Source organism: Knoellia altitudinis (genome assembly GCF_042666355.1).
In the GTDB taxonomy this organism is placed as follows: Bacteria; Actinomycetota; Actinomycetes; order Actinomycetales; family Dermatophilaceae; genus Knoellia; species Knoellia altitudinis.
In genome coordinates this window covers 2,278,948-2,332,435 of sequence record NZ_JBHTDK010000001.1, presented here as the reverse complement: position 1 = coordinate 2,332,435, position 53,488 = coordinate 2,278,948, and the positions used below count along the sequence as shown (strand labels likewise).

Below are 53,488 nucleotides of genomic sequence, written 5' to 3'. Positions count from 1 at the left end.
GCGAGAACGAACGGCAGGACGTCACCTGGTGCGATGCCGGCGAACGTATCGCTGAACATCCTCGCGATGGTGACGGCCGGGTTGGCGAAGGACGTCGAGGAGGTGAACCAATAGGCCGCGAGGATCCAGGCTGCGACGAGCCACGGGGCGCGGTCGCCCCGTCCACCACGACTGACGTGGCCGACGACGACAACGAGTCCGGCCGTCGCGACGATCTCACCGATCCACTGCCCCACACCGGTTCTCGGCTTGTCCGAGAAGTGCAGGGGCGCGAGGTCGTACATGAGGTTCGCGACCACCACGCCGAACACGCCTCCGAGAACTTGCGCTACGGCATACCCGGGAAGTCGGGACCACGGGAGGTCGCGACGGACCGCTTGGGCGAGCGAGACCGCGGGGTTGAAGTGGGCTCCGCTCACCGGCGCGATGACCGCGATGAGGACGGCCAGGGCGGCCACGGAGGCGATGGCGTTGGCGAGGAGCTGGAGGCCCACGTCATCGGTGAGGCGCTGCGCCATGACGCCGGAGCCGACGACAGCCGCGAGGAGTCCCGCGGTGCCGACGGCTTCGGCGGCGAGCGCCCGAGGGAGTGGGGTCACGCGCAGCATCCAGCGGCGGCCTTCTGACCGGAGACGTCGAGGACCTCGATGGACGCCGTGGCCGGGCGGGCGTCGGCGGGGTTCTCGTCCTTGACGGTGTAGACCTCCCACGGTGCACCGGCCGGGTCGTGGACCCACACCTTGTCCTGGAGGGCGTAGCAGCAGGTCGTGTCGTTCTCGTCGAAGGCGGCGAGGCCGGCGTCAGCGAAGCGCTCCCGAGCAGCGGTGACGCCCTCGACGGAGGGGACCTCGACGCCGAGGTGGTTGAGGGCACCTGCGGCGCCGGTGCCGCGCTGCTCCTCGGTGGTCTCGATGAGGACCAGCTTGAGCGGCGGCTCGGACACGGCGAAGTTGGCGTAGCCGGGGCGGCGCTTGGCCGGCTCGACCCCGAACATGGCCGAGTAGAAGGCGATGGACGCCTCGAGGTCGGTGACGTTGAGAGCGAGCTGCACTCGTGAGGTGGTGGTGACGGTGGCTGCAGTGGTCATCTGAGGTGCCTTCCCGTAGATTGATGGCTGTCGATGGATGTAGTGAAGCGCATATATCGATCAACGTCAATACTTGGAGTGGCATGATGAAACGCGATGCAACCGGGAGGAACGAGATGACGACGAGCGGGACGACCGCGACGCGGGCAGACGCGAATCCGTGCTGTGGGATCACCACGCCCGGGGGCCTCACCCGTGAGCAGGCAGAGAGCAATGCCGTCCTGCTCAAGGCCGTCGCCGATCCCGTCCGGCTTCGCCTGCTGAGCATGATCCGCGACAGCGAGAGCGGCGAGGCGTGCGTCTGCGACCTCACCCCGGCCGTCGGACTCGCGCAGCCGACGGTGAGCCACCACCTCAAGGTGCTCACCGAGGCCGGTCTCATCGAGCGCGAGAAGCGCGGGACGTGGGCCTGGTTCCGCCTCGTCCCCTCGCGCCTCGACGACGTCCGGTCGATCTTCGACTGACCGCCAACTCGGCCGCATGCCCACCACCCCGACGAACCCACCTACCGCACCGGAGATGGGGCAGTCACCTCGCCTACGGTGCAGCAGGTGCGTCGGCAGTGATCGGCACGTCGGAGGTCAGGCGGCTTCCTTCGCGAGGATGTCGTCGATCTGGCCGATCGCGCCGGTGAGACCTTCCTCCATGCCCATCCCGACGACCTTCTCGAGGTCCTCGGCGCTGCCGTAGGTCGTCGTCGTGACCATGCGCGTCCCGCCGTCACGCTCGGTGAGCTCGACGACACAGACGCCGACCGGCATACCCTCTGCCGGGTTCCCGTTGGCGTCGGCGAAGGCGTCCTTGAAGGTGAGCCGGTTCGGCGCCTCGATCGAGTCGAGCGTCCACAGGCCGCCGAACTTCTCGCCCTCGGGACTGGTCATGTAGTAGCCCACCCGCCCCCCGGGCACGAAGTCGAAGTCGGTGACGGTCGCGGGGTAGGTGGGCGGACCCCACCACTGCTCGAGCTGCCGCGCGTCGGACCAGAGCTGCCAGATCCGCTGGACGGTGGCGGGGAAGTCGGAGGTGACGACGATCGAGTGGTCGTCGACGTTCGTGTCGATGTTCGTGACGGGCATGGTGCTCTCCTTTGGTGGTGGGTGACTCATTCGGGACTGGCGAGGAGCTCGTCGATCTGGCTGATCCGACCGCGCCACACGGCCTCGAAGTCGCCGAGCAGCAAGGCGACGGACCGGACGGCCTCGACCTCTCCGCTGGCGAGCGACTCGCGACCGCTGCGGCGCTTGCTGACCAGACCGGCCCGTTCGAGGACCGCGACGTGCTTCTGCACCGCCGCGAAGCTCATGTCGTAGCTGCGGGCCAGGGCCGACACCGAGTGCTCGCCCGCCAGGACGCGGCGCAGGATGTCACGGCGCGTGCTGTCGGCGAGGGCGTGGAAGAGGGCATCGGCCCGCTTCTCCTCCGCATCGGTCATGAGGACAACCTACAACCATATGGTTGTAGGTTGTCAACCCCAATCCCACCCCCGGGGCCCGGCGCACGCCCGCGGTTCTCGTGGAACACGGAAGGCCTAGGTTTGGAGGCGTGACCTCCCGCCCCCTCGCCGAGCTCGTCCATCCTTCGTGGGCGCAGGCCTTGGCACCCGTCGAGTCGACGCTGACCGGGCTCGGCGAGTTCCTCCGGGCCGAGGTCGCCGCCGGGCACGGGTACCTGCCTGGCGGCTCTCACATCCTGCGGGCGTTCGAGCAACCGCTCACCGAGGTGCGGGTCCTCATCGTGGGCCAGGACCCGTACCCGACCCCGGGACACCCGATCGGCCTGAGCTTCGCCGTCGCCCCGGACGTACGGCCGATCCCCCGCAGCCTCGTCAACATCTACACCGAGCTCCAGAGCGACCTCGGCCTGCCGGCACCCACGAGCGGTGACCTCACCCCTTGGGCCGAGCGTGGCGTGCTCCTGCTGAACCGCGTCCTCACCGTGCGCCCCGGTGCGTCGGCGAGTCACCGCGGCAGGGGCTGGGAGCAGGTCACCGACTGCGCCATCGACGCCCTCGTCCGGCGTGGCAGTCCGCTCGTCGCGATCCTCTGGGGTCGCGACGCCCGAGCACTGCGGCCGCGCCTGGGCGACCTTCCGTGCGTGGAGAGCGCCCACCCGTCACCCCTGTCCGCGCGCTCCGGGTTCTTCGGGTCGCGACCGTTCAGCCAAGCCAACGACCTGCTCGTCCGCCAGGGCGCCGCACCCCTCGACTGGAGACTGCCGTGACCCCTGCACCCCCCAGCGCGTCCCGCGTGTGGACCACGTATGTCGCGATCGGTGACTCGTTCACCGAGGGGATGTCCGACCCGGATCCCGAGAACGACGACGCCTGGATCGGTTGGGCCGACCGTCTCGCGGAGTCGCTGAGTGACCTGGCGCAGATGGAGCGCCTGCCGTTCCGCTATGCCAACCTTGCCGTCCGCGGGCGACTCCTCGGTGACGTCGTCGGACCCCAGCTCGACCGGGCCCTGGCCATGTCGCCCGACCTCGTGTCCCTCGTCGGGGGTGGCAACGACCTGCTCCGACCCGGAGCCGACACCAACAGGATCATGGTGACCCTCGAGGATGCGGTGATCCGGTTGCGGCAGAGCGGCGCTGACGTCCTGCTGGCCACCCCGGTCGACCCCCAGGAGGCCGGGCTGCTCAAACCCCTGCGCGGTCGGCACGCCGTCCATGCGGCCAACCTCTTCACCATCGCGCAGCGTCACGGTTGCTACGTCCTCAACCTGTGGGGCATGCCCGCGCTGCGCGACTGGCGGCTCTGGGCCGACGACCGCATCCACCTCACGACCGAGGGGCATCGACGCGTCGCCCTCGCGGCACTTGCCGCCCTGGGTCACGCCACCGACGAGGACGACTGGCGCACCCCCCTCGCGCCCGGCGACGCGACGACCAGGCGCCAGGAGCTCCGCGCGCACGCTGCCTGGGCCCGCGAGCACCTCGCTCCGTGGGTCCAGCGCCGGATGAAGGGCCAGTCGAGCGGTGACGCCGTCGCGCCGAAACGACCGGACCTCGCGCCCATGCGCCCGTTCGACGACGGCCCCGGAGGCTGATCGAGCACCCGGGCCGTCGCGTTACAGTCGCCCGTATGCCGGTCAATCGCCTCCTGCCCACCGATGAGGGTCACGAGCTCATCGAGCTCACCCGCGAGATCTGCGACAAGGAGCTGCGCCCAAGGGTCGACGAGGCCGAGCGAGCCGCAGCGACCGACGAGGCCTTCCCGACCGAGGTCTTCAAGACCCTCGGGCGGGCCGGGTTGCTGTCCCTCCCCCACCCCGAGGAGCACGGCGGCGGCGCCCAGCCCTACGAGGTCTACCTCCAGGTCGTCGAGGAGATCGCGTCGGCCTGGATGAGCGTGGCGGTCGGGGTCTCGGTGCACTCCCTCACGGCGTATCCCGTGACGACCTTCGGCACGCCTGAGCAGCAGGCGGCGCTCCTGCCGGGGATGCTGTCCGGTGACCAGCTCGGGGCCTACGCCCTCTCGGAGCCCCTTGCCGGCTCGGACGTCGGGTCGATGACGACCAGGGCGACGCGATCGGACTCAGGTGACGGGGCGGCATACGCGATCAAGGGCCGCAAGGCCTGGATCTCGCACGCCGGGCACGCCGACTACTACACGACCTTCGCCCGGACCTCCGACGAGGGCGGACGCGGCCTCTCGTGCTTCATCGTCCCGGCCGGGTCGGACGCCATGACCTTCGGTGCGCCGGAGAAGAAGATGGGCCTGCACTGCGACACGGTCCGCGAGGTCATCTATGACGGTGTGCCGGTCGACGAGGCCAACCGGATCGGCGACGAAGGTCAGGGCATGGCGATCGCCCTGTCCGCCCTGGACGCCGGTCGGCTCGGGATCGCCGCCGGCGCAACGGGACTGGCGCAGTCAGCGCTCGACGCGGCCACGGCATACGCCAAGGAACGGCAGCAGTTCGGACGCGCGATCGCAGCCAACCAGGGACTCGCGTTCATGATCGCCGACATGGAGGCTGCGGTCTCGGGCGCCCGGGCGGCCTACCTGTATGCCGCGCGCCTCAAGGACGCCGGTCGCGCCTTCTCCAAGGAGGCCGCGGTCGCCAAGCTGCTGGCCACGGACGCGTCGATGAAGGTGACCACGGACGCGATCCAGGTGCTGGGCGGTGCCGGCTACACGCAGGACTTCCCGGTGGAGCGGATGTTCCGTGAGGCGAAGGTGACGCAGATCTTCGAGGGGACCAACCAGATCCAGCGGCTCGTCATCAGCCGGCACGTCCTGCGCTGACCGGGCCCGTCCGGGTCACGGTATGCCCGGACATGACGAACCGGGCCGTCTCATACACGGCCCGGTCACCTCTTTATAGGTGGCCGACCCGGCCCAGCCCGTGACCGACACGCGTCGCCCTCGCATCCACCACGTGACGATCCGGTGCTGGTCACCACTCCCAGGCGATGCCGACGACAGGGCTGCGTGGGTGCGTGGCCACGAGGGTCACGGTGTCGCGGTCGTGGCCGTGCTCGATCGAGCTGACGCGCTCCACGTCCTGCATCGAATGACCTTCGACCCGCCAGGCCGAGCTCGGCGACTCGCCGAGGAACCGCACGGTGCAGGTGAAGATCGTCGGGGGGTAGAGGAAGCCCGCTGAGTACCTCGTCATCGGCGCGGCGCCGTCCTGCCGCTCGACGACATAGTTCAGCTCGAGGGGGGCCAGGTCACCGGTCGCGAGCACGCGGTCCAGCTCGACGTGCAGCGACAACAGGTGCGAACCCCGGTCCACGTCGAGGGTGTGGCCGCCGACGACGTCCTGGAGGTCCGTGCGGGCCTCACCGGGTTGAGTCGGACGGAAGAAGCGGAAGTCGCTCACGTCATCAGCCAACGCCTCGACGATGCGGAAGTCGCGCACCCTCACCCGCCGACCGTCAGCGCTGAACTCGACGTGCTGGTGCGCGACAGCGGACTTGAGCGCACTGAACCGCGCTCCATCGGGCCACCACGGGTAGGGGACCGGAGGCGCGAACCCATCGAGGTCCTCCGGCCGGGGGACCAGCCAGCCGACCTCCCACGACTGGATGAATCCGCGCAGACGGTATGACTCATGGCCCAACGCCGCACCCAGCGCCTCGAGGGTCGCGCGGTGCGGACGGGTGAGCCGACCGGCCTCGAGCTCCCGGATGCTTCTCTCGCTCACTCCTGACGCCTCTGCGAGCTCCTGCTGGGTCAGCGCGAGCTCGCGCCGTCGCCGGCGCAGTCGGCCGGCAGCAGAACCCGCTCCGACACCAGTCACGCCAGTCACTGTAGGTCGATGATCTGTCACTCCGCGGTGATGGCTGCCGAATTCCTGCCGAATCGGCCCGGATCGGTGGTTGCGGCAAGAAGCACTGCGACGGCTCACGCGAAAGGCGCTGCTGCAGAAGGCAATTCACGCTCCTCCACTGAAGGACGGGAATCCGTCCTCGCAATTCTGCCGCCTTCCTGCCGATTGCGTTCCTCGTGGCACAGGTGGTTTTCTGCCAGAGCACACGCAGCCCTGGCCCAGCTCGGACCAGGTCGAGGTGTGCAGGGGGGCGCGGTCAGGGGCCGCGGTCGGGTGTCTGAGCGAGCACGCCGGGGGGGCTCGCTCAGCCACCCTGACCTCCGAGCCCAGGACGGGCCGACGCCGTCGCCTCAGCCACCGTCCTGATCGCGCGAGATGCCCGGCAGCAGCGTGTCGCCAGCGCGCAGGGCGTCCAGCGCGCCCGGGTGCTCGTCGATGTAGTCGAGACCCTTGTAGCGGTAGCGCCAGATCTGGACGGCGCCGAGCCCCCACAGCAGGAACTGCACCGACATCGCGACCTTGAAGTCGTCGAGGGTGTAGGTCCCCGGTCCGCCCGGTGCCCGCTGGTCGAGGATCAGGCCGATGAGCGCCATCGTCACCAGCGAGGCGAAGAAGCCGCCGATGTTGATGACGCCCGTGGCGCGCCCCAGCCGGTCAGAGGGGTGGAAGCTGCGGGCGAGGTCGAAGCCGACCATGGAACCCGGGCCGCCGAACGCCATGACGCAGACGAGGAGCACCAGGAGCGGCAACGGTGCGCGCCCGGGCCAGAGGAGCACCACCGCCCAGACGGTCGCGATGGCCACGACGATGCAGAGCACGATCTGCGAGCGGCGATAGGGCAGTCGTCCGGTGAGGCTGCCGATGACCGGCCCGGCCACGACCGCCGACAACGTGAGGGTGATGAGCAGGCCACCGGCTACCGCCGGGCTGAGCCCCTGCCCCTCGACGAGGAACGGGTAACCCCACAGCATCGTGAACACGGTCGCCCCGAACTGGCCGGTGAAGTGGATCCACATGCCCAGCCGGGTGCCCGGGTTGCCCCAGACCTCGCCGAGGGTGCGGGCGAGGGCGCGCACCTTGATCTTCTCGACGGCCTCACCCGTGTAGGGCGAGTCCTTGACGACGAGGACGAGGCCGACCAGGAGGACCGAGCCGGCACCGGCGGTGATCGAGAAGGACCGCTCCCACCCCCAGCGATCCAGCGCGTGGGCGAGCGGGGTCGCAGCGGCCACCGCGCCGAGCTGCCCGATCATCCCGCTCAGCTGCGTGATGATCGGCGCCTGCCTGACGCGGAACCACAGCGCGACGAGGCGCAGCATGCTCGTGAAGATCATGGCGTCGCCGATGCCCAGCAGGACGCGCGCGGCGAGTCCCATCGCGAAGCTGTCGGCGAACGCGAACCACAGCTGCCCGGCCGTCATGAGCGTGAGCCCGACGAGCAGCAGGAGACGCGACCCGAAGCGGTCCAGGAGGACGCCCACGGGAATCTGCATCCCGGCATACACGAGGAGCTGCAGGACCGTGAACGTCGCGAGCTGGGACGCGGTGATGTCGAAGCGTTCTGCCGCAACGAGGCCCGCGACGCCGAGTGAGGTGCGGTGGAAGATCGCGACGGTGTAGACCGCCAGCGCGACAACCCAGATCGTCCATGCCCGACGTCGCCCGATGTCGTGGATCTGGCGTCGAAGGGGTCGCGTCACCGCTCGATTCTAGGGACGGACGGGGTATGCCGTCCGGCTGGTCCGCGTCGTCGGCTCCGCCGCTCACCCCTGCTCGAGGAGTGACCGCTTCAGCACGTGGACGCGCGCCTCGGACTCGCCGACCCGCGACGGGTCGTGCCGGATGAGGGCGTACTCCAGCGCGTATGCCAGGACGAGGGCGGGCACGAGCACTCCGTGCTGGACGGTGGCCCGGGGCAGGGTGAAGACGTGGTCGGGAAGGCCCCCGAGAGCCAGTGCCGACTCGTCCGTCACCAGCATGGAGCGGGACTGCGCACCGAGCCTGATGAGCACCGCCGCGATCCGTGCGGCCTCCTCACCGAAGGCGAACACGAGGATCGCGTCGTCGTCGCGGACCGCCGACAGGCGCTCGGCCAGGTCCGGCCCCGACACCCGAACACCCGTGGTGGCCAGGCCCAGCAGGGAGAACTTGCGCTCGCTGAAGGCTGCCAGCGGCTCCATGAGCCCGGACCCGACCACGTAGACGTGGCGGGCACGGCCGAGCATTGCGGCCGCTGCGTCGAGCGACTCCTGGCTGATCGTCTCGGTCAGCTCGTCCAGGATCCGTGCCTGCGTCCGGGCCACCTCGCTCAGGGATGACCGCTCTCCCTTGCCGGCCAGGCTCGGCCGGTCGAGTGCCACTTGGTCCCGGGTCAGCTGGGCACGCAGCTCCTTGTAACCGCGGTACCCGACCTTCTGGGAGAAGCGGACGACGGCCGACTCGTGGAGGCCGAGGACGTCGCCCAGCCGCCGCGCCGTCAGGCCCTGGACGTCATCGGGTCGGGACAGCAGCGCATCGGCGATGGCCCGGTCTGCCGGGGTGAGCGTCGCGGTGCAGTTCTGGATCGCCGTTCGCACTGTCACGGGGCCTCCCGGTTCGGGCCTCGGTCGTCTGGTGCAGATCGTGCCATGTTCTGCAAGTATGACCGGTTCAGAGGAAGGCCTCCACATGGCGGGTCGGCAGGACGGGGCATGGCGCACCGAGCGCCTCGTGCTGGCCGCGCTCGCCTGCTCGGTCGCCGCCCAGTCCATGGTCCGGCCCACGGCGACCTACCGGGCCCTCGAGCTGGGCGCCGGCGTCCTCGGGGTCTCCCTCGTCGTGGCCGCGTCGTCCGCGCTGGCCGTGGTCGGCGCGGTCCCCATCGGACGCTGGATCGACCGGACCGGGCCGAAGAGGTGCATCACCGTCGGGGGCGCCTGCCTCACCGTTGCCACGGTCGGCGGCGCGCTCAGCCCCAACCTGGCCATGGTCGCCCTGTCGATGGCACTGGTGGGCATCAGCCACGTGGCCGTCCTGCTCGCGGCCCAGGCCATGGCGGCGCACGCCTCGTCACCGATCCACCGGCAGCAGCGGTTCGCCCGCAACGCCATCGCCGCCTCGCTGGGTCAGATCGTGGGTCCCGCGATCGCGGGCTGGGTCATCGCCATGGCGTGGCCGAGCGACCGGTTCCCGACGACCGGGGCGTTCCTCGCGGCAGCGGTGATCGCGGCGGTCGCGACCGCCCTCGCCCTTGCCATGGCTCCCGCCGCACCCGCCGACCCGGGAGACGGCAAGGCCCGGGCCAAGCTGTCCTCACGTCTCATGCTCGACCTCGCGGGACGGCCGGGGATGCCGGCGGCGCTCTCGTCCGGCGTGGCCGTGCTCATCGCGCTGGACGTGCTCATGGCCTACCTGCCCCTCATCGGCGAGGCGGCAGGGCTCCCCCCGGCGGTCGTCGGGGGACTCCTCTCCTTCCGAGGAGTGTGCGCGCTGGCCTCCCGCCTCCTGATGACCCCGATGATCCGACGCGTCGGGACCCGGGCGGTCCTGGCCGGGACGATGTTCGCCTCTGCCCTGTCGCTGTCGGCCATGGTGTGGGCCACCGAGGTCTGGCAGCTAGCCCTGCTCATCGGGATCTTCGGCTTCGGGGTGGGGGTCGGCGCCCCGATGACCGCGGCCTGGGTCGCCCAGGTCTCGCCGGTCGAGCTGCGCGCGACGGCGCTGGGCCTGCGGCTCAGCGGCAACCGGCTGGGGCAGGCGCTGGTCCCGCTGGGCCTGGGCTCCGTGGCTGCGAGCTGGGGCATCAGCATCGTGCTCGTCACGCCGGCGCTGACGCTGCTGGCCTGCACATGGTGGGTGTCGCGGGCGGACCTCGGCGAGTCCCAGGGATGACTCTGCCTGTGGGCAGCTCAGGCTGATCCGGGGGACTTCAGGACGATCTCGTCCTGACCACCCGTGAGCCGGATGAGGTCCTCGATGCGGTGGCGCACGGCCAGGTTCTGGTCGGCGTCGAGGTGGTAGATCGCCAGCTGCAGGGCGTAGCAGATCAGGGTAGGCACGACCGTGGTGTGGTAGCCGGGGTCCCCGTCACGCGGTGCGGCGAGGAGGTGGTTCGGCTGGGGCCGGAACGCGAAGCCGGGGAGGTCGGCGATCATCACGGTCTTGCCACCGAGCCGCTGCGCCTCGGCCATCAGCCGGCCGAGGTACGCGGGCGCCTGTTGCAGCACGAAGGCGACCAGCACGGAGTTCTCGTCGAACCCGACGAAGTGCTCGGCGACGTCCTTGGGCGTCCCGATCATCGGCACGACGGTGAGGCCGACCCGCCGCAGCCGCCGGTCGAGGAGGGCGAGCAGTGGGCGTGAGTCGTTGTTGCCGGTGATGTAGACCCGGTTTGCACCCTGCAGGGTCCGTGCGGCGGCATCGAGGTCGGCCTGGGAGATGAAGTCGGCGACGCGGCGCAGCGCCCGGACCTCGTCGTCGATGAAGCTGCGCAGGTCAGGCCCGGACGAGCTGCGCATCACCTGTTCGCCTGCCTCCGGCTGGTCCCCGCCCCGCTGCCGCAGGCTCTCCCGCAGCTCGGGGTACCCGCGATAGCCGAGCTTGCGCGCCAGGCGGATCACCGTCGTCTCGTGCGTGCCGGCGCGCTTGGCGACCGACGCGGCCGTGGCAGCACCGGACTCGACGTCGAGCAGGAGAACGTTGACGACCTTGCGCTCACTGTCGGTGAGCTCGCGATCCAGGGATGCCAGCGCAGTTTTGAGGGTCATCGTGACTCTTTCGTTGGAGCTCGGATGGGCAGAAACGTACAGGTGTTGACAACGTAGCATGCAGTCCTGCAAACTTGCGCAGGATCGCAGGACACCTGCAGCGGTCGCCCTTCAGCGCAAAGGAGCGTGGGACGTCATGGCTTCACCCACAGCACGAACGGCACTCGTCCTCGAGGGCAGCGTCAGCATCGCCGCCGTCGTCGGCGGACTGCTTCTCGTCGTCGCCGGCGCGCGATACGGGCTCTCCAGCCCGACAGGCATCGGCCCGGGGACGTTCCCGGCTGCCGCTGGGGTCCTGATGACCCTGTCGGGCGTCCTGCAGCTTCCGGGCCTGGCCCGGCAGCGTGCCGAGCTGGGTGCAGTGGCGGTCGGACCGGCCACGGTCCACGCGAAGCTGCGTGGGAGCGGCACTGACGACGACGCCGCCGCCGTCGTGGGCGCCGAGGACGTGCTGCCCGACCGGCAGGGACTCATCCGGGTGGTGGTGGTCGTCGTGTCCACCCTCGCAGCCGCCGTCCTGCTCAACTCCCTCGGCTTCATCATCGTGGTCGGCCTCTACCTTGCCGTCGTGCTGAAGGTCGTGGGTCACCGGACCTGGCTGCGATCGGCCCTGGTCGGTTTCCTCGTGGCGTTCGTCATCGGCGAAGGGTTCTCCCGCCTGCTCGACGTCGCGCTCCCGCAGTCGCCGTTCCCCTTCCTGCAGCAGTTCGGGATCTGAGCCATGGCCTTCCCCGACCTCTTCGCTGGATTCTTGGCCGTCCTCACCCCGCACCACCTGCTCTTCGCCCTCCTCGGTTGCATCATGGGGATGCTCGTGGGTGTCCTGCCCGGGTTCGGTCCCGCGGCCGCCGTCTCGCTCCTCATCCCCGTCACCTTCGGCCTCGACGCCACCACCGCCCTGATCACCCTCTCGGCAATCCTTTACGGCGCCGCCTACGGAGGCACCACCACGGCGGTGCTGCTCAACATCCCCGGGGAAGCGTCGTCGGTGGCGACCGCCATCGACGGCTACCAGATGGCCAAACAAGGTCGAGGTGGACCAGCACTCGTCATGGCGGCGATCGCCTCGTTCGTCGGCGGCACCATCGCCGTCGTGGGCTTCGTGCTCGTCGCTCCCTTCAGCCGCCTGGCCCTGGAGTTCGGGCCGCCGGAGCTCTTCGCCGTCGCCCTTCTCGGCATGACCCTCATGACGAGCTTCGTGGGTTCCTCCATCCCCAAGGCCCTGCTCAGCGCAGCGGCCGGTCTGGCCATCGCGACCGTCGGCCTCGACCCTGGCACGGGCACCGAGCGCTTCACCGGCGGCCTTCCCCAGCTCTTCGACGGCATCGGTCTCGTGGCCGTCGTGATGGGCTGCTTTGGTCTGGCCGAGCTGCTCTCGCACGCCCAGGTCGGGCCGCACGGCATACCCCGCCTGTTGTCGGTCAACCGGCTCCTGCCCACACGAGACGACGTGCGTCGGTCCGGGGCACCCATCATGCGCGGGTCCGTCATCGGCTTCTTCATGGGTCTCCTGCCGGGCTCGCCCGGAGCGGCGACCTCGCTGGCGTCCTACGCCGCCGAGAAGGGCGTCTCCAAGTCACCCGAGCGGTTCGGCAAGGGCGCCATCGAGGGCGTTGCAGGACCGGAGGCGGCGAACAACGCCCTGGCCGTGTCGTCCCTCATCCCCCTGTTCACGCTGGGCATCCCAACCTCCGCCACCGTGGCCATCATGGCCAGCGCCTTCACGGTCAACGGCCTCATACCCGGACCCCTGCTCTTCCGGGACAACCCGGACGTGGCGTGGACGATCATCGCCAGCCTGCTCGTGGGCAACTTCATCCTGCTGGTCCTCAACGTCCCGTTCGCCCGGGTGTGGATCCAGCTCCTCAAGACGCCGTTCGCGTACCTGACTATCGCGATCCTCGCGTTCATGTTCATTGGGTCCTACAGCATCAACGGCGACGTCTTCGACATCTACGTGCTCGTCGCGGCGGGCGTGCTGGGCTACATCTTCCGGCTCGTCGACATACCCCTGACGCCACTGGTGCTGGCGCTCATCCTGGGCCCGATGCTCGAGGACAACTTCCAACGGGCGCTGTCCCTCTCGCAGGGCGACTTCAGCATCCTCTGGTCCGGCCCGATCAATATCACCCTGCTGATCGCCAGCGTGGTGGCCGTCCTGGCCAGCGTCGTACGCCCCGCGGTCAGTCGCCGCCTCGCCCGCCGCTGGGACCCGTCGCCCGATGCCACGCCCGACCAGGTGTCCTCCGCGGATGCCCCGAACGCCGACCCGAGCGACGAGCCGAGCGACAAGCCGAGAGTCACCACCCCCACCACTTCCCCGTCATCCGCTGACAGCAACACCGCTGGCCCAGGGACACACCCCACCAAGGAGCAAGGACCGTCATGAACATCACCCGCCTCACGGCCGGCGCACTGGCTGCGGCCGTCGCCGTCACCCTGTCCGCCTGCGGCAGCAGCCAGACCCCTGCCGGTTCGAGCTCGGCAGCCTTCCCGCCCAAGGGCAAGACGGTCGAGATCATCGTCCCGTCCGCCGCCGGCGCCGGCAACGACATCCTCGCGCGCATCCTCGCGCCTCGACTCGAGAAGGAGCTGGGCACGAACGTCCAGGTCGTCAACAAGGAGGGCGGCGGCCAGGTCATCGGTCTCACGGCCCTGGCCAAGGCCAAGCCCGACGGGCTGACCATCGGCTTCACCAACCTGCCCTCGGTGCTCGGCCGGTACATGGACCCGAGCAAGAAGGCGACGTTCAACCGCGAGAGCTTCGCACCGGTCGCCAGCTTCGCGACGAACGCCGTCGTCATCGCGGTGAACGCCAAGAGCCCCCACAAGGACCTCCAGAGCCTGCTCGACGCGGCCAAGGCGAACCCCGGCAAGCTCAACGCCGCCACCGACTCGCGCGCCGGCGACGACCACATCAACCTCGTGCGACTGCAGGAGTCGCTGGGCGTGACCTACAACATCGTCCACTTCGACAGCGGCGCCGACAAGGTCGCCGCCCTCGTGGGCCAGCAGGTCGACTTCATCGTCGGCGGCGTGTCCAGTGTGTTCGGTCCCTACAAGTCGGGCGACCTGCGCATCCTCGCCGTCGTCGACGACGAGGCCAGCCCATTCATGCCCGACGTCCCGACCCTCAAGGGCCTGGGGTTCACGCAGGACACGATGACCAGCCTGTTCACCCTGTCCGCCCCGGCCGGCACGCCGGCAGCCACGGTGGCCGTGCTCGAAAAGGCCATCCAGACCGCTGTGGCCGACGCCGCCGTCCAGCAGAAGATGAAGGACACGGCCGTCAACGCCTCGTTCACCCCCGCCAAGGAGGTCTCCTCGGCCTGGAAGGAGCGTGAGGACGCCACCCGCCCAGTCATCGAGGCAGTCCTCGCCAAGTGAGCCGGCACCAGCCCACCCTCCTCACCCTGCCCGTCCACCACGCCTATCCACATCGCCGAAGGAGACGCCATGAGCGCCATGGGCCACACCGCTGAGGCAGCAACCGACAGCTCGACCGACGACCCCCTGCTCGACCGGTTCCGCGTCCTCCCGGCAGCCAACATCGGCGACGCCATGGATCGGATGGGTCTGCTCCACTCCAGCATCCAGAGCATCTGGCCGGGCGGGACCCTCGTGGGAACCGCCTTCACCGTCTGGACGCGAGCGGGCGACAACAAGGTGATCCACGAGGCGCTGGCGCTCGCCCGACCGGGCGACGTCCTGGTCATCAACGGCCAAGGCGACGAGTCGAGGGCCCTCATCGGCGAGCTGATCGGAGCCCGGGCCAAGGTCAACGGGATCGTCGGCTTCGTCCTCGACGGTGTCGCCCGCGACGCCGACATGCTCATGGGCATGGAGATGCCCGTCTTCGCCCGTGGCGTGACCCCCGCCGGTCCGTTCAAGCACGGGCCCGGCTTTCTGGGCCAGACCATCGCGGTCGGCGGCGTGGCCGTCGCCGCGGGCGACTACATCATCGGCGACGCCGACGGTGTGGCCGTCGTGCCGAGGGCGGTGGCGGACCAGGTTGCCACCGCCGCCGAGGCGGTCTTCGCCCGGGAGACCGAGCGGCGGGCCGCCATCCTCGCCGAGCTGGCCTGATGTCGTCGTGCGGGGCCCGCCAACGTCGCGTGGCCCCGCACGCGAACCGCCACCCTCTGCAGTCCGACAAGGAAGAGATCATGACCATCATCGTGGGCTTCGTGCCGACACCAGAAGGACGAGCAGCCCTCGCCCACGCAGTCCAGGAAGCATCCCTGCGGCGGGCCCGCCTGGTCGTCCTCAACTCCAGCCGCGGCGACGCCGTGGTCGACGAGCACTACGCCCAGGAGCCGGACCTCGCCAAAGCGAGGGCGGCCGTGGAGAAGGCTGATCTCGTCTGGGAGCTGCGCCAACCCGTCCGCGGTCTCGACGCCGCCGACGAGGTGGTCTCTGCGGCGGCCGAGTACGACGCCGATCTGATCGTCATCGGCATGCGACGCCGGTCGCCCGTGGGCAAGCTGTTCCTCGGAAGCGAGTCGCAACGAATCCTGCTGAACGCGGACTGCCCGGTCGTTGCCGTGAAGGCGTAGGGCCGCGTCACCGCTCGATTCTAGGGACGGACGGGGTATGCCGTCCGGATCGTCCGTGCCGTCGACCGCCTGTCCCCCGGTCCCGGCAGGCGACGATGGGGCGCCGGCCAGCGGTGACGGGTAAAGTGCGGGTCGCCGTCGGGGGCGAACGCTCGCCGACGTGCGCTGGCGTGGCGCAATTGGTAGCGCACCTGTCTTGTAAACAGGTGGTTGAGAGTTCGAGTCTCTTCGCCAGCTCTGGAGGTCCGCGAGCTCTCAGTCCGGGGTCTGGGTGGACTCTCGCCGAGTGCGCTCCGGATGCTCGGTGCGATCCTCCGACTCGGCCAGGATGGCCCGCGCCTGCGCTTCCGGGTCGTCACTCCCGACCGCCTGTTCCTCGGGGAGCAGCTCGGCCCGAGTGCTGATGCCGTCCTCGGCAGATTCCTGGCTCATCGTCCGACCGTACTCCTGAGACCTCGCCCGGTCACGCGGTCGTCGGACCGCCCCTGGAGGGGCGGCCCGACGACCTGACGACCGGAGGGCTGCGGACACGAGGACGAGATCGGTGCACCGGGGCGCGCTGCCGTGGGACCGAACGGCGAGCGACGGGGTGCCAGGAGGCGCGCCTGCGGGGAACACGTCTCACCGGCGGTCCTGCGCTCGTCTGGCTCCCGCCCCAGGCGTTCTCCACGATCGCCTGGAACTCGACGGCGAGCAGGTCGGGATCCTCCAGGATGACATCGAGGAAGTCGTCGACCTCCTGATCGCCCACCGACGGCGCCAGCGGTGCGTCCGTACGCATGCCAGCCACGGAAACCACCACCCGCGTCAGGCCGAGATGGCCTGACGCTCGTGGCCGTTGCTGTTGATCTCGATCTTGCGGGGCTTGGCCTTCTCGGCGACGGGGACCCTCAACCGCAGCACACCCTGGTTGTAGTCCGCCTGGATGTGGTCGGTGTCCAACGTGTCGCCGAGGATCAGCTGCCGGCTGAAGACTCCCCGGGGCCGTTCGGCCGCGATCAGCTCCGTCCTGTCGTCGGTGCCGGGACGCTCAGCCCTGACCGTGAGGACGTTGCGCTCGACGTCCAGGTCGATGCTCTCCGGCGTCACGCCGGGAAGGTCGAGCTCCACGACGAAGGTGTCCTCCTCGCGCCACGCGTCGATCGGCATGACGGAGGGACGGGCCAATGTCCCCACGGTGCCCAAGGCCTGCTGAGCCATGCGGTCCAGGTCACGGAACGGGTCGGTGCGCATCAACATCGTCATCACCTCCACACAATCGTGATGCCCTTGAACGGGCCACAGATCCCCGGTGGATCTATGGTGTGCGCTATAGGTTTTATATAGCACCAGCCATCATTGAGGCGCAACCCCAGGAGGACAGGAATGGCGAAGAGCGCGCGACCGCCCGCCGACCCGAGCTCGGGTGTCGCCGGCGACAAGGGTGTCTACAGCATCTCGGTGGCTGCCGAGCTGGTCGGCACGGGTGCGCAGAACCTGCGGCTCTACGAGGCCAGGGGCCTGCTCGAGCCTGACCGCACCGATGGGGGCACCCGCCGCTACAGCGAGGAGGACATCGTCCGTCTCCAACGCATCGGCCAGCTGTTGGAGGACGGTCTCAACCTGGCAGGGATCGGCCAGATGCTCGAGCTCGAGGCCGAGAACGCCGACCTCCGTCGGCAGAACGCCGCCCTGCGGAGCTCTCGAGATCAGGACCGGCGACCTCCCCGGGCCTAGCGCGACCGCGGTGGTCCTGCCAGCACTACGCTGACCACCATGGCTGGCACCGAGTTCGAGCAGGCTGCGGCGTCGGTGGAGAACCTCACCGACGACCCCGGCAACGACACCAAGCTGCGCCTCTACGCGCTCTACAAGCAGGCGACGGTCGGCGACGCCGACGGCAGACGCCCCGGCTTCACCAACCCGGTCGGCCGGACGAAGTACGACGCGTGGGCCAAGCTGTCCGGGACCCCGCGCGAACAGGCCGAGGCCGACTACGTGGCCGAGGCGGCGAAGCTCACCGGAGGCTGACGCCCCGGCAGGACGCCGCCACGCCCCGCAGCTCAGTCGAAGATGCGGTTGAGGTAGCGCTGGAGCGCAGCGGTGGTCTTGGGTCCCCACGACCCGTCCTGCTCGGCGCCGACCTTGGCCTGGAGCGCCTTGGTCGTCTTGGGGCCGAGGGACCCGTCAGGCGAGGACCCCACCTTGTACTGCAGCTTCCTGACGTCCTCGCGCGACCAGGAGGCGTCGACCGATCCGCCGACCCACGTCTCGAGGCCCCTGCGGGTGTTCGGACCCTTCTGTCCGTCGACCGTCAGGGGGAAGACGGTGCGCGTGGTGTCACGCGACACGGGGACGGCGAGCCCGTTGGCTCGGGTCAGCCCGGCGCGGACGCTGCACGTCGGCCAGGCACCGGGGCCCTGGACCTTGAGGACCTCCTGGGCGATGAGGATCTGCTGCGCCTTCGTGGCCCGGTTCGCGGTCGTCGCGTAGCGCTGCCCCCCGAACCCCTTCCACGTGCTGTAGGAGAACTGCAGTCCGCCGTAGTAGCCGTTCCCGGTGTTGATCGACCAGTTGCCGCCACTCTCGCAGGCGGCCACGCGGTCCCAGACGTTCTCGGCCGCCCCGGCACTGGTCGCCAGTCCGAAGACGGCGGCGGAGGCCGTGGTGGCGAGGAGCGCGGTTCCGACGACTGCGCGGCGTAGGGGCCGGCGTCGAGTCGGATCAGTGGGGAATTCAGGAGCGAAGAGCATGACCGAAGTCCTTTGCGTCAGGGGACGACAAAGGACGCTACGTCACATCAGTCACAAATTTCAATGCTGTCACAGAACTACACAACTGTAACTCGTGCACCATCAGTCACGCAAGCAGCCCCGTCGGCGTGTCCACCGACAACGAGGAGGGCGGATCCGAGCACCCCGGACCCGCCCCCTTCGTCACCTTGTGGGTCAGCGCGAGTTGAGGTGTCGCTGCAGGGCAGCCGTCGTCTTCGGTCCCCATGACCCGTCCTGCCGGGAGCCGACGATGGCCTGGAGCTTCTTCACGTCAGTGCGGCTGAAGGAGCCGTTGACGCTCCCTCCGACCTTCTTCTCGAGGAGGCGCGTGTCGGCCCTGCCGAGACTGGCATTGACCGAGCCGCCCACCCAGCGCTCGATCGCCCTGCGGGTGGCCGGACCCTTCTTGCCGTCGACGACGAGCTTGCCCGGACGAGCGGCGGCGCGCGAGGCCGCGGTCGGCGCCGGCGTCGATGCTGCTGCGGCCCCGTTGGCGCGGGTCAGGCCGGCGCGCTTGCTGCAGACCGGCCAGGCGCCCGGGCCCTGGACCTTGAGCGTCTTCTGGGCGATCTCGATCTGCTGGGCCTTCGTCGCGCGATTCGCAGTGGTGGCGTAGCGCAGACCGCCGAAGCCCTTCCACGTGCTGTAGGAGAACTGCAGCCCGCCGTAGTAGCCGTTGCCCGTGTTGATCGACCAGTTGCCGCCACTCTCGCAGGCGGCGACGCGATCCCACACCGTCCCGGCCGCGGTCGCGGGCTGGGCCATCATCGTGGCCCCACCGACGGCGGCGGCGGAGGTGATGGCGACACCGACCAGGCGGCTTCGAACGGGTGAGGACTTCGGGGCAGCGTGCTTCGGGCTGTAGAACATCGGCAGGGGTCCTTGCGGTGAGGGGTGACCGGACAGGGGATCAGGCCAAGCCCCGACCGTACCGGCGGCCGACGAAGGTCACAAGAAGATCACGGATATTCACAAGTCTGTGAAACATCCAGCTCAGCGCGATGTCACACGCGTGCGCGCCGACGCGCTCGTGTCAGCCGCCTGTCCCACGGCGAGGCGATGATCTCGCCGAGCGTGGTCCCGGTGGCGATCGCGAGCAGCACACCGGCCGCCCCGAGCAGAGTGACGAAGCCGGCCTGGGAGGACAGCGGTCCGATGGTCGCCGCCTCCTGGCCCACGAGCTCATAGAGGCCTCGGAAGATGGTCAGACCAGGCAGCAGCCCAAAGCTCGCCGGCACGACGACCGCCATCGCCGGCGCCCCGAGCCGGAGGGCGACGAGCCTGCCCACGAGTCCCAGGGCCAACGCGGCGAGCCCCGTCGACGTCACCGCACCGACGTCCACGACCCGGGTCAGGACGGCATACACACTTCCGGCTGCCACCGCGAGGGTGGCCGTGGGCAGCACGAGCCGATGCAGGGTCTGCATCGTCACCGACCCACACGCACCCACCACGAAGGCCCCGATGATCGAGGCCCACCACTCCGCCTGGGTCGTGCGGAGGTCGAGGACGGTGGGCGAGACGAAGGTGAAGGACAACGCCTCGGTGAGCCGGATCGTCAGCCCCAGGGCGACGGCGACGCCGATGATGATCCCGGTGAGCGACACCAGGACGGCCAGCAGCCGGCCCGCACCCGTCACGGCATACCCCGAGATGACGTCCTCGACCGCCGAGGCCATAGTCCGTCCTGGAAGCAAAGCGACGATCCCGCCGGCCACGATGAAGGCAAAGTCGTTGCCACCCAACGGAATCCAGCCCTGCGCACCCATGGCATAGACCGCCCACGCGAGGGCCGTGGCGACGAAGGCGCTGATCGCGTTGGAGTAGAAGTCAGGCAGATGCAGCGGCTTCATCACCCTCGACACGGCCGAGACGGCGAGCACGACGAGAACCGTGACACCAGCAGTGAAGAGGCTCGCGCCGATCATCACGGCGACCGCCGCAGCGAGTCCGGCGGTCGCACTCGTCACCGCCCAGTCGGGCCAGGTGCGTCGGGCCCGCTTGATGTCGCGGAGCTGTTCGACGGCCTCGGGGAGCTCGATGTGCCCGCTGACGAACGCGTCGACCAGCTCGTGCACCGCCACGAGCCGCGCATAGTCGTGGCGGGTCGACCGCACCACCCGCAGCTCGGTGACCGCGTGCACCGCATCGACGTGAGCGTGCACGAGCAGGGACTGCAGGGTGATGTCGATCTCGACGCTGTTGAGACCGGCGGCAGCGCACACGGCCGCGACCGATCCCTCGACCTGCGGGGCGCCGGCGCCCGAACGCAGCATGAGCTCGCCGAGCCGCACGGCGAGGTCGAGCGCCTCACGGACCCGGGCCTCCTCGGCCCCCTCGATGGCGACCCTGGCGTTGCGATAGGGAGTGCGACGCAGCAGGTCGACGAGCGGCATGGGTTCGGTCGGCGGGCCACCCTGCAGGCGCCATGGCCGACGGGGGCGGTCCGCGTCGCTCACGGCAGGTTCAGCCGGTCGGCCCACGGGGTCCCGGTCGGCCACCACGTCGGCTCCCCGGTGACGACACCCGCGGCTGCGACCGCGACCGCGGCGACGAGCAGGAGCAGGACGAGGACTCGGGCGGCACTCGGTCCCGGGCTCGCGCCGCGGACGAGGCTGCGGGTGCCACGGCGCAGGCCGGCGCCTCCCGGACCCCACCAGGCCATGAGTCCCGCGAGCAGCCCACCGAAGGCGAGCGGCCCCGGCGCGTCGGGTTGGGGTGAGCCACTCCCCTGCACCGCGACGAGGGCCAGCGCCGCGCAGAACACTCCCGAGGCGGCGATGAGGGCGGGCATGACCGCACCGAAGACCGAACCCACCACCCCGAGCAGCAGGTGCCACGGACCGGCCACGACCGCCACCGGGATGTCGCTGCGCCGCCGACCCTTGTCGTGCCGTCGCAGGATGAGCGAGGTGACCGAGCGGTCGGCGGTGCGGGCCAGCACGATCCACAGGAGCAGCCCGAGCGCCGCGACCATCGGCGCGGTGGCCGCCGTGGCGACGAGCACCGCGAGCAGCGCCGCGACCGTGCCGCTGCGGCTCGGCCGACCGATGCGCGGATCGATCTGTGGCTGGCCCTCGCGCGCGGCGTCCCAGTCGTTCTGTCCGGGCTCCGGAGGTGGGTATGCCGGGTGCTCCAGCTGTCGTTCCGGCGCCACGGAGGGTGCGATCAGGGCTGCCGCGGGGGGCGCCACCGACGGCGCGATCGCGCGCGCCATGGGCGGGAGCGTGGGCTGGATCTGCGTGCGGGACAACGGAAGTGCTGCGGTCCTGGCCACCCCCAACGACTGCGTGGGAGGAGTCGGGCGGCGCGCCCTGATGACGTCGGTGACGAGGCCACCATGGGCATATCGCTCGAGCGCCTCGACGACCTCACGCTGGTGCGGCCGGTCGGCCGGCACGGGAGCGAGAGCGGCATACAGGAGCGGGGCGATGCGCTTGTCGACACCCTCGAGGTCGGGCTCACCGGTGGTGACCCGGGTGAGGACGGAATCCATCGGTCCCCGCCCGAAGGGCGGTCGGCCGGACGCGGCATACGCAAGGGTGGCGGCCCAACCCCACCAGTCGGTGGCGGTCGAGACGGGCGCGCCCTCGACGACCTCGGGCGCGAGGTAGCCGGGCGTGCCCATGACGAGGCCGGTCAGGGTGAGGCGGATGTCGTCGGCGACGTGGGCGATGCCGAAGTCGATGACGACCGGGTCGCCGTCGACGATGAGGACGTTGCCCGGCTTGAGGTCGCGGTGGATCACGTCACTGGCGTGGATGACCTCGAGCGCCTCGGCGAGGCCACGCCCGAGCCGGTGCAGGTCGTCGGGGCCCATCGGTCCCTGCACGCCGACGACGTCATCGAGCGGCGGGCCCGGGACGTAGCGGGTGACGATGAAGGGCCGCTCCCCGTCGACGTCGGCGTCGATGACCGGAGCGACGCGAGGGCTGCGGATGCGCCTCAGGGTCTCGACCTCGCGGCTCAGCCGAGCCCGCGCGGCGGGGTCGTGCGCGACGTGCGGTCGCAGGACCTTGATGGCGACTGCCTTGCCCTGCCGGTCGAGCCCGAGGTGGACCACCCCCATGCCGCCCTCGCCGAGCCGCTGGACGAGACGGTAGGAGCCGAGCAGCGCGTGCTCGGGCAGTGCGTCCCTCCCACCCGAGTCGTCAAGGATTTCGGCAGTCATGACAGACACGGTATGCCGTGTGGCTGGGTGAAACCTGTCCGAACCACCGAAGGGGGCGCGATCGAGATGTGACTGGTGGGACTGATGTGACTCAGTTGCTGCTCGGTGGAAGTCGCCCTCGGCTCTCGGCTGCCACGTCCAGCGACGTGCGCGTCAGGCGAAGGCGGTGGGATGCAGGACCGGCTCGAAGCCGTGCGTCATGGCGGCCACCGACGTCGGCGGACTGAGCACCTCCACGGGGCCATCGGCGACGGGCACCGGCTCGCCCCACCCGTCGAAACCGAACGGGCGCAGCGCAGTGCCTACCCACAGGCACGGCCGTCGTCGGGCATCGAGCACGACCGTCCCGACGGGCAGCCGGCTGAGCGTCGAGCCCCACAGCCTGCGGTCGCCAGCGCGGTCGAGCCCGCGGCCCGGGCGCAGCCTCTCGTCGGCCAGCCTTCGGTGAAGCTCAGTTGCGGTCAACGCCTTGTGGGCACCCACGGCCGCCGAGACAGCGTCGCGATACGCGGCATACGCCTCGCGTCGGCACTCACCACACGGCCGGTGACCCGCAGCCAGGGCGACCGCCTCGTCGAGGAAGAAGAGCGGCGTCCAACGACGGGGTCGCGCCGGCCCCACCCGCCGGCCCTTGAACTCCAGTGAGCAGGTGATCCACGCCAGGTTGGTCCCGTGGTGACGGACGACGTTCTCGTGGTCGTCGACGATGCACCCACGGTTGCCGGTGAACATCCCGCGAGCCGGGTGGGCCACCAGGTCTCCCCACGGGTCGACCCGGTTGCGACGTGGCACGGCGGCCGGGCTCGCGGACTACTGCTGGATGTAGGCGCTCAGCTGGTCGCGCTCGGCCTGGAGGTCGGTGATCCGGTGCTTGACGACGTCACCGATGCTCACGATGGCAGCCAGGCGGCCATCGATGACGACCGGGACGTGGCGGATGCGGTGCTCGGTCATCGTGTGTTCCAGGTCGACGAGCTCGTCCTCGGGGGTGCAGGTCTGCACCTCGCTCGTCATGATCGACGACACCTGCTGCGTCAGCACGTCCGCACCGACCTGCTGGAGATGCCGCACGACGTCACGCTCGCTGACGATCCCGTCGACGGCCCGGCCGTCGTCACTCACGACGACCGCGCCGATGCGATGTTCGGCGAGAAGGTCGAGGAGGTCGGCGACACTGGCGTCGGAGCGCACCGTGATGACGGTGTCTCCCTTGCGCTTCACGACATCGGAGATCCTCATGTGCCGACGGTAGTGGTCCACGCGTGCCCGCGCCAGAGCAACGCGATCCCCCGGTGGCGAGACGACGCGTGACAGGAGTGACGGCATACGGCATGCTTGCCCCACCGCTGACACCGACGTGAGCGGGTACGCCCTTTACAACGGATCGTCCGGCACGTTCCTGCCGGTGAAGGAAGGCAATGACGCCATGGCAACTGTCAAGTTCGACGAGTCCACCCGCATCTACCCCGGGAACGACACACCCTCGGTCGACCGACTGAACATCGACGTCCAGGACGGCGAGTTCCTCGTCCTCGTCGGCCCCTCGGGCAGCGGCAAGTCGACCGCACTCCGCATGCTGGCCGGCCTCGAAGAGGTCAACGGCGGCAAGATCTGGATCGGTGACCGCGACGTCACCAACCTGTCCCCCAAGGACCGCGACGTCGCCATGGTCTTCCAGAACTACGCGCTCTACCCGCACATGTCGGTCGCCGACAACATGGGCTTCGCGCTCAAGATCGCCGGTGTCGACAAGGGCGAGATCCGCAAGCGCGTCGAAGAGGCCGCCAAGATCCTCGACCTCGAGGCCTACCTCGAGCGCAAGCCGAAGGCCCTCTCCGGTGGCCAGCGTCAGCGCGTCGCCATGGGACGAGCCATCGTCCGCTCCCCTCAGGTCTTCCTCATGGACGAGCCGCTCTCCAACCTCGACGCCAAGCTCCGCGTCCAGACGCGCACCCAGATCGCCTCTCTCCAGCGGCGACTGGGCGTCACCACCGTCTACGTGACGCACGACCAGGTGGAGGCCATGACCATGGGTGACCGCATCGCGGTGCTCAAGGACGGCATCCTCCAGCAGGTCGCGACGCCGCGCGAGATGTATGACACCCCGGCCAACGTCTTCGTCGCCGGCTTCATCGGCTCCCCTGCGATGAACCTCATCAGCGTCCCCGTCACCGACGGTGGCGTGAAGTTCGGCTCGCACACCCTGCAGGTCCCCCGCGAGTCCCTCCAGGGCGTCGGCTCCAACGCGATCGTCGGGGTGCGCCCCGAGGACGTCGAGGTCACCACCGAGGGTCAGGGCCTCGAGATCACGATCGACGTCGTCGAGGAGCTCGGCGCCGACGCCTACGTCTACGGCACGCCGTCCGACGAGGGCATCCGCCTCGAGGGCGGCGAGGACGCGCTCCCCAAGCCGTTCATCGCCCGCGTCGACGGTCGCCGTGTGCCCCTCAAGGGCGACAAGATCTGGGTCCAGCCCAACGCGAGCCACATGCACATCTTCAACGCCGAGTCCGGAGCTCGTCTGAGCCACTGACGACGCATCACACCTGCCTTCGGGGGTGCCGAGAGCGCTGCGTATGCCGCGTGCTCGGCACCCCCGAAGCGTTTGCCTTTCCGTGTCCTCACGTCGGAGGTGGCCCATGGCCCTGCAGATCACGACCGCCCGACCTGACCCCGCCCTGCTCGACCTCCCCTGGTCGACGCCGCTGGAGGACTGGCCGGAGCACCACCTCGCCGCGCTCCCCCGCGGCATCTCCCGCCACGTGGTGCGCTTCGTCCGGCTCTCGGGCCGCGTGCTCGCCGTCAAGGAGATCAAGGAGGACATCGCCCGCCGCGAGTACGCCATGCTGCGCAACCTCCGGCGCCTCGACCAGCCGTCGGTGGAGCCCTTCGGGATCGTGAGCGGACGCGTCGACGCCGAGGGCAACCCGCTCGATGCCTGCCTGCTCACCCGCCACCTCAAGTTCTCGCTCCCCTATCGCGCGCTCTTCAGCCAGGGCCTGCGACCGGGCACCGAGACCCGCCTCATCGACGCCCTCGCCGTGCTGCTCGTGCGGCTGCACCTGATGGGCTTCTGGTGGGGTGACGTGTCGCTGTCCAACACCCTGTTCCGGCGGGATGCCGGCAGCTTCGCGGCCTACCTCGTCGACGCCGAGACGGGCGAGCTCTTCCCCAGGCTCAGCGACGGCCAACGGGCCCACGACCTCGACATCGCCCGGGTCAACATCGCCGGTGAGCTGATGGACCTCCAGGCCGGTGAGCTCCTCGACGAGGGCGTCGACCCGGTCGCGATCTCCAACCGCATCGTCACGCGCTACGAGGAGCTGTGGGTCGAGCTCACCGAGACCGAGGAGTTCGACACCGGTGAGCGCTGGCGCGTCGAGGAGCGCATCCGTCGGCTCAACGCCCTCGGGTTCGACGTCGACGAGCTTGCGATCACGACCGACATCGACGGCACATCCATCAGCATCCAGCCCAAGGTCGTGGACGCGGGCCACCATTCGCGCCGCCTGCTGCGGCTTACCGGTCTGGACGTCGGGGAGGGCCAGGCCCGGCGCCTGCTCAACGACCTCGACAGCTATCGAGCGGGCACCGAGCGCCAGAACGACGACGAGGAGATCGTCGCCCACGACTGGCTCACCCGGATCTACGAGCCCATCACCCGGCGGGTGCCGCGCGAGCTCTCCGGCAAGCTCGAGCCGGCCGAGCTCTTCCACGAGGTCCTCGAGCACCGCTGGTACATGGCCGAGCGCGAGCAGCACGACGTCGCGATCGAGCGCGCCATCGAGGACTACGTCGGGTCGATCCTGCCGACCAAGCCTGACGAGGTCTCCGTCGTCGGTGTCGACACGGTCGAGATGCCGGTCATCGTCGACGGGCGGCGCCCCTAGGATCGGGGCGTCCGCGCACGCACTTCAGGGGAGCCCCATGTCCGAACCTTTCGACCCGAACCAGCCGCCACCTCCGCCGCCACAGGCCGCGCAGCCGCAGACGCAGCCGCACCAGGGCGCGTCGGCACAGCAGGCGAACCCGTATGGCGGCGCAGCGGCGTCCCCCTACCAGTCGGCTCCCCAGGTGAACCCGTACGGCGGCGGGGGACAGGCGTTCCCGGGCTCCAAGGCCTACGTCGAGCAGCACTTCGGGCCTGTGGCCGGCTTCGGCACACGTGCCCTGGCCCTCATCATCGACAGTCTGCTCTCGCTGATCGGCCTCATCCCGATCATCATCGGTGCCGTTCTCCTCGTCATGGCAGCACCGGACACGGATGAGCTGGGCTACACGATCGACGGCACCGGCGACGGTGGCCTCGCGGCAACCGGAGGCATCCTGCTCTTCCTCGGCGTCGTGCTGATGATCGGGATCCAGATCTGGAACCGCATCTTCAAGATGGGTCGCACCGGGCAGAGCGTGGGCAAGAAGGTCATGGGGCTCAAGCTCATCCACGAGTCGACGGGCCAGCCGATCGGTGCCCTGCAGTCGTTCCTGCGCGAGCTGCTCGGCGGCCTCGTCAACCAGATCTTCTACCTCAGCTACCTCTGGATGCTGTGGGACGACAACAAGCAGACGCTCGCCGACAAGGTCGTCCACTCGACCGTCATCGAGGTCCCGAAGTCCTGACCTCGCGCGTCGACAGCGAACGCCGCCCGCAGATCATCGCGGGCGGCGTTCGTCGTTCGTTCGAGAGGGACTCAGCTGACGATGCCTCGCTGCAGGTTCCAGCGTTGCGCGCTCTGGTAGGCGTCGACCATCCCCCAGATCCAGATGGCTGGCGCCGTGAGGAAGCCGATCAGCACGAACATGAGAAGGAAGCTGAAGGCGTACCCGAGAAACATGGCGATGCCCTTGCCGGTGTGGCCGTTCATCAGCTGTCCGAGCCCCGGGATGAAGAACGACCCGAGGAGCGACAGTCCCGGGTTCTTCGGAGCCACCCGCGTCACCCCACCCGGATACTGACCAGCCGGAACCACTGCGGCCGACCCCGGCGCGTGGTGCTCGGTCCATTCCGTCCCTGACCAGTACCGCTGGCTACCGTCCCCCTGGGGGTACCACCCCGGCGCTGCACCCAGCCCTGTCTCCCCTCGTTGACGTCAGGGCTCACCCTAGGGTGGCGCTGACATGCTCGCGGGCGATCCACGAAGTTCGATGCGCATGACGACTCACGCGGGCGAGAGCCACGTCCAGCCCGGAAGGTTGCGGGCGAACCAGAAGGCCATGATCACCCAGAAAAGGCCGTAGAGGATCCACGCCGGCGCGGCGATCATGCGCTGCTCACCCCGCCACTGGCGTCGAGCCCAGCGTGCAAACCCGAGGATCATCACGACGAAGGCCGCAACGGTGAGGGGGTTGCGCTGCAGCGCTTCGACGAGGTTGCCCTCGCTGAGGGCATGGGTGGCGCGCAGGGTGCCGCATCCGGGGCAGAACGTGCCAGTGAGGGCGAGCCACGGGCAGGTCGGATAGTTGCCGGGCTGGTTGGGGTCGACGAGGTGCGCGACGAGGACGAATCCGGTGGCGCCGGCGGCAGTCACTGCCGGCCAGAGCAGGCGACGTCCCCGCCCGACCGAGCTGTCGGTGGGCGGGGACGTCGGGATCTGCGTCAGGGGCGTCGGGATCACATACCCGTCGTGGAGTCGCTGTTCATGACGCCGGCCGCGATGGCGATGCCGTAGAGGACCGCGACGACAAGGCCGACGACGACGCTGATGATCGTGAACTTCTTGGCCTTCGCCGCGGACTCCTGCGCACCACGCTGGTCGCCCGAGTTCCACTTGCCGTTGACCTGGGCCGCGAAGACGATGGCCGCGATGCCGACCGGAAGACAGCAGAAGATGGTGGACAGGATCGCGGGGATCAGGTAGTTCGACGGCGGGGGGCCGGCAGGCGCGCCACCGTATCCACCGGAGGGGGGCGGCGGGGCGCCGTACGAGCCACCGTCATAGCCACCACCGCTGGGCGGGGGCGGGGGCGTCGAGCCACCGCCGCTGCCACCACCGGGCGGCGGGGGCGGCGGGGTGTTTCCGTAGTCAGACATGTATGCGTCCCTCTCACTGTGCGTCATCAGGGTTGAGCCCCCTGGTCGGGAAACCGACTGCTGGCAATCGTGGCACAACTCGCGCGACGGGGCCGGTGGACGCACGGAGGAAAAATGAGTCGGAGCCCGGGCGTTCTGGCCCCTGATCAGCGACGACGGCGGCGCCGGGAGACTTCGTACAGGGCCACGCCCGTGGCGATCCCGGCGTTGAGCGACTCGACGGCCGACGACATGGGGACGGACACGATCTGGTCGCACGTCTCGCGCACGAGACGGGACAGGCCCTTGCCCTCCGACCCCACCACGATGACGATCGGCTCGTTGGCCAGCTCGAGGTCGGGCAGCTCGACGTCGCCGTCCATGTCGAGGCCGATGATGAAGAACCCCGCCTTGCGGTAGTCCTCCAGGGCCCGGGTCAGGTTGGTGCACTGAGCCACCGGGATGCGAGCCGCCGCGCCCGCCGAGGTCTTCCACGCCGACGCCGTCATCCCGACCGACCGGCGCGCAGGAACCACGACACCGTGACCGCCGAAGGCCGCGACGGAGCGGACGATCGCTCCGAGGTTGCGGGGGTCGGTGATCCCGTCGAGCGCGACGACGAGGGGGATGCCGGGCATCTCGGGGTCGACGAGGTCGCTCGGGTGGGCGTACTCGTACGGCGGCACCTGCAGCGCCAGTCCCTGGTGGACGGCGCCGTCGGTGATCCGGTCGAGCTCGCCGCGCGGCGTCTCGAGGATCGGCAGGCTCCGCTCGGTGGCGATCTTGAGCGCCTCACGCACCCGGTCGTCGCTGTCGATGCGCCCCGCGACATACATCGTGGTGACCGGCACGTCGTTGCGCAGGGCCTCGAGCACGGAGTTGCGCCCGGCCACGACCTCGCTCGAGGCCTTGGCCTTGCGGCCACCGGTCGGGCGCCCGCCAGAGCGGCGCTCGCCGGCCTTGGCCACCTTGTGGGCCTTGTGATAGGTCCGGTCCTCCGCGCGAGGGGTCGCTCCCTTGGGCTCGAGCCCCCTGCGTCGCTGACCGCCTGACCCCACTGTGGGCGTCTTCTTGCCACCCTTGCGGATGGCCCCTCGTCGCTGGCTGTTGCCTGCCACGGCTACTCTCCTCGTCCACGGGTCAACGACCAGCGGGCGCCGGTCGGTGTGTCCTCGATCGTGATGCCGGCGGCGACGAGCTGGTCGCGGATGGCATCGGATGTCGCATAGTCACGGGCCGAGCGGGCCGCGGTGCGGGCCGCCAGGCGCTCGCTCACGAGCGCCTCGAGGGCGGACTGCGCGTCGCTCGACGAGCTGTCCGCACCGGACCACGCCGGGTCCAGCGGGTTCACCCCGAGGATGTCGGTCATCGCGATGACGAGCCCGGCGAGGTCGCGTGCCGTGTCGTTCTCGCCGTCGTCGAGGGCGGTGTTGCCCCGGGTCACGGTGTCGTGCACCGCGGCCAGGGCGCCGGACACGGCCAGATCGTCATCCATGGCCTCGACGAACTCCGGGGGCAGCACCTCGTCCCCGGTCGGCGCGACGGCGCCGTCCGGACCGAGGGCGCGACGGAGGAACCCCTCGATGCGCTCGACCGCGGCCTCTGCCTCGGCGAGGGAGCCCTCGTGGAACTCGATCATCGACCGGTAGTGGGCGGCAGTGAGGTAGTAGCGGACCGCGAGCGGGCGAGCCTTCTTGGTCACCTCGTGGATGAGCAGGCTGTTGCCGAGCGACTTGCTCATCTTCTCGCCACTGATCGTCACCCAGGCGTTGTGCATCCACATCGACGTGAACGGCAGCCCGGCGGCGCGCGACTGGGCCTGCTCGTTCTCGTGGTGCGGGAAGCGCAGGTCGACACCGCCACCGTGGATGTCGAAGGCGTCCCCGAGGTACTTGCGGGCCATCGCGGAGCACTCGAGGTGCCAACCGGGACGACCGCGCCCCCACGGCGTGGGCCAGCTCGCGGACGTGGGCTCGTCCTCCTTGCGACCCTTCCAGAGGGCGAAGTCCCGAGGGTCACGCTTGCCCCGCGGGTCGGCGTCCTCCGCGGCCGCCATGTCGTCGATCTTCTGGTTCGTCACCTCTCCGTATGCCGGCCACGACCGGACGTCGAAGTAGACGTCACCCGAGCCGTCTTCCGCGGCATACGCATGGCCCCGGTCGATGAGCAGCTCGATGAGCTCGACCATCTCCGTGATGTGACCCATGGCGCGCGGCTCGTAGCTCGGGGGAAGGACCCCGAGCAGGCTCAGTGCCTCGGAGGTCGCGATCTCGTTGCGGTAGGACAGCGTGAACCAGTCCTCGCCGGACTCGGCCGACTTGCGCAGGATCTTGTCGTCGAGGTCCGTGACGTTGCGGACCAGAGCCACGTCGAGGCCGTGGCCGCGGACGAGCCAGCGCCTGAGCACGTCGAAGGCGACGGCGAAGCGGACGTGGCCGATGTGCGGAGGAGCCTGCGTGGTGAGCCCACAGATGTAGATCCCGACCCGACCAGGTTGCAGCGGGACGAAGTCACGCAGTGCGCGCGACTGGGAGTCGAAAAGTCTGAGAGTCACCCGCACAAGGGTACCGGCGCAGAGCACCCGCCCCTGACGCTCAGCCAGGGGCGGTCAGTGGCCGCGGGCGATCCACTCCTCGAGCTGGGGCGCCTCGGCCCCGATGGTCGTCGACTCCCCGTGACCGGTGAGCACGACAGTGCCTGCCGGGAGGGTGAGGAGCCGGGTCCTGATCGAGTGGATGATCTGGTCGAAGTTGCTGAACGACCTTCCCGTGGCGCCCGGTCCGCCCTGGAAGAGGGTGTCGCCGGTGAAGACCACGTGCATCGCTGAGGCGTGGAACGAGCAGCTCCCGGGTGAGTGGCCCGGGGTGTGCAGGACGCGGAGCGTGACGTCCCCGACGTGGAACTCCTGCCCGTCGGTGAGGATCGCGTCCGGTGCACCGTCCTGGGTCAACGCCCAGACCACCCGGCCCAGCGGGTGCAGGTGCACCGGAGCCCGCGTCGCCTCCTTGAGGTCCAGGGCCACGTTGACGTGGTCGCTGTGACCATGGGTGAGGAGGATGGCGCGCACCGTGCGACCGCCCACGACCTCCAGGATGGCGTCGGCGTCATGCGCCGCGTCGATGATGATGCACTCACGCTCGTCACCGATGACCCAGACGTTGTTGTCGACCTCCCAGCTGCCCCCGTCGAGCTCGAACGTTCCCGACGTGACGGCGCGGTCGACGCGCACTCCTCCGTGGGACGGCGCGATGGTGGGCAGGCTCGGCTCGGCGCGCTGTGACATCAGAGCACCACCACCGATCGCAGCACGTCGCCGCGTTCCATCTTGTCGAACGCCGACTCGACCTCGTCGAGCTTGATGCGCTCGGAGACGAAGCCGTCGAGGTCGAAGCGTCCCTGGCGATAGAGGTCGACGAGCATCGGGAAGTCGCGGCTGGGCAGGCAGTCGCCGTACCAGCTGCTCTTGAGCGCACCGCCCCGGCCGAAGATCTCGATCATCGGCAGCGTCACCTGCTGGTCGGGCGTCGGGACCCCGACGAGGACGACCGTTCCGGCGAGGTCACGGGCATAGAAGGCCTGCTCGTAGGTCTCGGGTCGGCCGACGGCCTCGATGACGACGTCCGCGCCGAAGCCACCAGTGAGCTCGCGGATGCGCTCGACCACGTCCTCGTCCTTGCCGTTGACCGTGTGCGTCGCGCCGAAGACCTTGGCGCCCTCGAGCTTGCGGTCGTCGACGTCGACGGCGATGACCGTGGTTGCTCCGGCCACGTGTGCGCCCGCGATGGCGGCGTTGCCCACACCCCCGCAGCCGATGACGGCGACCGAGTCCCCACGGCCGACACCACCGGTGTTGACCGCGGCACCGAAGCCGGCCATGACCCCGCATCCCAGCAGCCCCACGGCGGCTGCGTCGGCGCCTGCGTCCACCTTGGTGCACTGGCCGGCGGCGACGAGCGTCTTCTCGATGAAGGCCCCGATCCCGAGCGCCGGACTGAGCTCGGTCCCGGCCATGTCCCCGGATGCCAGGGTCATCTTCTGCGTGGCGTTGTGAGAGGCGAAGCAGTACCAGGGCTTGCCCTTGTGGCAGGCGCGGCACTGGCCACAGACGGCCCGCCAGTTGAGGATGACGAAGTCACCCGGCGCGACCTCGGTGACACCGTCGCCGACGGCCTCGACGACCCCCGCCGCCTCGTGTCCGAGGAGGAACGGGAACTCGTCGTTGATGCCACCCTCGCGATAGTGCAGGTCGGTGTGGCACACACCGCACGACTGCACCGCCACGACGGCCTCTCCCGGTCCCGGGTCGGGGACGACGATGTCGACGAGCTCGACGTCAGCGCCCTTGCTCCTGGCGATGACGCCCTTGACGGTCTGCGGCATGTGCCCTCCATTGGTCTTTCCCAGACTGTATGCCGTGACACACGTTCCGCAACCGGAGCGCCCACCGGCATCTGGCCGCAACCTCGGCTCCCACGGACGCGGCGTGGCCGCGGTGACTGAGCGGACGTCGGCGCAGGTCAGGCCGTCGGGACGACGAGAGCAGTGGCGATGGCCGCGACGCCCTCACCACGACCGGTGAGGCCGAGTCCATCGGTCGTCGTGCCCGCCACCGAGACCGGCGCACCACACGCGTCCGACAGCGCCTGCTCGGCCTCTGCCCTGCGCGACCCGACCTTGGGGCGGTTGCCGATGACCTGCACCGCGACGTTGCCGATCTCGAAGCCGGCCTCACGCACCAGGCGGGCGGCCTCCGCGAGCAACGTGGTGCCCGAGGCGCCGGCGAGCTCGGGCCGACCCGTGCCGAAGTGCTGGCCGAGGTCACCGATGCCCGCTGCCGAGAAGAGAGCATCGCAGGCGGCGTGGGCTGCGACGTCGGCGTCCGAGTGACCCTCGAGACCGCGCTCGCCGGGCCAGTGCAGGCCGGCCACCCACAGCTCACGGTCGGATCCCACGGCCGCCAAGGCATGGACGTCCACGCCGACTCCGGCGCGGGGCAGGGCCGCTCCCATCAGGAGCCGTCCTGCCAGTCGATCGGGCCCCGGTGCAGCTGGTGCGGGGCGGCCTGGGCGACCGGCTTGACGACGAGCGTGTCGATGTTGACGTGCTGGGGCAGCCCGACCGCGAAGGAGACACACGCCGCGACGTCGTCGGCGACGAGCGGATGGTCCACCCCCTCGTAGACCCTGTCGGCTGCGGCTCGGTCACCGTGCAGCCGCGTCAGTGAGAACTCCTCGGTCTGCACCATGCCCGGACGGATCTCGACGACCCGCACGTGCGAGCCGTTGAGCTCGAGGCGCAACGTCTCGGAGACGACCGACTGACCGTGCTTGGCGGCGGCGTAGCCACCACCGCCGACATAGACGCGCTCACCTGCGATCGAGCTGATGTTGACGATGGTCGCGCGGGCAGAGGCCCGGAGCAGGGGTAGCGCCGCCTGGGTCATGCGCACCGTGCCGAGGACGTTGGTGGCAAACATCGCCTCCCACTCGCCGAGGTCACCGTCCTCGACCGGGCTGAGACCGATCGCCCCACCGGCGTTGTTGACGAGGACGTCGAGTCTCTCGAGCGAGGAGATCACGGAGGCGACGCTCTGAGCATCGGTCACGTCGAGCTGCACTGCTGTGACTGACCCGGCCAGCTCCGCAGCGACGGCGTCGAGCCGGTCCTGCCGACGACCACCGATGACCACGGCATACCCGTCGGCGACGAGGCGGCGGGTCACGGCGGCACCGATGCCGGTGCCACCTCCGGTGACGAGGGCGACGGGGGTCTGGCTCACGAGCCGAGGATACGGCCGGCGCGTTCGAGGTCGGCCGCAGTGGTCACCTTGAACGCAAGGTCGTCGCCGTCGACCACCGTGACGGTGGAGCCCAGCCGCTCGACCAGTGCCGCGTCGTCGGTGGCCTGCACCTCCGAGGCATGGGCGGCGGCGAGCAGGGTGCGGCGGAAGGCCTGCGGCGTCTGGATGGCTCGCAGGCTGGATCGATCCGGAGTCGCTATCACGCGCCCCACGGCGTCGACCTGCTTGATCGTGTCGGTGACCGACAGGCCGGGCACGACGGCGTCGTGCCCGGCGCGCACCGCGCTGACGAGGCGGTCGAAGAGCGACGCGGGGGCGAGGCACCGGGCGGCGTCGTGCACGAGGACGATGTCGATGTCCCGGCGCAGCGCTCGCAGCCCGGCGGCGACGGAGTGGGTGCGCTCGGCCCCACCCGCGACGACCGTGACGTCCGCATGGCGCGGGTGCGCGGACACAAGCGCGCCCGCCTCCCGAAGATGGGAGGCGGGCGCGACGACGACGATCTGTGAGGTGTCGGCAGCCTCGAACGCGCGCGAGACGGCGTGCTCGATCAGCGTGGTGCCCGCGATGCGGACGAACGCCTTGGGCTGCCCTGCCCCGAGCCTCGTGCCCTGTCCAGCGGCAACGAGGATGACACCGACGTGAGTGTCAGCAACGTTCAGGACGCGAGGACCTCGTCGAGGATGGTCTCAGCCTTGTCCTCATCGGTCTTCTCTGCCAGGGCGAGCTCGGACACGAGGATCTGACGGGCCTTGGAGAGCATCCGCTTCTCGCCGGCGGACAGTCCGCGGTCCTTGTCTCGACGCCACAGGTCGCGCACGACCTCGGCCACCTTGATGACGTCGCCGGAGGCGAGCTTCTCGAGGTTGGCCTTGAAGCGGCGCGACCAGTTGGTCGGCTCCTCGGCAAACGGGGCGCGAAGCACCTCGAAGACCTTCTCGAGGCCGGCCTTGTCGACGACGTCACGCACGCCGACCAGGTCGCAGTTCTCGGCAGGAACCTCGATGACGAGGTCTCCTTGGGCCACCTTGAGCTTCAGGTACAGCCTCTCAACGCCCTTGATGGTGCGCTTGTTGATCTCTTCGATGCGAGCAGCCCCGTGGTGGGGGTACACGACCGTTTCACCGACCTTGAAAACCATATGCAACTTGCCCCTTTCGCGAGGGCAAGTTTAACACGCCGGCGCCGTCAAGCGGAATCGGAGCGGACGGCATACCTGCAGGTCAGAACGCTGAAAAGCGTTGGCGGGCACCGAAACTGGGTCTTGACACAACGCGATTCCCGTGCCTGCGGTTCCGTCCGGCGACGGCTGGCAGCACTCGCGCACAGCACTGTGCACACAGCGGAGCATCGCGCTCGCTACGCTGTCCCCCGTGACGACCGCACCTCTGACGACCCCCCGCCATCGCCTCCGCGCCGCCCTCGCGGCCGCCGTGCTCGGCACCACCCTCCTGGGCGGGTGCGCTGTGTTCTCGCCGGTGCAGACCGACTACAACTACCAGGCGGCCGACGGCGTCAACACGACGTTCGGCGACCTCGAGGTGCGGGGCCTGCTCGTCGTCGCCGACGCCAAGGACGGCCAGGGCACGGTCGTCGGTCAGCTCGTCAACACGAGCAACGAGGACATCGAGGTCGCCTTCGCCAGCGAGGGCGCCACGGGGGCTGAGGTCACCGTCCCGCGACGCTCCTCGCTCAGCCTCGGGGAGGAGCCCGTCACGCTCTCGTCGGTCGCCGCCGCTCCCGGCGACGTCCTCCAGCTCCAGATGGCCACCCCGGGCACCGGCCAGAACGTCCTCACCGTCCCGGTCCTGCCCTCCGCTGCCTACTACGAGGAGGCACGGCCGCCAGGATCCACCGGACCCGCGAGCCCGTCGCCCTCGGCGAGCGAGTCCGAGAGCGCGAGTCACTGACGGTGCACCGCTCGTTCGGTGCACCGCTCGTTCGGGCGCGACGTGGTCAGGCCTCGAACTTGTAGCCGAGCCCGCGCACGGTGACGATGTGCTTGGGCGCAGCGGGGTCGGGCTCCACCTTGGCGCGCAGCCGCTTGACGTGGACGTCGAGGGTCTTGGTGTCACCCACGTAGTCGCTCCCCCACACCCGGTCGATGAGCTGCATCCGGGTGAGGACGCGACCCGTGTTGCGCAGGAGCATCTCGAGCAGCTCGAACTCCTTGAGCGGCAGCGGGGTCGTCGTGCCACCCACCGTGACGACGTGGCGCTCGACGTCCATCCGGACCGGCCCTGCCTCGAGCGTTGTGGGAAGCAGCTCCTCGGGCTCGCTGAGCCGGCGCAGGACCGCCTTGATGCGGGCGAGGAGCTCGCGTGAGGAGTAGGGCTTGGTGACGTAGTCGTCGGCGCCGAGCTCGAGGCCGACGACCTTGTCGATCTCGCTGTCCTTGGCGGTCAGCATGATGACGGGGACGTTGGAGCGCTGCCGGAGGGCACGGCATACGTCCACGCCCGAGAGCCCCGGGAGCATGAGGTCGAGCAGGACGAGGTCCGCCCCGGCGCTGTCGAACTCGGTGAGCGCATCGTTGCCGTTCTCGGCGACGCTCACCTCATAGCCCTCCTTGCGCAGGAGGTAGGACAGGGGATCGGAGAAGGACACTTCGTCCTCGACGACGAGAATGCGAGTCACCTTGCTTGTTCTCCTTGTGCTGTGCCGACCGCGGGACGGTCGGAGTCTGCTGCAGCCCGGTCGGACGCGGCAGGAAGTCTCATGGTGAAGGTGGAGCCGTGGCCCTCCTCGCTCCAGACGGACACGTCACCGCCATGCGTGGCGCAGACGTGCTTGACGATGGCGAGACCCAGACCGGTGCCACCGGTCGCCCGCGAACGCGCTGCGTCGACCCGGTAGAAGCGCTCGAAGATGCGGCTCTGCTCGGTCGCCGGGATCCCCTGGCCCTGGTCGGACACCGTGACCTCGACGGTGTCACCCACCCGGCGGGCCGCCACGGCCACCCGGGTGCCGGTCTCGGAGTAGTTCACGGCGTTGGACACGAGGTTGGCCACGGCCGTCGCCAGCAGCTCGGCGTCGCCGAAGACGCTCGCCCGCTGGTCCACCGCCGCCTCGAGCGTGATCTGGCGGGCCTCCGCGGCGACGCGCACCCGGTCGACGGCCTCGGCGACCACCCGGGGGATCTCGACGAGCTCGGGCTCGTGGAGGGTGTCGGCGACCTGGAGGCGGGAGAGGTCGACGATCTCCTTGACGAGGCGGGTGAGGCGCGTGGACTCCACCTGGATGCGGGCCGCGAAGCGCGACACGGCCTCGGGGTCGTCGCGTGCGTCGAGGACGGCCTCGGCGAGGAGGGCGATCCCACCGACCGGGGTCTTGAGCTCGTGCGACACGTTGGCGACGAAGTCGCGGCGCACCTCCTCGACCCGGCGGGCGTGGGTGTGGTCCTCGGCGAGGATGAGGATGTGCGGGGCTCCGAGGGGTGCGACGCGGGCCTTCATGAGGGTGTTGGTCGTCGTGCCGAAACCGCGCGCGAGCTCGAGCTCCACCTCGCGGATCTCCCCGTCGCGCCGGACCTGCCGGGCGAGCTGACGCAGCTCCGTGTGGACGAGCTCGCCGTGACGCACGAGGCCATAGCTCACGGCGGAGGCGGAGTTGTTGACGACGGCGTCGGAGGAGTCCAGGACGATGGCGATCGACCTCAGCACGGCGAGGACGTCACTCACGCCCGCGGGCAGCGGCGGTGGGGCGCTCGGGGGGATCGTCGTCAGCGTGCGTTCGCTCAACCGGCTCGCGGCGACGGCCACGGCACCGATGACGAGCCCCAGGCCGCCACCCACGAATCCCGCGAGCGATGCATCCACCAGATCAGCGTAGACGGACGGAGAATGAACTCTGACCCACCCGGGAGTGAGCAGAGGTGGGCAGGAGTCAGATGTTCACCTGCCCGGTGGCGGGAATTCATCACCTCGTGCCACGCTGCCGACGTCGATCGACGTCCACGTCTGCGAGCCCGCCGGGCCGGAGGACGAGATCGCCACGTCGAGAGGGAGCACATGCGCAAGGCATTCCACGAGGAGCTGGACCGAGTCACCGAAGGGCTCGTCGAGATGACGCGTCTGGCGAGCTCGGCCATGTCTCGGGCCACGACCGCACTGCTGGACTCGGACGTGCAGCTCGCGGAGTCGGTCATCGGCGCCGATGCTGCGATCGACGCGCTCCGCGAGGAGCTCGACCTCCTCTCCTTCGACCTGCTCGCCCTGCAGCAGCCGGTGGCGACCGACCTGCGCATGGTCGTCACGTCGATGCGCATGAGTTCCGACATCGAGCGCATGGGCGACCTGGCCCGCCACGTCGCCAAGGTCGCTCGGCTGCGCTACCCGAACTCCGCCGTGCCCCCGGAGCTCCGCTCGATCATCCTCGAGATGGGCCAGGTCGCCGAGCGCATCGTCACCAAGGCCGGGTCGGTCATCGCGGCCCGCGACGTCGAGGCCGCCAAGCAGATCGAGCGCGACGACGACGCGATGGACGACCTCCACCGGCAGCTCTTCGAGACCTTGGCGTCGCCCTCGTGGAACCACCCGGCCGAGGTCACCGTCGACATCACGCTCGTCGGCCGCTACTACGAGCGGTTCGCCGACCACGCCGTCTCCGTCGCCCGCCGCGTCATCTTCCTCGTCACGGGTGAGCAGAACGCCGACAGCGAGGCCAGCCACGAGGACGCCGAGGACGACGAGGCGCACCCGGAGACCACGACCCCCTGACGCGGTCCTCCCGCACTGCGAAAGACCACGGATCCCGTATGCCGGCCGCCCGGCATACGGGATCTGTCGCGTTCCAGGCCGCTCGCCTACCGGCGGACCACCTGCTCTTGCGCCCCAGCAGTTGCTGAGCACGGATTCGCGCCGCCCCGACTGAGCTGATGGTCCGCCGGTAGAGGAAAGGCACATTGCCGGTATGCCGCACTCAACCTTTGGCGCGCAGGTCGCGTTCTCTTGGGGGACAGGGTGGGATCGACGTGAGGATGGGGACGTGGACCGAGGCGATGAGGCGGCGTTCGCCGAGTTCGTGACGCGGGAGTGGACGCGGCTCGTGCGTGTCGCCTTCCTGCTCACGGGGGACCTGGGGCGCGCCGAGGACCTGGTCCAGCAGACGCTCGTCAAGGTCCACCGGCACTGGGTGCGAGTTCACCGTGACGGGTCGCCGTACGGCTACACACGGGCTGCGCTCGTCAACGAATCGACGTCCTGGTGGCGGCGCAAGCGGGTTGACGAGACGTTGGGCGAGATCCCCGCACACGCCGACCGTGCGCGTTCCGATGCATATGCCGGCATCGATAACCGACAAGAGCTCATCCAGGCGCTCGCCAAGTTGCCGCCGCGGATGCGCGCCGTGATCGTGCTGCGGTTCTACGACGACCTGTCCGAGGCCGAGGCCGCTCACGCCCTCGGGATCTCGGTGGGCTCGGTCAAGAGCCAGACCTCTCGGGGTCTCATCCGAATGCGGGCGGCGATCACCGACGCCTCAGAACCCGGACGCCTCACCCCGACCACTTCGACGAAGGGAGCGTGACATGAGCATCGAGAACCAGCTCCGGGATGCACTGACGTCTCACGCCGGCTCGATCGAGTCGGTGGAGGCGAACCCCTACGAGCGGGTCTCCGCAGCAGTGGGTCGGAACCGGAGACGTCGCCGCGCCGCGGTAGCGACCACCATCGCGGCAGTCGCGGCCCTTGCGATCGGCGTCCCCGCGGTCTCCAGCCGCGTCGCTGACGGCCGGACGACTCCGGCCGGGCTGCCGCCCGCGACCGACAAGGCATGGAACTCCGTCACGACCTGGCCACTTCGCGGCGCGTTGGCTGGCGACGGCGCTCTGGTCGATGCCGTGCAGGACAAGTTCGACGGGCGCGCGGTGTTCGTGGAAGACGTCGACACCAGACGGGTGGCGCTCGTCGTTCGCGGCGATCAGCTCATCATTGCGGCGGGCCCCCGCGGCGCCGAGGGGCAGGCGCTGTCCCAGAACACGCAGGTGGGAGCCCCGAACATCCGTCAGGACAGCCTGGTCAGCGTGGCAGCCGGTAGTGCACTCGTCATCATCACGACGCCAGACCGCACGTCGGCCGAGGTCTCGGGCACACCGGACATCGCGCTCGACGGCGCGGTGACTCGCTCGTGGGCGACGCTCCCTCTGACCGGAGGGATCGGGAGAACGGCGCTCACTCCGCTGACGCGCTTTCGCCTGGGCTCGTCCGTGGGACCGGTGTTCCCGCTCACGAAGGAGGCAGAGAAGACGACGCTCAACCCTTGCGAGGACGGCTGCACGGGACCGCGGGCGACGATCGAGGCCCGTACGACCGCGGACATCGCACGGACCCTCGAGTTGGACCCCTCCCGGATCAGCACCACCACGCTCTTCAACGGTGAGGTTCCTCGCGAGATCGCGACGGCGGAGGCCCCGGCGTCGGACACCCCGCGACCAACGCTCCTCGTCATGCACAGCAGGCTTCCCGGCGGACAGATCGTGCGGACAGCGGTATTGCGCAGCGCTGATGCTGAGCGGTCGATGAATCTCAGTGGACCCATCGATGCCCGCCGGGCGGATGCCGTCCCTCTCCTGCTTTTCGTCAACGGAACCAGCATCAAGGAACCCGCCCTACCCACCGCACCCACGAAGGTCCGCATCTTCGTTGCCGGCGGCACCGGCCTGCGTGCCGTGTTGGGGAGCACCAAGTCGGCGGTCATCCCCATCACCGGCCACTTCGCCAACTTCTCCCTCCCGGTGTCGCCGACAGACTTCTGGGCTCACCGTTTCGAGGTTCTCGAACGCGGCACCTCGCTCGGCACCTTCGCCGTGACGGCTCCCATGACGGACCCGTTCGAAGTCGGACCCTGACGCGACCCATGAAGATGAGCGGACGGCATACCCACTGCTTGCGGTGAGTAAGTCGGTGTGTCAGCGGCCCTGGTTGGCGACTGCCGCCGCGGCGGCCTCGGCGGCCGCCGGGTCGAGGTACTCGCCGGGCTTGGTCGGCATGAAGTCGTCGCCGAGCTCGTAGACGAGCGGCTGGCCGGTGGGGATGTTGAGCCCGGCGATGTCCTCGTCCGAGATGCCGTCGAGGTGCTTCACGAGACCACGAAGGCTGTTGCCGTGGGCGACGATGAGGACCGTCTCGCCAGCGGTGAGGTCGTCCCGGATCGCGCCCTCCCAGTAGGGCGTGAACCGCTCGATGACGTCCTTGAGGCACTCCGTGCGCGGCACCTCGATGTCGGCGTAGCGCGGGTCGCCGCTCTGGTCGAACTCCGAGCCGAGCTCGATCTCGGGCGGCGGGGTGTCGAACGAGCGACGCCACAGCATGAACTGCTCGTCGCCGTACTTCTCGCGCGTCGCCGCCTTGTCGAGACCCTGGAGCGCGCCGTAGTGACGCTCGTTGAGCCGCCAGTCGCGACGCACCGGGATCCAGTGGCGGTCGGCGACATCGAGAGCGAGGTTCGCGGTGGTGATGGCGCGACGCAGCAACGACGTGTGCACGACGGTCGGCAGCACGTCCCGCTCCTTGAGCAGCCGCCCGCCTGCCACCGCCTCCTCTCGCCCCTGGTCGTTGAGGTCGACGTCGACCCACCCGGTGAAGAGGTTCTTCGCGTTCCACTCGGAGTGGCCGTGACGCAAGAGGATCAGGGTGTGTGCCATGGGCGGCAGCCTAGCGAGGCGACCCACGTGCGGACCGGGAGCACCCGGCATACGGAATGGGTCGGTCAGGACGTGTCGAGGAGGTGACGGAACGCCTCGAGGTTGCGCAGCGACTCACCGCGCGAGACCCGCCAGTCCCACTCCTTCTGCATCGAGGTGAGGAAGCCGATGACGAGCAGCTCGTTGAACGGCGAGTCCGCCGCCTCGAGCACCACGCCGAACAGCTGGTCGAGCAGGTCGGCGTCCACACCCGCCGCCGGGACGTGGCCGGTGACATAGACGTCGCCGCTGCCGTCGATCGCGTAGGCGAGGCCGGGCAGGCGCAGGTTGCGTCGCAGGAGGCTGCGATAGAACGCCTCGTGGTTCTCGTCGGGGTTGCGGATGACGAACGCGGACACGGAGAGGTCCGAGCCTGCCACGAGGGACACGACGGTCCTGAGCTTCTTCTCACCGGGCAGGGTCACGACGAACTCGCCGTCGCGCGCACCCGCCTCCCACTCGATCTCCGTGTCGTCGAGGAAGCGCTCGATCGTCGCGGCCAGGGCCGAGGTGCTCACGGGATCACTGCCGTCGGTATGCCGGCCAGCGTGTCGGACTCGTTGATCGAGGCTCTGCGTGGGGTCGCCAACGCGGCTTCGTAGACAGAGGCCAACCGCTCCGCGGTCACCTCCCAGGCGAACCCCCGCGCCCGCTCGGCAGCGCGCGCGGACAGGTCCGCCTGACGCTCCGGGTTGTCGATGACCGACTCGATCGCGTCCACCCACGCGTGGAGGTCGTGCCCGTCGACGAGGAGGCCGGCATCACCCACGGCCGTGGGGAGTCCCCCGACGTCGGTCGCCACGACGACCGCACCGCACGCCTGGGCCTCGACGGCGACGAGCCCGAACGACTCGTTGTGCGACGGGACGGTGACGACGTCGGCGGCCCGCATCCACGTGGCGAGGCCGTCACGGTCGGTGGGTGCGACGAAGCGCACGAGATCGGCGACGCCCTCGTCGAGGGCGAGCCGGTCCAACGCCATCGGGGTCCGCACCGCACCTCCGCTGGGACCCCCGAGGATGCCGACGACGAGCCGCCGGCGCAGCGTCGGGTCCCGGCGGGTGAGCATCGCGGCGGCCCGGATGAGGAGGTCCGGGGCCTTGAGGGGCTGGATGCGTCCGACGAAGAGCAGGAGGACGGCGTCGTCCGGGACATCGACGCTGCGGCGGGCCTCGGACCTGTTCCCCGGGTGGAAGACGTCGAGGTCCACACCCGGGGGCACGACGTCGACCCGATCGGGGTCGGCGCCATAGAGGTCGACCAGCTCGCGGCCCTCGTCGCGGGTGTTGGCAACGAGGCGGTCAGCGGCCTCGACGACCTGCGCCTCACCGATCTCGCGCCCGCGGGGCTCCTCGGCGTCGCCCTCGGCACGGTGGAGGTTCTTGACCCGGGCCATCGTGTGCATCGTGTGGACGAGCGGGACGTCCCACCGGTCGGCGGCGAGCCACCCGACCTGACCGGAGAGCCAGTAGTGCGAGTGCACGAGGTCGTAGTGGCCCTCCGGCGCGTGGGCCGCGACCCGCATCATGCCGGCAGCGAAGGCACAGAGCTGGCCGGGAAGGTCCTCCTTGTTGAGCCCCTCGTAGGGGCCGGCGGCCACGTGACGGACCTTGACCCCCGGCTCCACCTCGACGACAGCGGCATCCGAGGCAGTGGTCTGCCTGGTGAAGATGTCGACGCCAATCCCCCTGCGCGCCAACCGTTTTGCCGTCTCGATGACATAGACGTTCATGCCGCCCGCATCACCCGTGCCCGGCTGTGCGAGCGGTGACGTGTGCACCGACACCATCGCGACCCGCCGGCGGATCCGTGGCTCGTCAGTCGTCATCCGGCCAGTCTGGCACGCACCCCTCAGCCCGGTCGCGGCACACCGCTGAGGTTGAGGGTCGCCCGGTTGGACCACACGTGGACGTCGAGCCGGCCGTCCGGGCGCAGATCGAGCCCTCGGGTCTGGCTGGCGGGACCCACGCCGATCACCGAGCGTCTGGCCGACGTCAGGGCCTGTTGCTCCCCCGTCGTCCTGACGAACCACCAGCCGCGCTTGCGCAGGTTCATCGAAGGCAGGGCCGGCGGGAGCCCCGTCGTCGCGGGCATGGCGTCGAGGTGGACGACCACGGCGTCAGCGCCCTGCACGTGCGCCGTGACGTGCACCCCCGACGTGGTGAGCAGGAAGACGAGGCGCAGAGGCATCGTCCGGGGCGCCCCGTCGGACTCGTCATAGACCTCACCGAGGTATGCCGCCCGCCCCGGTTCGATGCGTACCTCGTCGATCCGGACGTGGTCGAGAGTCGCGTCGACGTGCTCGATCGGATGGCCGTCCCGGCGGTCGAGGTCGCCGAGGACGGCGCTGACCGGGGAGCCGCGGGTGATGGTGTCGATGAGGGGCCCCGACGCGGCGGAGACCCGGAAGCCGGACTGGTAGGCAGCGACCGTGTAGCCGCGCCCGAGGGTGGCGATCCCGCGGGCGTCCGGGTCCACGGTGAGCAGACCGGGCTCCACGGGCACGAGGCCGATGTCGGTGCGCAGGACACCCGGCAGCCAGGTCGCGATGCCCAGGACAAGGGCCGCGGTCACGGAGACGACGAGCGCCACCATGCTCCGACTCACGTCGCGGCGGCCGCCGCGCACTCCCCATAGGCGCACGTCCGCAGCCTATGCGGCCCGGCTCTCGCGGGATCCCGCTGCTCGTACGCTTGGGTCCGTGGCAAGGACGAGACCGGTCGGGGTGATCACCCGCGGGACGACCAACCCCAACCGCCTTCGACGATGTGACCGCTGGCTCGCCGGGCCCGCCTCTGGCCGCCTGCGCCGGGCCACGTCCCACGCGCCGGTCGTCGTCGACCTCGGTTTCGGCGCCTCCCCCGTGACGGCCGTCGAGCTGCACGAGCGGCTGAGCCGGGTGCGTGCCGACGTCGAGGTGGTCGGCATCGAGATCGACCCGGACCGGGTGGCTGCGGGGCTGCTGCTGGCACGCCCGGGCCTGAGCTTTCGTCTCGGCGGGTTCGAGGTGCCGCTCGACGGACGCGACGCGACGGTGGTCCGGGCCTTCAACGTGCTGCGCCAGTACCCCGAGGAGGAGGTCGCCGCGGCGTGGGCGTCGGTGTGCCGTCGACTCACGGCCGACGGCGTGCTGGTCGACGGCACCTGTGACGAGCTGGGAAGGCTGGCCACCTGGGTGGCGGTCGAGCGCTCCGGCCCGGTCAGCCTCTCGCTCTCGTGGCACCTCCGCGGCCTCGACCAGCCGTCGGTCATCGCCGAGCGCCTCCCCAAGGCGCTTATCCACCGCAACGTCCCGGGTGAGCCCGTCCACGACTACCTGACCGACCTCGACCGGCAGTGGGCACGAAGTGCCAGCCACGCGGCATACGGTGTGCGACAGCGGTTCCTGGCCACGGCGCACGCTCTGCGTGACGCCGGCTGGCCCCTCCTGGACGGACCGGCCCGTTGGCGGCTCGGTGAGCTCACCGTCGCCTGGGACGCCGTGGCTCCCGGCTCAGCGCCGGTGGCTCACCAAGGACCGTAGGGGCCCTGGCGGGAGCTGTTGCCGCGGCCCTGGACCGCCTCCACCGCCGGCCGGACGTCGGCGAGGTAGACCCCTGCGGCGACGATGCCGATGATGGCGAGGAACCCGAGCCCACCGAGCGAGACGAACCCAAGCAGGGTGGCCACTCCTGTCACGCCGAGCCAGAAGTTCTTGGTCCGCTTGCTCGCGGCCTCGAAGGCATCGGCCCGGGTCTTGAGGGCGTGCACGAAGGCGAACACCTCGAGTGCCAGTGCCGCGATCGTGAGCGCGAGCATGACGTAGCCCTGGGCCTGGCCGAGTTCGAACATGGTGCCAGCCTACGTGGCGCCGATGACGACGGTAGTGTGTCGGCCACAGTCAGGATCTCGAACGTGCCAGCCTGGCCTCGAGGCCGTCGAGGAGAGCGGTGAGACCGAGGTCGAACGTCTCCTCCCAGCCGGCCGCGAACGCGTCCATGGGCAGGCTCGCCAGCACCGGGTAGGAGTCGGTCGACATCGCGCGTTCGAGCACCGGCGACTGCGCGGTCCAGAACTCCTCGTCGCTGACTCCGGTCCGCTGCTCGGCCCTCGTCGCCTGGACCTCCTGACGGGCGAGGCCAGTGACGTAGGCGTCGAGCGACATGATCACCATCATCTTCTGCTGGCCGGTGAGGTCGACCTCATCGAGACCACCGAGGAAGAGCTCGAGTCCGGCCAGGGCGTTGGGTCCGAGCAACGGGCGTGACTGGTCCACCTGGAGGAGCCAGGCGTGCTTAAGGTAGTTCCGGTAGGACCCTCGCGCACACTCCTCGAGGTGCTTGCGCCACCCGGCGTCGCGCGGCGGTTCCTCGTCCGGCACGGCGTTGACGTGGTCGATCATGAGGTCGAGGAGCTCGCTCTTGCCGGGCACGTGCCGATAGAGCGACATCGTGCCGACCCCGAGGTCGGCGGCGAGTCGCCGCATCGAGACCGCATCCAAGCCCTCGGCGTCCGCCACCTCGACGGCGCGGGACACGATCGCGCCGAGGGTGATCGAGGCCTTGCGGCCGCGGGTGGCCTGCTCACGCATCCCCCACATGATCGCGAGGCTGACGTCGATGTCGCCGCCACCGCTGGCCGCCGGAACGGACTCCGAATGCCGTCGACGCGTCGTCGCGTGCTGCTTCTCGCCCTGTGTCGTCGCGCCGGTGTCAGAGGTCATGTCCGCAGGCTAACCGGTGGGGGGGTTGCACTGGGTACGCCGTACGCACTAGCCTTTGCGTACGGCGTACCCATATACAGGAGGTGGGCAGGTGCGAACCGAACAACCTGCGATCGAAGCAGAGGGCGTGCGCAAGTCCTTCGGCACGAAGATCGCCCTCGACGACTTCTCCCTCACGGTGCCGCGCGGCACGGTGCAGGGACTGCTCGGCCCGAACGGAGCCGGGAAGACGACCCTCGTCCGGATCCTCACGACGTTGTCCCGCATGGACGGAGGGCGAGCTCGCGTCGGCGGTCACGACGTCATGACCGAGCGCTCCCGGGTGCGCGCCAGCATCGGGCTGACCGGACAACGCACGGCCCTCGACGAGATCCTCACGGCCCGACAGAACCTGCAGACCTTCGGCCGCCTCTTCCACCTGACGAGGAAGGAGGCGGCCGTGCGGGCGGACCAGCTCCTCGAGCAGTTCAGCCTCACCGACTCGGCGGAGGTGCAGGTCAAGACCTTCAGCGGCGGGATGCAGCGTCGCCTCGACCTCGCCTCGAGCATGATCCTGGCGCCGCAGGTGCTCTTCCTCGACGAACCCACCACCGGCCTCGACCCTCGCGGTCGTCGCGAGGTGTGGGACGCCGTCCTCACCCTGGCCGCGGGTGGCACGACCGTCCTGCTCACGACGCACTACCTCGACGAGGCCGACCGTCTCTCCGACCGCATCGCCGTCATCGACCAGGGGCGACGCATCGTCGAGGACACACCCGAAGGGCTCAAGCGGATGATCGGCGGCGACCGGCTCGACGTCGTCCTCCACGACTCCGCAGACGTGGCCCGAGCGGCGCAGCTCGTGGCAGCCGCCACCGGCGACACCGACCCCCAGGTCGACGCCGACGGTGCCCGTGTGAGCGTCGCCGTCACGGACCGGGTCTCCGCCATCGGAACCGTGATCCGGGCGGCCGAGGAGGCCGGGATCGGCGTCGCCGACATCGCGCTGCGCCAGCCCACCCTGGACGACGTCTTCCTGCGGCTCACCGGACGGCCGGCCGACGCCGACACTGACGCCGACGAGCCCCCCTCCGCCATCATGAAGGAAGGTGCGCTGTCATGACCACCACGACCTCGTCCACTCCGCTGACCCCTCTCGCCACTCCCGAGCGGCGGTGGACCTGGGCGATCACCGACTGCCTCACCATCGTCCGGACCGAGCTGTCCCACCTCGTCAAGCAACCCTCCGAGATCGCCTGGCAGCTGGGCTTCCCCATCGTCTCGGTGCTGCTCTTCGTCTACGTCTTCGGCAGCGCCATGGAGGTGGGTGGCGGAATGGACTACAAGACCTTCGCGATGCCGGGGATGCTGGCGATGACGATGGCCTTCGGCTTCATGAACACCGCCTACATCGTCGCGATCCAGAAGGAACGCGGCGTCATGGACCGCTTCCGCTCGATGCCGATGGCGCCCTCCGCAGTCGTCACGGGCCGTGGCGTGTCCGACGTGCTACGGGCCGGCCTCGACCTCCTGGTGCTTGCCGTCATCGCCCTGGTCATCGGGTGGCGATCGCAGGGATCGCTCATGGAGACGCTCGCCGCCTTCGGACTCCTGCTGCACCTGCGCTTCTCCCTCATCTGGGTGGGGATCGTGCTGGGGCTGCTCGTTAAGAACGAGGAGTCGGCCGGCAACCTCTTTGCCGTGGCCTTCCCCTTCGGGATGGTCTCGAGCGTCTTCACCCCGCCCAGCCTCATGCCCGACTGGCTCGGCACCATCGCCATGTGGAACCCGGTCTCCTCGACCGCGACCGCGATCCGCGAGCTGTTCGGCAGTCCCTCGGTCGCGGGCAACACCTGGATCGAGACGCATAGCCTGCTCATGGCGGTGGTCTGGCCGCTGGTCATCACGGCGGTGTTCCTGCCCCTGGCGATCCGGCGCTACCAGGGCCTCAGCCGCTAGGAGGCGTCCGAGTCCACGAGGATCGTCACGGGACCGTCGGCGATGCTCTCGATCTCCATGTGAGCGCCGAAGCGACCCGTCGCCACCGTCAGGCCGCGGGCACGCAACGCCGAAACCACCTGTGCCACAACGGGTTCGGCGACCGCGCCCGCAGCCGCTGCGCTCCATGACGGACGGCGGCCCTTGCGGGTGTCGGCAAGGAGCGTGAACTGGCTGACGACGAGCACCGGCGCCCCGGCATCGGTCACCGACTGCTCGCCCTCGAGCAGGCGCAGGTCGGCGATCTTGCGCGCGATGAGCTCGACGTCGGCAGCGCCGTCGTCGTGCCCGACCCCCACGAGCACGAAGAGGCCCGGCTCGGTGATCTCACCGACCGTCACACCCTCGACGACGACTGCCGCCCGTCGGACCCGCTGGATGACTGCGCGCACTCAGATGCCCACGGCGACAACGGATCCCACGGGTTCACCGTGCCCCAGGACCGGTGCGTCCTCGAGCGCCTCGAGTGCGTCGGTCTCGACGCCGAGGCGCCGGAGGACGGCGGCGAGGATGACGGCCCGGGCCCGCTGTCCGCCGTCCGCGACCTTGATGGCGATACCGCGTCCGTCAGCCAGCCCCACGGCATACACGGCTTCGGCACCGTCCTTGGCGATCGCGCCAGGGGTGCCCTGGATGAACGTCGTGACGTCGCGACGGGAACCACCGAGGTACTCGGGGTGACTGCGGATCGCGTCGGCGACGCGGGCCTCGTCGGTGCCGGGCGCAGCACTGGCGATGCGACCGAAGGCGCGAGCCAGGCCCGCGAGCGAGATCGCCATGACCGGCGCGCCGCAGCCATCGATGGCGGTCGCAGCGACGGGCTCCCCCGCGAGCTCGGCGAGGGTCTCGTCGCAGGCGCGCTGCAGCGGATGGTCCAGCTCGAGGTATGCCGTGTGGTCCCACCCGGCGGCCACACACGTCGCGAGCATGCCGGCGTGCTTGCCCGAGCAGTTCTGGGCGAGCGACTGCTTGTCGTGCCCTGCCCGGATCCAGTCCAGCCTGGCCTGGTCGTCGATCGGGAAGTCCGGGGTGTTCTGGAGGTCGGCCACCGTGAGGCCGGCGCCGTCGAGGATCTCGCGCACCGCAGCGAGGTGGAAGTCCTCGCCGGAGTGGCTCGCACTGACCAGGGCGAGGTGGCGGGGAGCGATGTCGAGACCGTGGCGCACCATGGCGAGGGCCTGGACCGGCTTGTTCGACGACCTGGGGAACACCGGGTCGTCGGCGCTGCCGAGCTCCAGCTCGACCGAGCCGTCTGCCGAGGTCACGGCGACGCTGGCTCGGTGGACGGACTCGACGAAGCCGCCCCGGATCGCTTGCGCGAGAACCGGGGCGGCATCGAGGACAGCAGGGGTGCGGGAGGTCTGTGGGGTGCTCACACGTCCCAGACTAGGTCCGCGGGGTGTTGCGTCAGCTGCCGACCTTCTCGGCGGCCTTCGCCGTGGCCTTGGTGCTGGAGGCGGCGGCCTTCCGGGCGCTCGTGGTGGTGGCCTTGGCCGACGTGGTGGTTCGCTTGCGGGCCTTGGTCGCCGTCGTGGTGGTGCGCTTGGCGGCGGTGCGGGTGCGCTTGGCGGAGGCCTGGACCTCGGTGGCGGCGAACTCAGCGTCCTCGGCGACGGTGTCGGCGACGATCTGCGCGACGTGGGTGGCTTCCTTGCGACCCGTGGTGAAGGTGGCGAGAGCCGAGGAGCGGACGTCGAGGATGGCCTTGCGGGCGGTCGTGACGGCACCCCTGCCGAGGCTGAGGGTGGTCTCGGCCTGGGCGACGAGGTCCTGGGTGGCCTTCTGGTTCCTGATGCGGGTGACGAGCTGCTCGCCACGCACGGCGAGCTCCTCGTAGCCCTTGGCGACCTCGTCGACGGTGGCGACGCCCTGGTTCAGGGCCTTGGTCGGGAGAGCCTTGACGTCCTCGATGGCGACACCGGCACGCTTCTGGACGGCGGTCGGGGCCAGGTCGGCCCGGACCTTGTCGGCGCGGAGGCGGGCCTCACGGGCCCGCTCGACGGCGAGGTCCGTGGCACCGACGACGGCGAACAACGCGTTGCTGGGGCTCTTGGTCGAGGCCTTGGGGGTCGTGGTCCTGATGGTGGTCTTGGCGGCCATGTTCACTCCTGGGTGAGGGGGTCGGGTGATGCGATGCGTGTGGAGACGTCGGGCTCAGCGCTGAGGGTCCGCGCCGATGAAGGACTCATAGACGTCGAGCAGGGTCGCTCGTTGACGGTCGGTGAGGTTCGGGTCGGCGGCGATGGCGTCCCGGACGGTCGTGCTCGTGGACTCGGCGGCCGGGTGCTCGTCGAGGATCCCGGCCTTGACATAGAGCGTCTCGGCGGAGACCTCCAGCCCCTTGGCCAGCTGCTGCAGGATCTCGGCGCTCGGGCGCTTGAGACCGCGCTCGAGCTGGGACAGATACGGGTTCGAGATCCCGACGAGCTCGGACAGCTGACGCAGCGACAGACGGTGCGACAGACGCTGCTCGCGCAGGTAGTCGCCCAGTCCGGCGAGGTCGTTCAGCGGGTTCCGGCTCATGCACCCATTGTGCTTGCTCTAGTTAGCAGAATGCAAACCGGGGCAAGCGTGATGGCGGACACACCCTCTCGACGCCCAAAGACGAGTATGCCGCGTGCTTGGGTTTGGCATAACCTTGCCTTATGTCGATGCCCGAGCTCCTCACCTTCCCCAACCCGGTCAACGAGAAGGCGGCCCGGTCGGTGGCGGGCGGCGTCGTCGTGCTGTCGGTGCTCACGCTGGTCACCCAGTGGTGGTGGCTCGGCGCGCTCCTCGCCGTGGGGTTCGCACTGCGCGTCGCGGGCGGGCCCCGCTACAGCCCTCTGGGACGCCTGGCCGTCCACGTCATCGCCCCGCGGCTCGGGGAACCGCGTCTGGTGCCGGGTCCGCCGAAGCGCTTCGCCCAGACGGTCGGCCTGCTCTTCAGCGCCGGCGCCGCGGTCGCCCTGGCCCTGGGAACCACCATGGTCGCGACGGTCCTGCTGGTGATCCTCGTCGTCTTTGCCCTGCTCGAGTCGGCGCTCGGGTTCTGCGCCGGCTGCTGGGTGTTCGGTCACCTCATGCGGCTCGGCGTCATCCCGGAGGAGACCTGCGCGGCCTGCAACGACATCACCCTCCACCAGAAGGTCACGCAGCCCGCCTGACTCGTCCCGGCTCCTGCTGTCAGGGGCGGGGCTTGATGCCGAGGAGCTCGCGGGCCTGCGCCGTGGACATGGGCGGACGCTGCATCGTCGTCGCCAGCACGGCCGCCCGGGCCACGAGCTCGGAGTTGTGCTGCACCTGCTGACCGCGGGCGAACACCACGTTGTCCTCCATGCCGACGCGCAGGTGCCCCCCGGCCGACAGCGCCGCAGCCAGCACCGGCAGATGGGTCCGGCCGATCCCCGTCGCTGACCACGACGTCACCTCGTCGGGCAGCATCGCGACCCCGGTCATGAGCGCCGCAGCAGTCCCCGGCATCGCGCCCGGCACTCCGAGGACGAAGTCGACGTGCACCTTGCCGCCGAACGGCAGACCGTGGGTGTCGAGCAGCCGCCGCAGCGCGTGGACGTGCCCCAGCTCGAACAGCTCGAACTCCGGGACGACCTCGCGCTCCTGCGCCCGGACATAGAGGTCGGACATGAACCCCCACGGGTTGAGGAACACGTCGTCGCCGAAGTTCGTCGTGCCGCACGTCAACGAGCACGAGTCGGGCTCGGCGTCGAGCACGGTCAGCCGCTGGTCGAGCGGGTCGTGCACCGAGCCTCCGGTCGAGAGCTGGACGATGAGGTCGGTCTCGGAGCGGATCGCCTCGACGGCCGCACGCAGGTGCCCGCCGTCGAGCGTGGGCCGGTGCTCGTCGTCGCGGATGTGCAGGTGGATGAGGGCGGCCCCCGCCGTCTCGCACGTGCGCGCCGTCTCGACGAGCTCGTCGAGGGTCGTGGGCAGCTGCGGCACGTCGGCCTTCGCGTGCTCCGCCCCCGTGGGGGCGACGGTGATGAGGGTCGCGGACGCTGCGGTGGCCATGGCGTCAGTCTGTCAGGGCCGGTCGGGGCCATTGGGACCCACCGACCCGTTCCCCCGACGAACTCTCGGTTCGCCTGGCATCCGAGGTCAGGCGAGGTGGGAGAAAGCCACTTCAGGCGGGAAAGGTGGGGTCAGCGGGCGACGATGACGGTCTGCGCTCCGGCGACCGTCCCAGCCACGAGGTCGACGTCCTCAGGAGTGTTGCGCTTGACCACGGCCAGGGCGATGGGCCCGTCCTCGTGGTGCCGGGCCACGCTGGTGATCCGGCCGACCTCGCGGCCCTCCAGCACGAGCGGCGCCCCCGCCTCGGGCAGCAGGTGACCCGAGCCGTCGAGGTGCAGGAAGACGATGCGACGCGGTGGCCGACCGAGGTTGTGGACCCGGGCCACGGTCTCCTGTCCGCGGTAGCACCCCTTGTGGAGGTGCACCGCCGTGCGCAGCCAGTCGACCTCGTGCGCGATCGTGCGGTGGTCGGTCTCGAACCCCAGCCGCGGACGCCAGGCAGCCACCCGCAGCGCCTCCGCCGCCCAGGTGCCGGCGAGCGGGCGGTCGCCCGCAGCCGACTCCAGGTCGGCGCGCGGGACGATGAGCTCGCGCCAGCGGCGCGCCTCACCCGGGTGCGCGGTCTCCGGACCGTATGCCGCCGTGTCGCCGACGAGGTTCGGCCAGGGGTCGACCCATGCCAGGGGCTCTCCCTCGACACTGGCAGCCGAGAGCGGCTC

General features: G+C 69.9%; 65 protein-coding genes, 1 tRNA gene and 1 pseudogene (2 of these 67 running past the window's edge). 24 read left to right on the top strand and 43 right to left on the bottom strand.

The genetic code is table 11. The features are described 5' to 3' along the window. A protein-coding gene (locus ACFQW8_RS11100) for an aquaporin (RefSeq protein WP_380087323.1) crosses the window boundary here: on the bottom strand, positions 1-599 show its 5' portion. It extends 73 nt beyond the left edge of the window; the window shows 599 of its 672 coding nt (coding positions 1-599); the start codon lies at positions 597-599; its stop codon lies beyond the left edge, outside the window. Then, positions 596-1,087: an ArsI/CadI family heavy metal resistance metalloenzyme gene (locus tag ACFQW8_RS11095; protein WP_380087322.1), complete on the bottom strand. Its 492-nt coding sequence runs from the start codon at positions 1,085-1,087 to the stop codon at positions 596-598. Before ACFQW8_RS11095 ends, ACFQW8_RS11100 begins: the two co-directional genes overlap by 4 nt. Before the next feature lie 83 nt (positions 1,088-1,170). Here ACFQW8_RS11095 and ACFQW8_RS11090 point away from each other — a divergent pair, with 83 nt between their 5' ends. Beyond that, entirely contained in the window at positions 1,171-1,551 is a 381-nt protein-coding gene (locus tag ACFQW8_RS11090; protein ID WP_380087320.1) for an ArsR/SmtB family transcription factor, read from the top strand. A gap of 117 nt (positions 1,552-1,668) precedes the next feature. Here ACFQW8_RS11090 and ACFQW8_RS11085 read toward each other — a convergent pair whose 3' ends face one another. Next, the gene (locus tag ACFQW8_RS11085; protein ID WP_380087319.1) at positions 1,669-2,163 is read right to left on the bottom strand and encodes an SRPBCC family protein; all 495 of its coding nucleotides are present in this window, start codon (positions 2,161-2,163) and stop codon (positions 1,669-1,671) included. A gap of 26 nt (positions 2,164-2,189) precedes the next feature. Further along, positions 2,190-2,519 carry an ArsR/SmtB family transcription factor gene (locus tag ACFQW8_RS11080; RefSeq protein WP_380087317.1) on the bottom strand — a complete coding sequence of 110 codons (330 nt, stop codon included), beginning with the start codon at positions 2,517-2,519 and terminating at the stop codon, positions 2,190-2,192. Positions 2,520-2,629: 110 nt separating this feature from the next. On the opposite strand from ACFQW8_RS11080, the gene ACFQW8_RS11075 reads away from it, so the two are divergent. The 3 genes from ACFQW8_RS11075 to ACFQW8_RS11065 are packed head-to-tail and all read left to right on the top strand — an operon-like array spanning position 2,630 to position 5,336. Continuing rightward, positions 2,630-3,307: a uracil-DNA glycosylase gene (locus tag ACFQW8_RS11075; RefSeq protein ID WP_380087315.1), complete on the top strand. Its 678-nt coding sequence runs from the start codon at positions 2,630-2,632 to the stop codon at positions 3,305-3,307. Then, positions 3,304-4,134 (top strand): SGNH/GDSL hydrolase family protein, encoded by an 831-nt coding sequence (locus ACFQW8_RS11070; protein WP_380087313.1) that lies wholly within the window; start codon positions 3,304-3,306, stop codon positions 4,132-4,134. The genes ACFQW8_RS11075 and ACFQW8_RS11070 overlap by 4 nt, the downstream gene beginning before the upstream one ends. Before the next feature lie 35 nt (positions 4,135-4,169). Further along, a complete protein-coding gene (locus ACFQW8_RS11065) occupies positions 4,170-5,336 on the top strand; it encodes an acyl-CoA dehydrogenase family protein (protein ID WP_380087311.1) in 1,167 nt (388 codons plus the stop codon). Positions 5,337-5,487: 151 nt separating this feature from the next. Here ACFQW8_RS11065 and ACFQW8_RS11060 read toward each other — a convergent pair whose 3' ends face one another. The 3 genes from ACFQW8_RS11060 to ACFQW8_RS11050 all read right to left on the bottom strand — a co-directional run bounded on the left by ACFQW8_RS11060 (position 5,488) and on the right by ACFQW8_RS11050 (position 8,948). Further along, on the bottom strand, positions 5,488-6,336 hold the full coding sequence (locus ACFQW8_RS11060) for a helix-turn-helix domain-containing protein (protein ID WP_380087310.1): 849 nt from the start codon (positions 6,334-6,336) through the stop codon (positions 5,488-5,490). 380 nt (positions 6,337-6,716) lie between these two features. Further along, positions 6,717-8,066 carry an MFS transporter gene (locus ACFQW8_RS11055; protein WP_380087308.1) on the bottom strand — a complete coding sequence of 450 codons (1,350 nt, stop codon included), beginning with the start codon at positions 8,064-8,066 and terminating at the stop codon, positions 6,717-6,719. A 63-nt stretch (positions 8,067-8,129) separates the two neighbouring features. Next, positions 8,130-8,948, bottom strand: a complete 819-nt coding sequence (locus ACFQW8_RS11050) for a MurR/RpiR family transcriptional regulator (RefSeq protein ID WP_380087306.1) — start codon at positions 8,946-8,948, stop codon at positions 8,130-8,132. An 85-nt stretch (positions 8,949-9,033) separates the two neighbouring features. Here ACFQW8_RS11050 and ACFQW8_RS11045 point away from each other — a divergent pair, with 85 nt between their 5' ends. Beyond that, a complete protein-coding gene (locus ACFQW8_RS11045) occupies positions 9,034-10,236 on the top strand; it encodes an MFS transporter (RefSeq protein WP_380087304.1) in 1,203 nt (400 codons plus the stop codon). Between the two features lie 17 nt (positions 10,237-10,253). Here ACFQW8_RS11045 and ACFQW8_RS11040 read toward each other — a convergent pair whose 3' ends face one another. Next, positions 10,254-11,111: a MurR/RpiR family transcriptional regulator gene (locus ACFQW8_RS11040; RefSeq protein WP_380087303.1), complete on the bottom strand. Its 858-nt coding sequence runs from the start codon at positions 11,109-11,111 to the stop codon at positions 10,254-10,256. 136 nt (positions 11,112-11,247) lie between these two features. Between ACFQW8_RS11040 and ACFQW8_RS11035 the strand changes: the two genes are divergently transcribed. The 6 genes from ACFQW8_RS11035 (at position 11,248) to ACFQW8_RS11010 (ending at position 15,904) form a co-directional block, all read left to right on the top strand. Beyond that, positions 11,248-11,829: a tripartite tricarboxylate transporter TctB family protein gene (locus tag ACFQW8_RS11035; protein ID WP_380087301.1), complete on the top strand. Its 582-nt coding sequence runs from the start codon at positions 11,248-11,250 to the stop codon at positions 11,827-11,829. Between the two features lie 3 nt (positions 11,830-11,832). Continuing rightward, a complete protein-coding gene (locus ACFQW8_RS11030) occupies positions 11,833-13,500 on the top strand; it encodes a tripartite tricarboxylate transporter permease (RefSeq protein WP_380087300.1) in 1,668 nt (555 codons plus the stop codon). Further along, on the top strand, positions 13,497-14,498 hold the full coding sequence (locus ACFQW8_RS11025) for a tripartite tricarboxylate transporter substrate binding protein (protein ID WP_380087298.1): 1,002 nt from the start codon (positions 13,497-13,499) through the stop codon (positions 14,496-14,498). Before ACFQW8_RS11030 ends, ACFQW8_RS11025 begins: the two co-directional genes overlap by 4 nt. A gap of 78 nt (positions 14,499-14,576) precedes the next feature. Next, a complete protein-coding gene (locus tag ACFQW8_RS11020; RefSeq protein ID WP_380088660.1) occupies positions 14,577-15,197 on the top strand; it encodes an RraA family protein in 621 nt (206 codons plus the stop codon). Between the two features lie 80 nt (positions 15,198-15,277). Beyond that, complete coding sequence (locus tag ACFQW8_RS11015; RefSeq protein WP_380087296.1) at positions 15,278-15,667, top strand: universal stress protein; 390 nt, start codon at positions 15,278-15,280, stop codon at positions 15,665-15,667. Between the two features lie 164 nt (positions 15,668-15,831). Next, positions 15,832-15,904: transfer RNA gene (locus ACFQW8_RS11010), tRNA-Thr, on the top strand. Between the two features lie 18 nt (positions 15,905-15,922). Here the strand turns inward: ACFQW8_RS11010 and ACFQW8_RS11005 are convergent. Genes ACFQW8_RS11005 through ACFQW8_RS10995 form a run of 3 tightly spaced genes read right to left on the bottom strand, consistent with a single transcriptional unit; the run spans position 15,923 to position 16,906 of the window. Further along, positions 15,923-16,099 (bottom strand): hypothetical protein, encoded by a 177-nt coding sequence (locus ACFQW8_RS11005; protein ID WP_380087295.1) that lies wholly within the window; start codon positions 16,097-16,099, stop codon positions 15,923-15,925. A gap of 31 nt (positions 16,100-16,130) precedes the next feature. Next, on the bottom strand, positions 16,131-16,448 hold the full coding sequence (locus tag ACFQW8_RS11000) for a hypothetical protein (RefSeq protein WP_380087293.1): 318 nt from the start codon (positions 16,446-16,448) through the stop codon (positions 16,131-16,133). Positions 16,449-16,474: 26 nt separating this feature from the next. Then, on the bottom strand, positions 16,475-16,906 hold the full coding sequence (locus tag ACFQW8_RS10995; RefSeq protein WP_380087292.1) for an Hsp20/alpha crystallin family protein: 432 nt from the start codon (positions 16,904-16,906) through the stop codon (positions 16,475-16,477). 126 nt (positions 16,907-17,032) lie between these two features. On the opposite strand from ACFQW8_RS10995, the gene ACFQW8_RS10990 reads away from it, so the two are divergent. Together ACFQW8_RS10990 and ACFQW8_RS10985 are read left to right on the top strand one after the other, a co-directional pair. Beyond that, positions 17,033-17,383 (top strand): MerR family transcriptional regulator, encoded by a 351-nt coding sequence (locus ACFQW8_RS10990; protein ID WP_380087290.1) that lies wholly within the window; start codon positions 17,033-17,035, stop codon positions 17,381-17,383. A 39-nt stretch (positions 17,384-17,422) separates the two neighbouring features. Beyond that, on the top strand, positions 17,423-17,677 hold the full coding sequence (locus ACFQW8_RS10985; protein ID WP_380087289.1) for an acyl-CoA-binding protein: 255 nt from the start codon (positions 17,423-17,425) through the stop codon (positions 17,675-17,677). 32 nt (positions 17,678-17,709) lie between these two features. Here ACFQW8_RS10985 and ACFQW8_RS10980 read toward each other — a convergent pair whose 3' ends face one another. The 6 genes from ACFQW8_RS10980 to ACFQW8_RS10955 all read right to left on the bottom strand — a co-directional run bounded on the left by ACFQW8_RS10980 (position 17,710) and on the right by ACFQW8_RS10955 (position 23,830). Next, positions 17,710-18,399, bottom strand: coding sequence for a transglycosylase family protein (locus ACFQW8_RS10980; RefSeq protein ID WP_380087286.1), 690 nt, complete (start codon positions 18,397-18,399; stop codon positions 17,710-17,712). A gap of 195 nt (positions 18,400-18,594) precedes the next feature. After that, positions 18,595-19,290, bottom strand: coding sequence for a transglycosylase family protein (locus ACFQW8_RS10975; protein ID WP_380087284.1), 696 nt, complete (start codon positions 19,288-19,290; stop codon positions 18,595-18,597). A gap of 134 nt (positions 19,291-19,424) precedes the next feature. After that, on the bottom strand, positions 19,425-20,879 hold the full coding sequence (locus ACFQW8_RS10970; protein WP_380087283.1) for a threonine/serine exporter family protein: 1,455 nt from the start codon (positions 20,877-20,879) through the stop codon (positions 19,425-19,427). Then, positions 20,876-22,591 (bottom strand): serine/threonine-protein kinase, encoded by a 1,716-nt coding sequence (locus tag ACFQW8_RS10965; RefSeq protein WP_380087280.1) that lies wholly within the window; start codon positions 22,589-22,591, stop codon positions 20,876-20,878. Before ACFQW8_RS10965 ends, ACFQW8_RS10970 begins: the two co-directional genes overlap by 4 nt. Before the next feature lie 153 nt (positions 22,592-22,744). Next, entirely contained in the window at positions 22,745-23,383 is a 639-nt protein-coding gene (locus ACFQW8_RS10960) for a hypothetical protein (protein ID WP_380087278.1), read from the bottom strand. 18 nt (positions 23,384-23,401) lie between these two features. Next, positions 23,402-23,830, bottom strand: a complete 429-nt coding sequence (locus ACFQW8_RS10955) for a CBS domain-containing protein (RefSeq protein WP_380087276.1) — start codon at positions 23,828-23,830, stop codon at positions 23,402-23,404. 187 nt (positions 23,831-24,017) lie between these two features. On the opposite strand from ACFQW8_RS10955, the gene ACFQW8_RS10950 reads away from it, so the two are divergent. From ACFQW8_RS10950 to ACFQW8_RS10940, 3 genes are all read left to right on the top strand, one after another. Further along, entirely contained in the window at positions 24,018-25,124 is a 1,107-nt protein-coding gene (locus ACFQW8_RS10950; protein WP_380087274.1) for an ABC transporter ATP-binding protein, read from the top strand. A gap of 106 nt (positions 25,125-25,230) precedes the next feature. Further along, on the top strand, positions 25,231-26,481 hold the full coding sequence (locus ACFQW8_RS10945) for a DUF4032 domain-containing protein (protein WP_380087272.1): 1,251 nt from the start codon (positions 25,231-25,233) through the stop codon (positions 26,479-26,481). A 37-nt stretch (positions 26,482-26,518) separates the two neighbouring features. Beyond that, positions 26,519-27,208 (top strand): RDD family protein, encoded by a 690-nt coding sequence (locus ACFQW8_RS10940; protein WP_380087270.1) that lies wholly within the window; start codon positions 26,519-26,521, stop codon positions 27,206-27,208. 71 nt (positions 27,209-27,279) lie between these two features. On the opposite strand, the gene ACFQW8_RS10935 is transcribed toward ACFQW8_RS10940, so the two are convergent. The 12 genes and pseudogenes from ACFQW8_RS10935 to ACFQW8_RS10880 form a co-directional block, all read right to left on the bottom strand. After that, complete coding sequence (locus tag ACFQW8_RS10935; RefSeq protein WP_380087267.1) at positions 27,280-27,519, bottom strand: hypothetical protein; 240 nt, start codon at positions 27,517-27,519, stop codon at positions 27,280-27,282. 51 nt (positions 27,520-27,570) lie between these two features. Beyond that, positions 27,571-27,657, bottom strand: a pseudogene (locus tag ACFQW8_RS10930) (DUF2510 domain-containing protein); the annotation flags it as partial. 90 nt (positions 27,658-27,747) lie between these two features. Further along, positions 27,748-28,203 (bottom strand): DUF2752 domain-containing protein, encoded by a 456-nt coding sequence (locus ACFQW8_RS10925; RefSeq protein WP_380087266.1) that lies wholly within the window; start codon positions 28,201-28,203, stop codon positions 27,748-27,750. Continuing rightward, positions 28,200-28,619, bottom strand: coding sequence for a CD225/dispanin family protein (locus ACFQW8_RS10920; RefSeq protein ID WP_380087265.1), 420 nt, complete (start codon positions 28,617-28,619; stop codon positions 28,200-28,202). The genes ACFQW8_RS10925 and ACFQW8_RS10920 overlap by 4 nt, the downstream gene beginning before the upstream one ends. 146 nt (positions 28,620-28,765) lie before the next feature. Next, positions 28,766-29,716 (bottom strand): 23S rRNA (guanosine(2251)-2'-O)-methyltransferase RlmB, encoded by a 951-nt coding sequence (gene rlmB / locus ACFQW8_RS10915; protein ID WP_380087264.1) that lies wholly within the window; start codon positions 29,714-29,716, stop codon positions 28,766-28,768. A 2-nt stretch (positions 29,717-29,718) separates the two neighbouring features. After that, positions 29,719-31,152 (bottom strand): cysteine--tRNA ligase, encoded by a 1,434-nt coding sequence (gene cysS / locus ACFQW8_RS10910; protein ID WP_380087263.1) that lies wholly within the window; start codon positions 31,150-31,152, stop codon positions 29,719-29,721. A gap of 54 nt (positions 31,153-31,206) precedes the next feature. Next, complete coding sequence (locus ACFQW8_RS10905; protein WP_380087261.1) at positions 31,207-31,881, bottom strand: MBL fold metallo-hydrolase; 675 nt, start codon at positions 31,879-31,881, stop codon at positions 31,207-31,209. Continuing rightward, positions 31,881-32,978, bottom strand: coding sequence for an S-(hydroxymethyl)mycothiol dehydrogenase (locus ACFQW8_RS10900; protein ID WP_380087260.1), 1,098 nt, complete (start codon positions 32,976-32,978; stop codon positions 31,881-31,883). The genes ACFQW8_RS10905 and ACFQW8_RS10900 overlap by 1 nt, the downstream gene beginning before the upstream one ends. 137 nt (positions 32,979-33,115) lie before the next feature. Further along, the gene (gene ispF / locus ACFQW8_RS10895) at positions 33,116-33,607 is read right to left on the bottom strand and encodes a 2-C-methyl-D-erythritol 2,4-cyclodiphosphate synthase (protein ID WP_380087259.1); all 492 of its coding nucleotides are present in this window, start codon (positions 33,605-33,607) and stop codon (positions 33,116-33,118) included. Further along, entirely contained in the window at positions 33,607-34,377 is a 771-nt protein-coding gene (locus ACFQW8_RS10890) for an SDR family oxidoreductase (protein ID WP_380087258.1), read from the bottom strand. The genes ispF and ACFQW8_RS10890 overlap by 1 nt, the downstream gene beginning before the upstream one ends. Beyond that, the gene (gene ispD / locus ACFQW8_RS10885) at positions 34,374-35,030 is read right to left on the bottom strand and encodes a 2-C-methyl-D-erythritol 4-phosphate cytidylyltransferase (RefSeq protein WP_380088658.1); all 657 of its coding nucleotides are present in this window, start codon (positions 35,028-35,030) and stop codon (positions 34,374-34,376) included. The genes ACFQW8_RS10890 and ispD overlap by 4 nt, the downstream gene beginning before the upstream one ends. A gap of 26 nt (positions 35,031-35,056) precedes the next feature. Further along, a complete protein-coding gene (locus ACFQW8_RS10880) occupies positions 35,057-35,539 on the bottom strand; it encodes a CarD family transcriptional regulator (RefSeq protein ID WP_380087257.1) in 483 nt (160 codons plus the stop codon). Between the two features lie 232 nt (positions 35,540-35,771). Between ACFQW8_RS10880 and ACFQW8_RS10875 the strand changes: the two genes are divergently transcribed. Next, complete coding sequence (locus ACFQW8_RS10875) at positions 35,772-36,308, top strand: hypothetical protein (RefSeq protein WP_380087255.1); 537 nt, start codon at positions 35,772-35,774, stop codon at positions 36,306-36,308. Between the two features lie 46 nt (positions 36,309-36,354). Here ACFQW8_RS10875 and ACFQW8_RS10870 read toward each other — a convergent pair whose 3' ends face one another. Together ACFQW8_RS10870 and ACFQW8_RS10865 are read right to left on the bottom strand one after the other, a co-directional pair. Then, a complete protein-coding gene (locus ACFQW8_RS10870) occupies positions 36,355-37,035 on the bottom strand; it encodes a response regulator (RefSeq protein ID WP_380087253.1) in 681 nt (226 codons plus the stop codon). Further along, a complete protein-coding gene (locus ACFQW8_RS10865) occupies positions 37,032-38,216 on the bottom strand; it encodes a sensor histidine kinase (RefSeq protein ID WP_380087251.1) in 1,185 nt (394 codons plus the stop codon). The genes ACFQW8_RS10870 and ACFQW8_RS10865 overlap by 4 nt, the downstream gene beginning before the upstream one ends. Positions 38,217-38,408: 192 nt before the next feature. On the opposite strand from ACFQW8_RS10865, the gene phoU reads away from it, so the two are divergent. The 3 genes from phoU (at position 38,409) to ACFQW8_RS10850 (ending at position 41,245) form a co-directional block, all read left to right on the top strand. Continuing rightward, the gene (gene phoU, locus ACFQW8_RS10860; protein ID WP_380087249.1) at positions 38,409-39,116 is read left to right on the top strand and encodes a phosphate signaling complex protein PhoU; all 708 of its coding nucleotides are present in this window, start codon (positions 38,409-38,411) and stop codon (positions 39,114-39,116) included. Positions 39,117-39,384: 268 nt separating this feature from the next. Beyond that, on the top strand, positions 39,385-39,924 hold the full coding sequence (locus tag ACFQW8_RS10855) for a SigE family RNA polymerase sigma factor (protein WP_380087248.1): 540 nt from the start codon (positions 39,385-39,387) through the stop codon (positions 39,922-39,924). Position 39,925: 1 nt separating this feature from the next. Then, positions 39,926-41,245 carry a hypothetical protein gene (locus ACFQW8_RS10850; RefSeq protein WP_380087246.1) on the top strand — a complete coding sequence of 440 codons (1,320 nt, stop codon included), beginning with the start codon at positions 39,926-39,928 and terminating at the stop codon, positions 41,243-41,245. Positions 41,246-41,305: 60 nt separating this feature from the next. Here ACFQW8_RS10850 and ACFQW8_RS10845 read toward each other — a convergent pair whose 3' ends face one another. The 4 genes from ACFQW8_RS10845 to ACFQW8_RS10830 form a co-directional block, all read right to left on the bottom strand. Beyond that, a complete protein-coding gene (locus tag ACFQW8_RS10845) occupies positions 41,306-42,040 on the bottom strand; it encodes a phosphoglyceromutase (protein WP_380087244.1) in 735 nt (244 codons plus the stop codon). 65 nt (positions 42,041-42,105) lie between these two features. Further along, the gene (locus ACFQW8_RS10840; RefSeq protein WP_380087242.1) at positions 42,106-42,597 is read right to left on the bottom strand and encodes a YbjN domain-containing protein; all 492 of its coding nucleotides are present in this window, start codon (positions 42,595-42,597) and stop codon (positions 42,106-42,108) included. Further along, complete coding sequence (mshA, locus tag ACFQW8_RS10835; RefSeq protein WP_380087240.1) at positions 42,594-43,907, bottom strand: D-inositol-3-phosphate glycosyltransferase; 1,314 nt, start codon at positions 43,905-43,907, stop codon at positions 42,594-42,596. The genes ACFQW8_RS10840 and mshA overlap by 4 nt, the downstream gene beginning before the upstream one ends. A gap of 23 nt (positions 43,908-43,930) precedes the next feature. Next, positions 43,931-44,722: a hypothetical protein gene (locus ACFQW8_RS10830; RefSeq protein ID WP_380087239.1), complete on the bottom strand. Its 792-nt coding sequence runs from the start codon at positions 44,720-44,722 to the stop codon at positions 43,931-43,933. Between the two features lie 58 nt (positions 44,723-44,780). Between ACFQW8_RS10830 and ACFQW8_RS10825 the strand changes: the two genes are divergently transcribed. Then, the gene (locus ACFQW8_RS10825; protein ID WP_380087237.1) at positions 44,781-45,602 is read left to right on the top strand and encodes a class I SAM-dependent methyltransferase; all 822 of its coding nucleotides are present in this window, start codon (positions 44,781-44,783) and stop codon (positions 45,600-45,602) included. Here ACFQW8_RS10825 and ACFQW8_RS10820 read toward each other — a convergent pair. Both ACFQW8_RS10820 and ACFQW8_RS10815 read right to left on the bottom strand, forming a co-directional pair. Further along, entirely contained in the window at positions 45,587-45,910 is a 324-nt protein-coding gene (locus ACFQW8_RS10820) for a DUF2516 family protein (RefSeq protein ID WP_380087235.1), read from the bottom strand. The genes ACFQW8_RS10825 and ACFQW8_RS10820 overlap by 16 nt on opposite strands. A 49-nt stretch (positions 45,911-45,959) precedes the next feature. After that, entirely contained in the window at positions 45,960-46,781 is an 822-nt protein-coding gene (locus ACFQW8_RS10815) for a TetR/AcrR family transcriptional regulator (RefSeq protein ID WP_380087234.1), read from the bottom strand. A gap of 91 nt (positions 46,782-46,872) precedes the next feature. Here ACFQW8_RS10815 and ACFQW8_RS10810 point away from each other — a divergent pair, with 91 nt between their 5' ends. Together ACFQW8_RS10810 and ACFQW8_RS10805 are read left to right on the top strand one after the other, a co-directional pair. Further along, positions 46,873-47,883 carry an ATP-binding cassette domain-containing protein gene (locus ACFQW8_RS10810; protein WP_380087232.1) on the top strand — a complete coding sequence of 337 codons (1,011 nt, stop codon included), beginning with the start codon at positions 46,873-46,875 and terminating at the stop codon, positions 47,881-47,883. Then, a complete protein-coding gene (locus tag ACFQW8_RS10805) occupies positions 47,880-48,719 on the top strand; it encodes an ABC transporter permease (RefSeq protein WP_380087230.1) in 840 nt (279 codons plus the stop codon). Before ACFQW8_RS10810 ends, ACFQW8_RS10805 begins: the two co-directional genes overlap by 4 nt. On the opposite strand, the gene dtd is transcribed toward ACFQW8_RS10805, so the two are convergent. The 4 genes from dtd to ACFQW8_RS10785 are packed head-to-tail and all read right to left on the bottom strand — an operon-like array spanning position 48,716 to position 51,281. Further along, the gene (dtd, locus tag ACFQW8_RS10800; RefSeq protein WP_380087228.1) at positions 48,716-49,150 is read right to left on the bottom strand and encodes a D-aminoacyl-tRNA deacylase; all 435 of its coding nucleotides are present in this window, start codon (positions 49,148-49,150) and stop codon (positions 48,716-48,718) included. The two genes, ACFQW8_RS10805 and dtd, sit on opposite strands and share 4 nt — an antisense overlap. Further along, positions 49,151-50,134: an asparaginase gene (locus ACFQW8_RS10795; RefSeq protein ID WP_380087227.1), complete on the bottom strand. Its 984-nt coding sequence runs from the start codon at positions 50,132-50,134 to the stop codon at positions 49,151-49,153. Positions 50,135-50,165: 31 nt separating this feature from the next. Beyond that, positions 50,166-50,858 (bottom strand): hypothetical protein, encoded by a 693-nt coding sequence (locus ACFQW8_RS10790; protein ID WP_380087226.1) that lies wholly within the window; start codon positions 50,856-50,858, stop codon positions 50,166-50,168. Between the two features lie 54 nt (positions 50,859-50,912). Beyond that, positions 50,913-51,281, bottom strand: a complete 369-nt coding sequence (locus ACFQW8_RS10785; protein WP_380087224.1) for a helix-turn-helix domain-containing protein — start codon at positions 51,279-51,281, stop codon at positions 50,913-50,915. Positions 51,282-51,409: 128 nt separating this feature from the next. On the opposite strand from ACFQW8_RS10785, the gene ACFQW8_RS10780 reads away from it, so the two are divergent. Next, positions 51,410-51,904: a DUF4395 domain-containing protein gene (locus ACFQW8_RS10780; RefSeq protein ID WP_380087222.1), complete on the top strand. Its 495-nt coding sequence runs from the start codon at positions 51,410-51,412 to the stop codon at positions 51,902-51,904. A gap of 19 nt (positions 51,905-51,923) precedes the next feature. On the opposite strand, the gene ACFQW8_RS10775 is transcribed toward ACFQW8_RS10780, so the two are convergent. Both ACFQW8_RS10775 and ygfZ read right to left on the bottom strand, forming a co-directional pair. Beyond that, the gene (locus tag ACFQW8_RS10775; protein WP_380087220.1) at positions 51,924-52,766 is read right to left on the bottom strand and encodes a BKACE family enzyme; all 843 of its coding nucleotides are present in this window, start codon (positions 52,764-52,766) and stop codon (positions 51,924-51,926) included. Positions 52,767-52,897: 131 nt separating this feature from the next. Continuing rightward, positions 52,898-53,488: the 3' portion of a CAF17-like 4Fe-4S cluster assembly/insertion protein YgfZ gene (ygfZ, locus tag ACFQW8_RS10770; protein WP_380087218.1), read on the bottom strand. Its footprint extends 456 nt past the window's final position; only the last 591 of its 1,047 coding nucleotides appear in the window; the start codon falls outside the window, past its right edge — the gene reads right to left on this strand; it ends in the stop codon at positions 52,898-52,900.

Excerpts from the sequence above, each read along its gene's own strand:
- ACFQW8_RS11095 (WP_380087322.1), bottom strand. The coding sequence starts at position 1,087 with ATGACCACTGCAGCCACCGTCACCACCACCTCACGAGTGCAGCTCGCT.
- ACFQW8_RS11090 (WP_380087320.1), top strand. The coding sequence starts at position 1,171 with ATGATGAAACGCGATGCAACCGGGAGGAACGAGATGACGACGAGCGGG.
- ACFQW8_RS11085 (WP_380087319.1), bottom strand. The coding sequence starts at position 2,163 with ATGCCCGTCACGAACATCGACACGAACGTCGACGACCACTCGATCGTC.
- ACFQW8_RS11080 (WP_380087317.1), bottom strand. The coding sequence starts at position 2,519 with ATGACCGATGCGGAGGAGAAGCGGGCCGATGCCCTCTTCCACGCCCTC.
- ACFQW8_RS11065 (WP_380087311.1), top strand. The coding sequence starts at position 4,170 with ATGCCGGTCAATCGCCTCCTGCCCACCGATGAGGGTCACGAGCTCATC.
- ACFQW8_RS11045 (WP_380087304.1), top strand. The coding sequence starts at position 9,034 with ATGGCGGGTCGGCAGGACGGGGCATGGCGCACCGAGCGCCTCGTGCTG.
- ACFQW8_RS11040 (WP_380087303.1), bottom strand. The coding sequence starts at position 11,111 with ATGACCCTCAAAACTGCGCTGGCATCCCTGGATCGCGAGCTCACCGAC.
- ACFQW8_RS11035 (WP_380087301.1), top strand. The coding sequence starts at position 11,248 with ATGGCTTCACCCACAGCACGAACGGCACTCGTCCTCGAGGGCAGCGTC.
- ACFQW8_RS11030 (WP_380087300.1), top strand. The coding sequence starts at position 11,833 with ATGGCCTTCCCCGACCTCTTCGCTGGATTCTTGGCCGTCCTCACCCCG.
- ACFQW8_RS11025 (WP_380087298.1), top strand. The coding sequence starts at position 13,497 with ATGAACATCACCCGCCTCACGGCCGGCGCACTGGCTGCGGCCGTCGCC.
- ACFQW8_RS11020 (WP_380088660.1), top strand. The coding sequence starts at position 14,577 with ATGGGCCACACCGCTGAGGCAGCAACCGACAGCTCGACCGACGACCCC.
- ACFQW8_RS11015 (WP_380087296.1), top strand. The coding sequence starts at position 15,278 with ATGACCATCATCGTGGGCTTCGTGCCGACACCAGAAGGACGAGCAGCC.
- ACFQW8_RS11005 (WP_380087295.1), bottom strand. The coding sequence starts at position 16,099 with ATGAGCCAGGAATCTGCCGAGGACGGCATCAGCACTCGGGCCGAGCTG.
- ACFQW8_RS11000 (WP_380087293.1), bottom strand. The coding sequence starts at position 16,448 with ATGCGTACGGACGCACCGCTGGCGCCGTCGGTGGGCGATCAGGAGGTC.
- ACFQW8_RS10995 (WP_380087292.1), bottom strand. The coding sequence starts at position 16,906 with ATGTTGATGCGCACCGACCCGTTCCGTGACCTGGACCGCATGGCTCAG.
- ACFQW8_RS10990 (WP_380087290.1), top strand. The coding sequence starts at position 17,033 with ATGGCGAAGAGCGCGCGACCGCCCGCCGACCCGAGCTCGGGTGTCGCC.
- ACFQW8_RS10985 (WP_380087289.1), top strand. The coding sequence starts at position 17,423 with ATGGCTGGCACCGAGTTCGAGCAGGCTGCGGCGTCGGTGGAGAACCTC.
- ACFQW8_RS10980 (WP_380087286.1), bottom strand. The coding sequence starts at position 18,399 with ATGCTCTTCGCTCCTGAATTCCCCACTGATCCGACTCGACGCCGGCCC.
- ACFQW8_RS10975 (WP_380087284.1), bottom strand. The coding sequence starts at position 19,290 with ATGTTCTACAGCCCGAAGCACGCTGCCCCGAAGTCCTCACCCGTTCGA.
- ACFQW8_RS10965 (WP_380087280.1), bottom strand. The coding sequence starts at position 22,591 with ATGACTGCCGAAATCCTTGACGACTCGGGTGGGAGGGACGCACTGCCC.
- ACFQW8_RS10955 (WP_380087276.1), bottom strand. The coding sequence starts at position 23,830 with ATGAGGATCTCCGATGTCGTGAAGCGCAAGGGAGACACCGTCATCACG.
- ACFQW8_RS10950 (WP_380087274.1), top strand. The coding sequence starts at position 24,018 with ATGGCAACTGTCAAGTTCGACGAGTCCACCCGCATCTACCCCGGGAAC.
- ACFQW8_RS10945 (WP_380087272.1), top strand. The coding sequence starts at position 25,231 with ATGGCCCTGCAGATCACGACCGCCCGACCTGACCCCGCCCTGCTCGAC.
- ACFQW8_RS10940 (WP_380087270.1), top strand. The coding sequence starts at position 26,519 with ATGTCCGAACCTTTCGACCCGAACCAGCCGCCACCTCCGCCGCCACAG.
- ACFQW8_RS10920 (WP_380087265.1), bottom strand. The coding sequence starts at position 28,619 with ATGTCTGACTACGGAAACACCCCGCCGCCCCCGCCGCCCGGTGGTGGC.
- ACFQW8_RS10905 (WP_380087261.1), bottom strand. The coding sequence starts at position 31,881 with ATGTCACAGCGCGCCGAGCCGAGCCTGCCCACCATCGCGCCGTCCCAC.
- ACFQW8_RS10900 (WP_380087260.1), bottom strand. The coding sequence starts at position 32,978 with ATGCCGCAGACCGTCAAGGGCGTCATCGCCAGGAGCAAGGGCGCTGAC.
- ispF (WP_380087259.1), bottom strand. The coding sequence starts at position 33,607 with ATGGGAGCGGCCCTGCCCCGCGCCGGAGTCGGCGTGGACGTCCATGCC.
- ACFQW8_RS10880 (WP_380087257.1), bottom strand. The coding sequence starts at position 35,539 with ATGGTTTTCAAGGTCGGTGAAACGGTCGTGTACCCCCACCACGGGGCT.
- phoU (WP_380087249.1), top strand. The coding sequence starts at position 38,409 with ATGCGCAAGGCATTCCACGAGGAGCTGGACCGAGTCACCGAAGGGCTC.
- ACFQW8_RS10850 (WP_380087246.1), top strand. The coding sequence starts at position 39,926 with ATGAGCATCGAGAACCAGCTCCGGGATGCACTGACGTCTCACGCCGGC.
- ACFQW8_RS10845 (WP_380087244.1), bottom strand. The coding sequence starts at position 42,040 with ATGGCACACACCCTGATCCTCTTGCGTCACGGCCACTCCGAGTGGAAC.
- mshA (WP_380087240.1), bottom strand. The coding sequence starts at position 43,907 with ATGACGACTGACGAGCCACGGATCCGCCGGCGGGTCGCGATGGTGTCG.
- ACFQW8_RS10820 (WP_380087235.1), bottom strand. The coding sequence starts at position 45,910 with ATGTTCGAACTCGGCCAGGCCCAGGGCTACGTCATGCTCGCGCTCACG.
- ACFQW8_RS10815 (WP_380087234.1), bottom strand. The coding sequence starts at position 46,781 with ATGACCTCTGACACCGGCGCGACGACACAGGGCGAGAAGCAGCACGCG.
- ACFQW8_RS10805 (WP_380087230.1), top strand. The coding sequence starts at position 47,880 with ATGACCACCACGACCTCGTCCACTCCGCTGACCCCTCTCGCCACTCCC.
- ACFQW8_RS10790 (WP_380087226.1), bottom strand. The coding sequence starts at position 50,858 with ATGGCCGCCAAGACCACCATCAGGACCACGACCCCCAAGGCCTCGACC.
- ACFQW8_RS10785 (WP_380087224.1), bottom strand. The coding sequence starts at position 51,281 with ATGAGCCGGAACCCGCTGAACGACCTCGCCGGACTGGGCGACTACCTG.
- ACFQW8_RS10780 (WP_380087222.1), top strand. The coding sequence starts at position 51,410 with ATGCCCGAGCTCCTCACCTTCCCCAACCCGGTCAACGAGAAGGCGGCC.
- ACFQW8_RS10775 (WP_380087220.1), bottom strand. The coding sequence starts at position 52,766 with ATGGCCACCGCAGCGTCCGCGACCCTCATCACCGTCGCCCCCACGGGG.